The organism is Paraburkholderia sp. BCC1886, from assembly GCF_900996245.1.
Classification (GTDB): Bacteria; Pseudomonadota; Gammaproteobacteria; order Burkholderiales; family Burkholderiaceae; genus Paraburkholderia.
Genome location: NZ_CAAJGK010000038.1, coordinates 1 through 56056, shown reverse-complemented (window position 1 = coordinate 56056; position 56056 = coordinate 1). Strand labels below are relative to the sequence as shown.

The 56056-nt window shown below is 62.0% G+C and carries 58 protein-coding genes and 1 tRNA gene (1 of these 59 cut by a window edge); 41 read left to right on the top strand and 18 right to left on the bottom strand.

Annotated features, from left to right (window positions below):
• The 6 genes from FQ746_RS07585 to FQ746_RS07560 form a co-directional block, all read right to left on the bottom strand.
• Positions 1-55, bottom strand: the 5' portion of a protein-coding gene (locus FQ746_RS07585; protein WP_144108326.1) for a glycosyltransferase family 4 protein. The gene continues 977 nt to the left of window position 1, outside the view; 55 of the gene's 1032 nt are visible here — the first part of the coding sequence; the start codon lies at positions 53-55; its stop codon lies off the left edge, out of view.
• Positions 56-84: 29 nt separating this feature from the next.
• Entirely contained in the window at positions 85-1026 is a 942-nt protein-coding gene (locus FQ746_RS07580; protein ID WP_144108325.1) for a UDP-2,3-diacylglucosamine diphosphatase, read from the bottom strand.
• A gap of 95 nt (positions 1027-1121) precedes the next feature.
• Positions 1122-1583, bottom strand: coding sequence for an RDD family protein (locus tag FQ746_RS07575; protein WP_260853939.1), 462 nt, complete (start codon positions 1581-1583; stop codon positions 1122-1124).
• A 141-nt stretch (positions 1584-1724) separates the two neighbouring features.
• The gene (locus tag FQ746_RS07570; protein ID WP_144108323.1) at positions 1725-2495 is read right to left on the bottom strand and encodes a DUF3106 domain-containing protein; all 771 of its coding nucleotides are present in this window, start codon (positions 2493-2495) and stop codon (positions 1725-1727) included.
• Between the two features lie 16 nt (positions 2496-2511).
• Complete coding sequence (locus tag FQ746_RS07565; protein ID WP_144108322.1) at positions 2512-2952, bottom strand: DUF3619 family protein; 441 nt, start codon at positions 2950-2952, stop codon at positions 2512-2514.
• A complete protein-coding gene (locus FQ746_RS07560; RefSeq protein ID WP_073429561.1) occupies positions 2949-3512 on the bottom strand; it encodes an RNA polymerase sigma factor in 564 nt (187 codons plus the stop codon). Before FQ746_RS07560 ends, FQ746_RS07565 begins: the two co-directional genes overlap by 4 nt.
• Before the next feature lie 351 nt (positions 3513-3863).
• Here FQ746_RS07560 and FQ746_RS07555 point away from each other — a divergent pair, with 351 nt between their 5' ends.
• The 6 genes from FQ746_RS07555 to FQ746_RS07530 all read left to right on the top strand — a co-directional run bounded on the left by FQ746_RS07555 (position 3864) and on the right by FQ746_RS07530 (position 10696).
• Positions 3864-5627, top strand: a complete 1764-nt coding sequence (locus tag FQ746_RS07555; RefSeq protein ID WP_144108321.1) for an acetolactate synthase 3 catalytic subunit — start codon at positions 3864-3866, stop codon at positions 5625-5627.
• Between the two features lie 119 nt (positions 5628-5746).
• Positions 5747-6238 carry an acetolactate synthase small subunit gene (ilvN, locus tag FQ746_RS07550; RefSeq protein WP_074301882.1) on the top strand — a complete coding sequence of 164 codons (492 nt, stop codon included), beginning with the start codon at positions 5747-5749 and terminating at the stop codon, positions 6236-6238.
• Positions 6239-6355: 117 nt separating this feature from the next.
• Positions 6356-7372 (top strand): ketol-acid reductoisomerase, encoded by a 1017-nt coding sequence (gene ilvC, locus FQ746_RS07545; RefSeq protein WP_035551801.1) that lies wholly within the window; start codon positions 6356-6358, stop codon positions 7370-7372.
• Between the two features lie 129 nt (positions 7373-7501).
• On the top strand, positions 7502-8140 hold the full coding sequence (locus tag FQ746_RS07540) for a phosphatidylserine decarboxylase (RefSeq protein ID WP_144108320.1): 639 nt from the start codon (positions 7502-7504) through the stop codon (positions 8138-8140).
• 24 nt (positions 8141-8164) lie between these two features.
• Entirely contained in the window at positions 8165-9031 is an 867-nt protein-coding gene (pssA, locus tag FQ746_RS07535) for a CDP-diacylglycerol--serine O-phosphatidyltransferase (protein ID WP_144108319.1), read from the top strand.
• A 117-nt stretch (positions 9032-9148) separates the two neighbouring features.
• Entirely contained in the window at positions 9149-10696 is a 1548-nt protein-coding gene (locus FQ746_RS07530; protein ID WP_144108318.1) for a 2-isopropylmalate synthase, read from the top strand.
• Positions 10697-10751: 55 nt separating this feature from the next.
• On the opposite strand, the gene FQ746_RS07525 is transcribed toward FQ746_RS07530, so the two are convergent.
• On the bottom strand, positions 10752-11294 hold the full coding sequence (locus FQ746_RS07525) for a hypothetical protein (RefSeq protein WP_144108317.1): 543 nt from the start codon (positions 11292-11294) through the stop codon (positions 10752-10754).
• Positions 11295-11459: 165 nt separating this feature from the next.
• On the opposite strand from FQ746_RS07525, the gene FQ746_RS07520 reads away from it, so the two are divergent.
• The 30 genes from FQ746_RS07520 (at position 11460) to FQ746_RS07375 (ending at position 40019) form a co-directional block, all read left to right on the top strand.
• Complete coding sequence (locus tag FQ746_RS07520; RefSeq protein ID WP_144108316.1) at positions 11460-12779, top strand: branched-chain amino acid ABC transporter substrate-binding protein; 1320 nt, start codon at positions 11460-11462, stop codon at positions 12777-12779.
• A gap of 238 nt (positions 12780-13017) precedes the next feature.
• A complete protein-coding gene (gene rpsO / locus FQ746_RS07515) occupies positions 13018-13290 on the top strand; it encodes a 30S ribosomal protein S15 (protein ID WP_144108315.1) in 273 nt (90 codons plus the stop codon).
• A 371-nt stretch (positions 13291-13661) separates the two neighbouring features.
• Positions 13662-15809, top strand: coding sequence for a polyribonucleotide nucleotidyltransferase (pnp, locus tag FQ746_RS07510; RefSeq protein ID WP_186310670.1), 2148 nt, complete (start codon positions 13662-13664; stop codon positions 15807-15809).
• A 179-nt stretch (positions 15810-15988) separates the two neighbouring features.
• Positions 15989-17005: an NAD(P)H-quinone oxidoreductase gene (locus FQ746_RS07505; protein ID WP_144108314.1), complete on the top strand. Its 1017-nt coding sequence runs from the start codon at positions 15989-15991 to the stop codon at positions 17003-17005.
• A gap of 200 nt (positions 17006-17205) precedes the next feature.
• Positions 17206-17997 carry a triose-phosphate isomerase gene (tpiA, locus tag FQ746_RS07500; protein ID WP_144108313.1) on the top strand — a complete coding sequence of 264 codons (792 nt, stop codon included), beginning with the start codon at positions 17206-17208 and terminating at the stop codon, positions 17995-17997.
• An 82-nt stretch (positions 17998-18079) separates the two neighbouring features.
• Entirely contained in the window at positions 18080-18457 is a 378-nt protein-coding gene (gene secG / locus FQ746_RS07495; protein ID WP_144108312.1) for a preprotein translocase subunit SecG, read from the top strand.
• 112 nt (positions 18458-18569) lie between these two features.
• Positions 18570-18654, top strand: a tRNA-Leu gene (locus FQ746_RS07490).
• A gap of 163 nt (positions 18655-18817) precedes the next feature.
• The gene (locus FQ746_RS07485; RefSeq protein WP_144108311.1) at positions 18818-19177 is read left to right on the top strand and encodes an NADH-quinone oxidoreductase subunit A; all 360 of its coding nucleotides are present in this window, start codon (positions 18818-18820) and stop codon (positions 19175-19177) included.
• Positions 19178-19240: 63 nt separating this feature from the next.
• On the top strand, positions 19241-19720 hold the full coding sequence (locus tag FQ746_RS07480) for a NuoB/complex I 20 kDa subunit family protein (protein WP_006052903.1): 480 nt from the start codon (positions 19241-19243) through the stop codon (positions 19718-19720).
• Positions 19721-19740: 20 nt separating this feature from the next.
• On the top strand, positions 19741-20343 hold the full coding sequence (locus FQ746_RS07475; RefSeq protein ID WP_144108310.1) for an NADH-quinone oxidoreductase subunit C: 603 nt from the start codon (positions 19741-19743) through the stop codon (positions 20341-20343).
• A 9-nt stretch (positions 20344-20352) separates the two neighbouring features.
• On the top strand, positions 20353-21606 hold the full coding sequence (locus FQ746_RS07470) for an NADH-quinone oxidoreductase subunit D (RefSeq protein WP_144108309.1): 1254 nt from the start codon (positions 20353-20355) through the stop codon (positions 21604-21606).
• A 140-nt stretch (positions 21607-21746) separates the two neighbouring features.
• Entirely contained in the window at positions 21747-22232 is a 486-nt protein-coding gene (nuoE, locus tag FQ746_RS07465; RefSeq protein ID WP_144108308.1) for an NADH-quinone oxidoreductase subunit NuoE, read from the top strand.
• Entirely contained in the window at positions 22229-23557 is a 1329-nt protein-coding gene (gene nuoF, locus FQ746_RS07460; RefSeq protein WP_144108307.1) for an NADH-quinone oxidoreductase subunit NuoF, read from the top strand. The genes nuoE and nuoF overlap by 4 nt, the downstream gene beginning before the upstream one ends.
• A 109-nt stretch (positions 23558-23666) precedes the next feature.
• Positions 23667-26000, top strand: coding sequence for an NADH-quinone oxidoreductase subunit NuoG (nuoG, locus tag FQ746_RS07455; RefSeq protein WP_144108306.1), 2334 nt, complete (start codon positions 23667-23669; stop codon positions 25998-26000).
• Complete coding sequence (nuoH, locus tag FQ746_RS07450; RefSeq protein ID WP_144108305.1) at positions 26001-27065, top strand: NADH-quinone oxidoreductase subunit NuoH; 1065 nt, start codon at positions 26001-26003, stop codon at positions 27063-27065.
• 15 nt (positions 27066-27080) lie between these two features.
• Complete coding sequence (gene nuoI, locus FQ746_RS07445; RefSeq protein ID WP_012432383.1) at positions 27081-27569, top strand: NADH-quinone oxidoreductase subunit NuoI; 489 nt, start codon at positions 27081-27083, stop codon at positions 27567-27569.
• 235 nt (positions 27570-27804) lie between these two features.
• Positions 27805-28488, top strand: a complete 684-nt coding sequence (locus FQ746_RS07440) for an NADH-quinone oxidoreductase subunit J (RefSeq protein WP_144108304.1) — start codon at positions 27805-27807, stop codon at positions 28486-28488.
• Positions 28489-28508: 20 nt separating this feature from the next.
• Positions 28509-28814 (top strand): NADH-quinone oxidoreductase subunit NuoK, encoded by a 306-nt coding sequence (gene nuoK, locus FQ746_RS07435; protein WP_006052894.1) that lies wholly within the window; start codon positions 28509-28511, stop codon positions 28812-28814.
• 17 nt (positions 28815-28831) lie between these two features.
• Positions 28832-30928 (top strand): NADH-quinone oxidoreductase subunit L, encoded by a 2097-nt coding sequence (nuoL, locus tag FQ746_RS07430; RefSeq protein ID WP_144108303.1) that lies wholly within the window; start codon positions 28832-28834, stop codon positions 30926-30928.
• 14 nt (positions 30929-30942) lie between these two features.
• Complete coding sequence (locus tag FQ746_RS07425) at positions 30943-32433, top strand: NADH-quinone oxidoreductase subunit M (protein WP_144108302.1); 1491 nt, start codon at positions 30943-30945, stop codon at positions 32431-32433.
• A 25-nt stretch (positions 32434-32458) separates the two neighbouring features.
• Entirely contained in the window at positions 32459-33931 is a 1473-nt protein-coding gene (nuoN, locus tag FQ746_RS07420) for an NADH-quinone oxidoreductase subunit NuoN (RefSeq protein WP_144108301.1), read from the top strand.
• A complete protein-coding gene (locus FQ746_RS07415) occupies positions 33931-34227 on the top strand; it encodes a DUF2818 family protein (protein WP_144108300.1) in 297 nt (98 codons plus the stop codon). The genes nuoN and FQ746_RS07415 overlap by 1 nt, the downstream gene beginning before the upstream one ends.
• Positions 34228-34270: 43 nt before the next feature.
• Positions 34271-34873, top strand: a complete 603-nt coding sequence (locus FQ746_RS07410) for an NUDIX domain-containing protein (protein ID WP_144108299.1) — start codon at positions 34271-34273, stop codon at positions 34871-34873.
• Between the two features lie 241 nt (positions 34874-35114).
• Positions 35115-35396: a hypothetical protein gene (locus FQ746_RS07405; RefSeq protein ID WP_144108298.1), complete on the top strand. Its 282-nt coding sequence runs from the start codon at positions 35115-35117 to the stop codon at positions 35394-35396.
• Between the two features lie 14 nt (positions 35397-35410).
• Positions 35411-35935 (top strand): helix-turn-helix transcriptional regulator, encoded by a 525-nt coding sequence (locus FQ746_RS07400; RefSeq protein WP_144108297.1) that lies wholly within the window; start codon positions 35411-35413, stop codon positions 35933-35935.
• A 256-nt stretch (positions 35936-36191) separates the two neighbouring features.
• On the top strand, positions 36192-36629 hold the full coding sequence (locus FQ746_RS07395; RefSeq protein ID WP_144108296.1) for a DUF1178 family protein: 438 nt from the start codon (positions 36192-36194) through the stop codon (positions 36627-36629).
• Between the two features lie 48 nt (positions 36630-36677).
• A complete protein-coding gene (locus tag FQ746_RS07390) occupies positions 36678-37874 on the top strand; it encodes an acyl-CoA dehydrogenase family protein (protein WP_144108295.1) in 1197 nt (398 codons plus the stop codon).
• A 10-nt stretch (positions 37875-37884) separates the two neighbouring features.
• Positions 37885-39045, top strand: coding sequence for an acyl-CoA dehydrogenase family protein (locus tag FQ746_RS07385; protein ID WP_144108294.1), 1161 nt, complete (start codon positions 37885-37887; stop codon positions 39043-39045).
• A gap of 36 nt (positions 39046-39081) precedes the next feature.
• On the top strand, positions 39082-39540 hold the full coding sequence (locus FQ746_RS07380) for a MaoC family dehydratase (RefSeq protein ID WP_144108293.1): 459 nt from the start codon (positions 39082-39084) through the stop codon (positions 39538-39540).
• Complete coding sequence (locus FQ746_RS07375; protein ID WP_144108292.1) at positions 39537-40019, top strand: MaoC family dehydratase; 483 nt, start codon at positions 39537-39539, stop codon at positions 40017-40019. Before FQ746_RS07380 ends, FQ746_RS07375 begins: the two co-directional genes overlap by 4 nt.
• Before the next feature lie 33 nt (positions 40020-40052).
• Here FQ746_RS07375 and FQ746_RS07370 read toward each other — a convergent pair whose 3' ends face one another.
• Positions 40053-41318 carry an acyl-CoA dehydrogenase family protein gene (locus FQ746_RS07370; protein WP_144108291.1) on the bottom strand — a complete coding sequence of 422 codons (1266 nt, stop codon included), beginning with the start codon at positions 41316-41318 and terminating at the stop codon, positions 40053-40055.
• Positions 41319-41320: 2 nt separating this feature from the next.
• On the opposite strand from FQ746_RS07370, the gene FQ746_RS34725 reads away from it, so the two are divergent.
• Complete coding sequence (locus tag FQ746_RS34725; protein WP_186310669.1) at positions 41321-41473, top strand: hypothetical protein; 153 nt, start codon at positions 41321-41323, stop codon at positions 41471-41473.
• On the opposite strand, the gene FQ746_RS07360 is transcribed toward FQ746_RS34725, so the two are convergent.
• The 4 genes from FQ746_RS07360 to FQ746_RS07345 form a co-directional block, all read right to left on the bottom strand.
• Positions 41452-42558: a phosphotransferase gene (locus tag FQ746_RS07360; protein ID WP_144108290.1), complete on the bottom strand. Its 1107-nt coding sequence runs from the start codon at positions 42556-42558 to the stop codon at positions 41452-41454. The genes FQ746_RS34725 and FQ746_RS07360 overlap by 22 nt on opposite strands.
• 20 nt (positions 42559-42578) lie before the next feature.
• Positions 42579-43253 (bottom strand): histidine phosphatase family protein, encoded by a 675-nt coding sequence (locus FQ746_RS07355; RefSeq protein ID WP_144108442.1) that lies wholly within the window; start codon positions 43251-43253, stop codon positions 42579-42581.
• Positions 43254-43324: 71 nt separating this feature from the next.
• Positions 43325-44113 carry an oxepin-CoA hydrolase, alternative type gene (locus FQ746_RS07350; protein ID WP_144108289.1) on the bottom strand — a complete coding sequence of 263 codons (789 nt, stop codon included), beginning with the start codon at positions 44111-44113 and terminating at the stop codon, positions 43325-43327.
• Positions 44110-45702 carry a 3-hydroxyacyl-CoA dehydrogenase gene (locus FQ746_RS07345; RefSeq protein WP_144108288.1) on the bottom strand — a complete coding sequence of 531 codons (1593 nt, stop codon included), beginning with the start codon at positions 45700-45702 and terminating at the stop codon, positions 44110-44112. Before FQ746_RS07345 ends, FQ746_RS07350 begins: the two co-directional genes overlap by 4 nt.
• Before the next feature lie 123 nt (positions 45703-45825).
• Here FQ746_RS07345 and FQ746_RS07340 point away from each other — a divergent pair, with 123 nt between their 5' ends.
• Entirely contained in the window at positions 45826-46473 is a 648-nt protein-coding gene (locus tag FQ746_RS07340; RefSeq protein WP_144108287.1) for a glutathione S-transferase family protein, read from the top strand.
• 115 nt (positions 46474-46588) lie between these two features.
• Here the strand turns inward: FQ746_RS07340 and FQ746_RS07335 are convergent, their stop codons facing one another.
• Positions 46589-47761, bottom strand: coding sequence for a pyridoxal phosphate-dependent aminotransferase (locus tag FQ746_RS07335; RefSeq protein ID WP_144108286.1), 1173 nt, complete (start codon positions 47759-47761; stop codon positions 46589-46591).
• Positions 47762-47912: 151 nt separating this feature from the next.
• Complete coding sequence (locus tag FQ746_RS07330) at positions 47913-48410, bottom strand: putative toxin-antitoxin system toxin component, PIN family (protein WP_144108285.1); 498 nt, start codon at positions 48408-48410, stop codon at positions 47913-47915.
• A 57-nt stretch (positions 48411-48467) separates the two neighbouring features.
• Here FQ746_RS07330 and yaaA point away from each other — a divergent pair, with 57 nt between their 5' ends.
• Together yaaA and FQ746_RS07320 are read left to right on the top strand one after the other, a co-directional pair.
• Positions 48468-49250, top strand: a complete 783-nt coding sequence (gene yaaA / locus FQ746_RS07325; protein ID WP_144108284.1) for a peroxide stress protein YaaA — start codon at positions 48468-48470, stop codon at positions 49248-49250.
• Between the two features lie 34 nt (positions 49251-49284).
• On the top strand, positions 49285-50439 hold the full coding sequence (locus FQ746_RS07320) for a carboxypeptidase family protein (protein ID WP_144108283.1): 1155 nt from the start codon (positions 49285-49287) through the stop codon (positions 50437-50439).
• 67 nt (positions 50440-50506) lie between these two features.
• Here the strand turns inward: FQ746_RS07320 and FQ746_RS07315 are convergent, their stop codons facing one another.
• From FQ746_RS07315 to FQ746_RS07300, 4 genes are all read right to left on the bottom strand, one after another.
• The gene (locus FQ746_RS07315) at positions 50507-51115 is read right to left on the bottom strand and encodes a BspC domain-containing protein (RefSeq protein ID WP_144108282.1); all 609 of its coding nucleotides are present in this window, start codon (positions 51113-51115) and stop codon (positions 50507-50509) included.
• Between the two features lie 120 nt (positions 51116-51235).
• The gene (locus tag FQ746_RS07310) at positions 51236-51910 is read right to left on the bottom strand and encodes an energy-coupling factor ABC transporter permease (RefSeq protein WP_144108441.1); all 675 of its coding nucleotides are present in this window, start codon (positions 51908-51910) and stop codon (positions 51236-51238) included.
• Between the two features lie 111 nt (positions 51911-52021).
• On the bottom strand, positions 52022-52936 hold the full coding sequence (locus tag FQ746_RS07305; RefSeq protein ID WP_144108281.1) for a helix-turn-helix transcriptional regulator: 915 nt from the start codon (positions 52934-52936) through the stop codon (positions 52022-52024).
• Between the two features lie 205 nt (positions 52937-53141).
• Positions 53142-54356: a DUF2863 family protein gene (locus FQ746_RS07300; protein WP_144108280.1), complete on the bottom strand. Its 1215-nt coding sequence runs from the start codon at positions 54354-54356 to the stop codon at positions 53142-53144.
• Positions 54357-54568: 212 nt separating this feature from the next.
• Between FQ746_RS07300 and FQ746_RS07295 the strand changes: the two genes are divergently transcribed.
• Complete coding sequence (locus FQ746_RS07295) at positions 54569-55681, top strand: AI-2E family transporter (protein WP_144108279.1); 1113 nt, start codon at positions 54569-54571, stop codon at positions 55679-55681.
• Positions 55682-56056 lie beyond the last annotated feature (375 nt).

The following is a 56056-nucleotide window of genomic DNA, read 5'->3' as shown; positions in this document are numbered from 1 at the left end:
GCACGACGCCGTTGACCTGCGGTTCCCATGCATCGGTGACGATCATGATCTTCATCGGTTTTGGCCCAATGGAAGTGGAGGGGACTACGCGGTCGCCCGGGCCTTCTGCACGTCCGTTTCCGGGGAGCGCATGACGGTCCAGTAGATCACCTTGAGTTCGCCTTCGTAGGTCTCGACGAGCGCCGAGAGGCTTTCGACCCAGTCGCCGTCGTTGCAATACAGCACGCCGTCGATGTCGCGGATTTCGGCCTTGTGGATGTGTCCGCACACCACGCCGTCGCAGCCGCGGCGGCGCGCTTCGTCGGTCATCACGCGTTCGAACGAGGAGATGAAATTCACCGCGTTCTTCACCTGGTGTTTCAGGTATTGCGACAGCGACCAGTACGGGAAACCGAGCCGGCTACGGATCCGGTTGAACCAGCGGTTCAGCACCAGGATCATCGTGTAGAGCGTGTCGCCGAGGTAGGCGAGCCATCTGGCGTGCTGGATCACGCCGTCGAACAGGTCGCCGTGCACGATCCACAGACGCTTGCCCGCGAGGGTGGTGTGAAACGCTTCGCCGCGCACGTGGATGTCGCCGAAGGCGAGATCGCAGAACTGCCGTGCAGCTTCGTCGTGATTGCCCGGCACGTAGACCACCTGCGTGCCTTTGCGGGCTTTGCGGAGGATTTTTTGCACGACGTCGTTGTGCGCCTGCGGCCAGTACCAGCCTTTCTTCAACTGCCAGCCGTCGATGATGTCGCCGACGAGGTACAGGTAGTCCGATTCGTTATGCCGCAGAAAATCGAGCAGATACGGCGCCTGGCAGCCGCTCGAACCAAGATGGATGTCGGAGAGCCAGATGGTGCGGTAGCGATGCGGCTCGGTTTGCCCGTCGTCGGGCTGGCCGGTCGACGCAGCCACGGGCAACGGCGCCGCGGGTAGCGTCAACGCGTGAGCGGGGTTGGGTTCCGGACGGAACGCGACGGGGTCGACGCTCGGGCCGGTCTGGCGGAACAGGGAAGTCGCGGACGTTATCGGGTCCATGGCTCACGCGTCGAGTTGCGGTGCCCCTATTGCGCCAGTTGCGCGTGACTGTGCCATGACAGTCACGAGAAGTTCTTATTACGCGGGGTGCGAACTCAGTGCGCGAGATGGATTACGCGAGTGCCGGCGAGGCGGTCGTGCAGAAAGCGGCGTTGCGGATCGAGGCGGCCGGTGGCGGCCCACAGCACGAACCAGACGGCGGCGATTGCCAGCGTCTGCGGCAGCTTGAGGCCGAGTAGTGGGTGCAGTGCGAGCGGCGGCAGGAACCATAGCCACGCCAGCACGTAGCGCAGAATCGCGCGGCCGGTGGTGAGCGGCGCGCCGTTCGCGGCGACGACACGCAGGCGCCAGGTTTTCATCGGCAGGGTCTGGCCACCGTGGGTCCAGAACCAGACGAAATACGCGCCGACCACGAGGCCGATCCAGGCCGCCAGCAGGTCGCGATGCGTGAGCCCGTTGCGCTGCTGCGTCAGCGTGCTGAACAGATAACCGGCGATGAACACCACGCCGAACAGGATCAGCGCTTCGTAGAGTAGGGCCGCGAGACGTCGGCGCACGGTCGGCGTGGAGTCAGGGGACGACGCGTCAGGGGACGACCCGTCAGGGGACGACCCGTCATGGGGCGCGGTGGACGATGACTCCGCGGCGAGCGGTCGGGTTCTGGACACGTGGGCGCGGGTCGACCGGATAGATGCGGCTCAGGAGCCGTTGAAGATAGACGGCGCTTCGGCGGGCGACACCGGAATCGGCGTGGCGGGCACGAAGCTGCCGGCGGGGGGGATGGCCGGCGGCGCCGGCGTGACCGGCGGACTCGGCAATGCAGCCGCCGCCGCGCTCGCGGCGGCCGTCGCGCTGGCGCCATGTTCGCGCGCGTTCACTAGGCGGTCGATTCCCTTGATCTCAGCACGGCCAGACGGCGGCGCGCTCACCACGCTCGGCCGGCGTTTGCGCTCGCTGGCGGCAAGCCGCTGCTTCTGCTCTTCAGGCAATTGCTGGTAGGTCTTCCACGCGTTCTGACGGGTCTCGCGCGGCAATTCTTTCGACACCTGGTAGTTTTCGCGTGCCACACGCCGTTGATCGGGCGTCATGCGCGCCCACTCCGTCATGCGGTCATGCAGGCGCTTTTGCGCGTCCGGCGTGAGCTTCGGATACCGCGACGCGATCTTCATCCACTTGCGCTTGCGCTCTTCGCTGAACGAATCCCACTGACGCTCGAACGGTGCGAGCGCGAGATGATCGGCTGCGGACAGACGCGCCCAGGCGAGCGGACTGTTGCTGCCAGGCAGGCTGGGCAGCTCGACAGAAAGATTGGGGGCGGGCGATCTGGCCGTGAAGTTACCGCCGCTGCCGGTCGCCGGCGCGGCGACGGTCGGCGAACCCGGATAGAAGCGCGGATAAGTCGCGGCAAACGACACGAGCGCCGCGATTGCACATCCGAAAACAACGGCCAGGCCGCGCTTGTAACTCACCCGAGAAATCTCCCGCTCAATGGGCGCGTGAAAGGTACGCGTTGAAACCGTGGTCGAGATAGGCATTGAGCGGCAGGTCGTCGCTTAGCATGGCGGCATCGATATCGGCCAGTTCGGCCGTGCGCTGCTGGTCTTCCCAGTACGCGATGCCGATCAGGCTCACCACCAGCGCGGCGAGCGGCCACGCCAGCGCGAAGCGGCGCAGCGGCGAACGGCGGCGCGCCGGGTGGTCGGGTTGCGGCAATCCACCGGGCATAGCAGAGCCGGCAGCAGCACCGGCGAACGCGGGCACGAAAGCCGGTGCGCTCGCCGTTTCGGGCTTCTTGCGGGCCAGCGCGGCGCGGCGCGCGGCCGCGAGTCGATCGACCGCGGCGGGGGCAATCGTGGCGGTCGATTCGTCGAGCGCGCGCCGGATCTGACGGGCGAACTCGAGTTCTTTAGTTTCCAGGGAGCTCATAGCGTGATTCCTTTGGCCTTGAGCGCTTGCGCCAGCGTGTGCGTGGCTCGCGAGCAGTGCGTCTTCACACTGCCTTCGGAGCAGCCCATGGCGGCGGCAGTCTCGGCGACATCCATATCTTCCCAGTAACGCATGAGAAACGCCTCCCGTTGACGTGCAGGTAACTTTTGGATCTCGTCGTCGATCGACTGCAACACCTGTTCGCGTTCGAGTTTTTGTTCGTTGCTCTCGGCGCCGGCCGAGCCCTGCTGGGCTTCGAAGGTTTCGAGCGGGTCGAATTCGTCGTCGTCGGCGTTACCGAGCGAGGAGAACAGGCTGACCCAGGTATTGCGTACTTTCGCACGACGGAAATAGTCGTGCATCGCATTCTGGAGAATACGCTGAAACAGTAGCGGAAGTTCGGCGGCAGGACGGTCGCCGTATTTTTCGGCGAGCTTGATCATCGCGTCCTGCACGATATCGAGCGACGCGTCGTCGTCCCGCACGGCGTAGACCGTCTGCTTGAATGCGCGCCTTTCGACGCCCGCCAGAAAGTCGGCGAGTTCCTTGTCTGATGCCATCCGTTTGGGGGTCGGCGCAGCGAGCGTGCGCGTAATCGGTCGAAAAATGTCGTAAAGCCCGCGGATGCTAACAAACTTTTGCGTCGCCTGGGCGAAACGGGCCGTACCTTGCATCCGCCTGACATGTTTCGGTCAACAAAGTCTTTCGCTTGCAGCTTGCCCGGGCAATTTTTGCTTGACCGCGTGGCGGTCTGCAGATATCTTCGCTGGTTCGCAACATAAGTGACCTGTCTCTTTTGAGGTTGGCCCAAGAAGCCACCCTGTCAACTGGACGCGCCGCTTGAACCCGAGCCACAAGCCCGGCAGAGAGCACCCGATCAATTTTTTGCCGAAAATTCGAAAGGTGAAACAATGAATATGCCCAGCGCGGAATTCTCCACGTCGGATACGACTCCTCATCCCGAAGCTGACTCTATCGGCGCCACCGTGCTCATGAAGGCACTGGCCGACGAAGACGTCGAGTTCGTTTGGGGCTATCCCGGCGGCTCGGTACTCTACATCTACGACGAGTTGTACAAGCAGGACAAGTTCCAGCACGTTCTCGTGCGCCACGAACAGGCCGCCGTCCATGCCGCCGACGCGTATGCGCGTTCCACCGGCAAAGTCGGCGTGTGCCTCGTGACCTCCGGTCCCGGCGTCACCAATGCGGTGACGGGCATCGCGACCGCCTACATGGATTCGATTCCGCTCGTCGTGATCAGCGGCCAGGTGCCGACTGCCGCGATCGGCCAGGATGCGTTCCAGGAGTGCGATACGGTCGGCATCACGCGTCCCTGCGTGAAGCACAACTTCCTCGTGAAGGACGTGCGCGACCTCGCCGCCACCGTCAAGAAAGCGTTTTATATCGCCCGTACCGGTCGTCCCGGCCCGGTGCTGATCGACATTCCGAAAGACGTGTCGAAGACGCCGTGCCAGTACGAACCGCTCAAATCGGTGTCGCTGCGCTCGTACAACCCGGTGACCAAAGGCCACTCCGGCCAGATTCGCAAGGCCGTAGCCCTGCTGCTGTCGGCGAAGCGTCCGTATATCTACACCGGCGGCGGCATCATTCTCGCCGACGCTTCGCGCGAGTTGAACCAGTTCGCCGACCTGCTCGGCTATCCCATCACCAATACGCTGATGGGTCTGGGCGGCTACCGCGCGAGCGACAGGAAATTCCTCGGCATGCTCGGCATGCACGGCACGTACGAAGCCAACATGGCCATGCAGCACTGCGACGTGCTGATCGCCATCGGTGCGCGTTTCGACGACCGCGTGATCGGCGACCCGGCGCACTTCGCGTCGGTGCCGCGCAAGATCATCCATATCGACATCGATCCTTCGTCCATTTCCAAGCGCGTGAAGGTCGACATTCCGATCGTCGGCGACGTGAAGGAAGTGCTGAAGGAACTGATCGAGCAGTTGCAAACGGCCGAGCATGGTCCGGACACCGCGGCGCTGGCCGACTGGTGGAAGGACATCGAAGCCTGGCGCGCGAAAGACTGCCTCAAGTTCGACCGCAAGAGCGACATCATCAAGCCGCAGTACGTGGTGGAAAAGGCGTGGGAACTCACCGACGGTAATGCCTTCGTCTGTTCGGACGTCGGCCAGCATCAGATGTGGGCGGCGCAGTTCTATCGCTTCAACAAGCCGCGCCGCTGGATCAATTCCGGCGGCCTCGGCACCATGGGCTTCGGTCTGCCGGCGGCGATGGGCGTGAAGATGGCGCATCCCGACGACGACGTGCTCTGCATCACGGGCGAAGGCTCGATCCAGATGTGTATTCAGGAGCTCTCGACCTGCAAGCAGTACGAGACGCCCATCAAGATCATCTCGCTGAACAACCGCTATCTGGGCATGGTGCGCCAGTGGCAGCAGATCGAATACAGCAAGCGCTATTCGCATTCGTACATGGATGCGCTGCCCGACTTCGTGAAGCTCGCCGAAGCGTACGGCCACGTCGGCATGCGTATCGAACGCACCGCCGACGTCGAACCGGCGCTGAAGGAAGCGCTGCGTCTGAAAGACCGCACGGTGTTTCTCGACTTCCAGACCGATCCGACCGAAAACGTCTGGCCGATGGTTCAGGCCGGCAAGGGCATCACCGAGATGCTCATGGGTTCGGAAGATCTATAACGGGCGTTTTTGCCGCCGGCTTCGTCACGCGCGCCTTCACGAAGGGCGCTTGCAAACTCAGTGACGAAGCGGCGCGAACGGCTCGCGGATATCGACAAAACATCTGGAAGAAGCGAAACATGAGACACATCATTTCAGTCCTGCTGGAAAACGAACCCGGCGCGTTATCGCGCGTCGTGGGGCTCTTCTCGGCACGCGGCTACAACATCGAAACCTTGACGGTGGCGCCGACCGAAGACCATTCGCTGTCGCGCATGACCATCGTCTCCATTGGCTCGGACGACGTGATCGAACAGATCACGAAGCATCTGAACCGCCTGATCGAGGTGGTGAAAGTGGTCGACCTTACCGAGGGCGCCCATATCGAGCGAGAGCTGATGCTGATCAAGGTGAGGGCGGTCGGCAAGGAGCGTGAGGAAATGAAGCGGATGTCGGATATTTTCCGCGGCCGCATTATCGACGTCACCGAAAAGACCTACACGATCGAACTGACGGGCGCGAGCGACAAGCTCGATGCCTTCATCGAAGGGCTCGACGCCACCGCGATTCTCGAAACCGTCCGCACGGGCAGCTCGGGGATCGGACGCGGCGAGCGCATTCTGAAGGTGTGACGCCAGGATCATCCCGTCCGGTCGAGGCCGGCCCGACCCGCACGAAACCGGCCACGCAGTACCCCATTTGCAGTATCCGAATTTCACCGAATCATCGAATTTAGCTAAGGAACCGACATGAAAGTTTTCTACGACAAGGACGCCGACCTCTCCCTCATCAAGGGCAAGCAAGTCACCATCATCGGCTATGGCTCGCAAGGCCATGCTCACGCGCTGAACCTGAAGGAAAGCGGCGTGAACATCACGGTCGGTCTGCGTAAGGGCGGCGCATCGTGGAGCAAGGCCGAGAACGCCGGCCTGCAAGTGAAGGAAGTGGCTGAGGCCGTCAAGGGCGCGGACGTCGTCATGATGCTGCTGCCGGACGAGCAGATCGCCGAAGTCTATGCGAAGGAAGTGCACGGCAACGCCAAGCAAGGCGCCGCGCTCGCGTTCGCACACGGCTTCAACGTGCACTACGGTCAGGTCATTCCGCGTGCCGATCTCGACGTGATCATGATCGCGCCGAAGGCGCCGGGCCACACGGTGCGCGGCACCTACTCGCAAGGCGGCGGCGTGCCCCACCTGATCGCAGTTGCACAGGACAAGTCGGGCGCAGCGCGTGACATCGCCCTGTCGTACGCGGCAGCGAACGGCGGCGGCCGCGCCGGCATCATCGAAACGAACTTCCGCGAAGAAACGGAAACCGACCTGTTCGGCGAACAGGCCGTGCTGTGCGGCGGTACGGTCGACCTGATCAAGGCCGGTTTCGAAACGCTGGTGGAAGCCGGCTATGCGCCGGAAATGGCGTATTTCGAATGCCTACACGAACTGAAGCTGATCGTCGACCTGATCTACGAAGGCGGCATCGCGAACATGAACTACTCGATCTCGAACAACGCCGAGTACGGCGAGTACGTGACGGGTCCGCGCATCGTGACGGCTGAAACGAAGAAGGCGATGAAGGCCGTGCTGACCGACATTCAGACGGGCGAGTACGCGAAGAGCTTCATCATCGAAAACAAGGCGGGCGCACCGACGCTGCAATCGCGTCGCCGTCTGACGGCCGAGCATCAGATCGAAACGGTCGGTGCAAAGCTGCGTTCGATGATGCCGTGGATCGCAGCGAACAAGCTGGTCGACCAGTCGAAGAACTAAGCGGGTCATCGCTTTGGTCCGGCGCGGCGCAGGGTCGCACGAGCCGGACCTGTCGAAAAGCCGCCCAAGGGTGCTGAACCCTGGGCGGCTTTTGCTATCCTACGGTTTTACAAAATACAGAACCCATCCATGAATTATCCTCATCCGATCATCGCGCGAGAAGGCTGGCCGTTCATCGCCATCGCGGCCGTCGTTGCCTTACTGGTGCATGCCTTCGCGGGATTCGGCTTTGCATGGCTGTTCTGGCTCATTCTTATCTTCGTGGTGCAGTTCTTCCGCGACCCTGCGCGTCCTATCCCGACACAGGCCAACGCGGTGCTGTGCCCCGCCGACGGCCGCATCGTCGCCGTCGAAACCGCACACGACCCGTATGCCAACCGTGAAGCGCTGAAGATCAGCGTGTTCATGAACGTGTTCAACGTGCACTCGCAACGCTCGCCGGTCGACGGCGCCATTTCCAAGGTCGAATATTTCCCGGGCGCATACCTGAACGCCGCCGTGGACAAGGCCTCGACCGAAAACGAACGCAATGCCGTGGTGATCGAGATGGCCGGCGGCCAGACTGTCACATCGGTGCAGATTGCCGGGTTGATCGCGCGGCGCATTCTTTGCTACGTACGGGCAGGTGAGCCGCTCAGCCGTGGCCAGCGCTATGGATTCATCCGCTTCGGCTCGCGCGTCGACGTGTATCTGCCGGTGGGCAGCCGTCCGCGTGTGTCGATTGGCGAGAAGGTGTCCGCGTCGTCCACGATCCTCGCTGAACTGTAAAGCGGCACCAAGGAGATTTCCCGAATGGCCGCATTCAAGCCGCGTCGCCCCCGTAATAGCGGACCGCTTCCGCGTCCGTTCCGCCGCAACAAGCCGATGGTGAGCGAGTCCGCGGTGGATAGCCGGCGCGCCCAGCGTCAGCAGTTTCTGAGAAAGCGCGGCATTTATCTGCTGCCGAATGCCTTCACCACCGCGGCGTTGTTCTGCGGCTTCTTCGCCGTGGTGCAGGCCATGAACGTGCGCTTCGAGATCGCGGCTATCGCGATTTTCGTGGCCATGGTGCTCGACGGCATGGACGGCCGCGTCGCTCGCATGACGCATACGCAGAGCGCGTTCGGCGAGCAGTTCGACAGTCTGTCGGACATGGTGTCGTTCGGCGTCGCGCCGGCGCTCGTCATGTACGAGTGGATTCTGAAAGACCTCGGACGCTGGGGTTGGCTCGCGGCCTTCGTGTACTGTTCGGGCGCGGCTTTGCGGCTCGCGCGCTTCAATACGAACATCGGCGTGGTCGACAAGCGCTTCTTCCAGGGTATGCCGAGCCCGGCGGCGGCGGCGCTGATTGCCGGCTTCGTGTGGCTCGCGACCGACAACCGCGTGCCGCTCAAGCTGGTGTGGCTGCCGTGGGTCGCATTCGTGCTGACCATCTATGCGGGCGTGACGATGGTGTCGAACGCGCCGTTCTATAGCGGCAAGGCGCTCGACGTGCGGCATCGCGTGCCGTTCGGCGTGATTCTGCTGGTGGTCGTGGCATTCGTGCTGGTGTCGTCCGATCCGCCGCTGATGCTGTTCGGCCTGTTCGTGCTGTACGGTCTGTCGGGCTATGTGTTCTGGGGATACCAGGCACTGCGCGGCAGGGCGAATCCGGCCCGTTCGGTCGTTCGCGACCGCTAGTTTTTTTCGCGCTCGACTGGGCGCAGTTTGAACGGCTGAACCGCTTAACGCCGCCTGCGGGCGGCGCAACTATTCCAATATCCGATCCCCATCGAACGACTCCTCAGGAGACACGACATGTCCGACAAGCTCATCATATTCGACACTACCTTGCGCGACGGCGAGCAATCGCCCGGCGCATCGATGACGAAAGAAGAGAAAATCCGCATCGCCAAGCAGCTCGAGCGGATGAAAGTCGACGTGATCGAGGCCGGTTTCGCGGCCAGTTCGAATGGCGACTTCGACGCGATCCAGACCATCGCCGGCATGATCAAGGACAGCACCATCTGCTCGCTGGCCCGCGCGAACGACAAGGATATTCAACGTGCCGCCGACGCGCTGAAGCCGGCCGATCATTTCCGTATCCACACATTCATCGCGACGTCGCCGTTGCATATGGAAAAGAAGCTGCGCATGACGGCGGACCAGGTGTTCGAGCAGGCGCGCCTCGCGGTGCGCTTTGCCCGCAAATTCACCGACGACGTCGAGTTCTCGCCGGAAGACGGCAGCCGCTCCGACATGGACTTCCTGTGCCGCGTGCTGGAAGCGGTGATTGCGGAAGGCGCGACGACCATCAACATCGCGGACACGGTCGGCTACGGCGTGCCGGAGTTGTACGGCCAACTCGTGAAGACACTGCGCGAGCGTATTCCGAACTCGCACAAGGCGGTGTTCTCCGTGCATTGCCATAACGACCTGGGCATGGCGGTGGCCAACTCGCTCGCCGGCGTGCAGATAGGCGGCGCGCGGCAGGTCGAGTGCACGATCAACGGTCTGGGCGAGCGGGCGGGGAATACGTCGCTCGAAGAAATCGTGATGGCGGTGAAGACGCGCAAAGACTACTTCGGCCTCGACATCGGACTCGACACCACGCAGATCGTGCCGGCTTCGAAACTCGTGTCGCAGATCACCGGCTTCGTCGTGCAGCCGAACAAGGCGGTGGTCGGCGCGAATGCGTTCGCACACGCGTCCGGCATTCACCAGGACGGCGTGCTCAAAGCGCGCGACACCTACGAGATCATGCGGGCCGAAGACGTGGGCTGGAGCGCGAACAAGATCGTGCTCGGCAAGCTGTCGGGGCGTAACGCATTCAAGCAGCGTCTGCAGGAACTGGGCGTCGCGCTCGAAAGTGAAGGCGAACTGAACGCGGCATTCGCGCGCTTCAAGGAACTGGCCGATCGCAAGTCGGAAATCTTCGACGAGGACATCATCTCGATCGTCAGCGAAGAATCCGCCGAGGCGCAGCAGAAGGAGCACTACCAGTTCCTGTCGCTGTCACAGCGTTCCGAAACCGGCGAGCAGCCGCAAGCGAAGATCGTGTTCTCGGTGGAAGGGCGCGAGGTCACCGGCGAAGCGCGCGGCAACGGTCCGGTGGACGCCACGCTCAATGCGATCGAAACGGAAGTGGGCAGCGGCTCGGAACTGCTGCTCTACTCGGTGAACGCGATTACCACCGGCACGCAGGCGCAGGGCGAAGTGACCGTGCGGTTGTCGAAGAGCGGGCGCATCGTCAACGGCGTGGGCACCGATCCGGATATCGTCGCCGCTTCCGCGAAGGCCTATATCTCGGCGCTCAACAAGCTGCATTCGAACGTGAGCAAATTGAATCCGCAGCGTTCGGAGTAAGGTTTTTCCAGATGAAGGCTGGCGGCCTGGAGCCGCCGCCAGCTGACTTTAAACTTCAGAACATCCCGCGCCGCTCGGGATCATGCAGCGGATCCGGCGTTTTCTGCGTGAGCCGCACGATGCCCTGGTCGTCGAAGTAAAAGCTGTACATCATGTACCAGACGTCGCTTTCCATATAACGGTAGGTCCAGACTTCGCGCTTCATCAGCGGATAGTAGGCGGTCTCGACTGGCCGGCCAAAATTCACCAGCACGTCGCTCTTCGTCCATTTGCCGATTTCGGCCCGATAGAACTCGTTCGCCTGAAGCACCTGACGTACGCCGACGATCTTGCCCGCCGAGTCGATGTCGGCGGCCGTGGTGAATTCGCCCATCGGCTGGGTGGGCCACATCAGGCGCTTGCCGCCGTTGGGCAGGTCGTAGGCTTCGCGTGGCGGTCCTAGACGCGCGACGATGGTCGATTCGTCCGCGCCCTGGGTGTATTGCTGCCACGGCTGCACACAGCCGGCGAGGGTGACGGCAGCCAGTGCGCCCAGACAGGCAAGCGTCGCGCGGCGCAGGCGCCCGGCGGCCGTCGTAGCGTGATGGCGGTTGAACATACATTCCTCCGATGGCATTGGAATAGCGGTTGTTATCATCGAGACGCGTATTCTGACACGCGCTGCCGACAAAAAGCTCGGCATTGTGGCACCGCGCCCAGCTTGCTTATTCCGTCCTGAACGACCTATGATCCGCGCTTCGACGAATCGAGTGGGGCAGGCACGATGGTGAGGTGGCGAGGTAGAACGCGCGTGGCGCGCGCAGCAGCCGTAGCGGCAGCGGTGGTGCTGGCTGCGTGGTCGATGACGTCGGCGCATGCAGCGAGCAACGCAGCGGGCAACGCCGCCAGCGCCACGGGCGCACCCATTCAACTGGCGCTGATCGAAGGTATGTCCGGTCCGTTTGCCAATGCCGGCGCGGCGGTCGAGCGCAACCTGCGCTTCGGCGTCGAACAGGTGAATGCGCAAGGCGGCGTCAAGCTCGCCGACGGCGCGCATCCGCTCGAACTGGTCGTGCTCGACAGCAAGGGCAGCACCGAAGCGGCGCTCACGCAGTTGCGCGCGGCCACCGACCGTCACATCGGCTATGTCATGCAAGGCAACAGCTCGGCGGTCGCGGCGGCGCTGATCGGCGCGATCGACAAGCAGAACAGCCGTGAGCCCGGCAATCGCGTGCTGTTCCTCAACTATTCCGCCGACGACCCCGCACTGACCAATGCCGCCTGCAGTTTCTGGCATTTCCGTTTCGACGCGCATGCCGGCATGCGCATGGATGCACTGGCCGATGTGATCGAGCGCGACCGGTCGGTGAAGAAGGTTTATCTGCTGAATCAGGACTACAGCTTCGGTCACGACGTCAGCAGTCTCGCGCGGTCGGCGCTCGCGGCCAAACGGCCGGACATCACGGTGGTCGGCGACGAATTTCATCCGATTGGCCGCGTGAAGGATTTCGCGCCGTATATCGCCAAGATTCGCACGAGCGGCGCCGATGCGGTGATCACCGGCAACTGGGGCAACGATCTCACGCTGCTGGTGAAGGCGGCGCGCGAGCAGGGGCTGGACACGAAGTTCTACACGTTCTATGGCAACAGTCTCGGCGCGCCGGCTGCCTTGGGCGACGCCGGCGTGGGGCACGTGATCGCGGTGGCGGAGTGGCATCCGAACGCGGGCGGCGCGGCCTCCGACGCCTGGTATGGCGCGTTTCGCGCGCGCTTTCCCGCTGCGCAGGACGATTACCCGGTGCTGCGCATGCCGCTGATGATCGAAACCCTCGCCGCCGCCATGACGCGCGCCGGCAGCGCCGATCCCACGGCGGTCGCGCACGCGCTCGAAGGCATCCGGTTTGACAACGGTTTTCATGGATCGTCGATGCGCGCCGACGACCATCAGCTGATCCAGCCGCTCTACGTCATGGAGATGGCTAAAGTCGGCACGCCCGGCGTCAAGTTCGACAACGAAGGCTCGGGTTATGGATTCCGCACGGTGGTGGCGTTGCCGGCCGCGCGCACGGTTCTGCCGACGACTTGCCGGATGGTGCGGCCCTGAAGCGCCGCTGCGCCGCTGCGCCGCCGGACCGCCGAATGGCTCCATCGCCCCGGTACAGCAGGGTTCGCGGGCCGGTTGCGCTGTGCTACAATACGCGTCCCGTTGTCAGGCGGGCTGGTTCAGGCGCTGCTTGTAGAAGAAGTTGCAGCAGGTAGCCATCTGGACAGCACGCTAAACGGGTAACCCACGGCACGGCCTTTCTTCCGTGACCGCCTGTCTAGTTCTCAAGGAAATCGACATGTCCGCAGTTGAAACAAGCAAGAAGTCCGAGGTCGTTGCGCAATATGCACGCGCAGCCAACGACACCGGCTCCCCCGAAGTTCAGGTCGCGCTGCTCACGACCCGCATCAACGAACTGACCGTTCACTTCAAAGCCCACACCAAAGACCACCACAGCCGCCGCGGTCTGCTGCGCATGGTGAGCCGCCGTCGCAAGCTGCTCGACTACCTGAAGGGTAAGGACGCGGATCGTTACCGCGCACTGATCGAAAAGCTGGGTCTGCGTAAGTAATCGGCCAGTCGTTCAGCAAGATGCCTGTGTCAGTTTCGCTGATACAGGCATTTTGTTTTTGCACGGTGTGCTTCATGTGACGCACATCGTCCGGGTTCCGCGGCAGTGTGTCGGTTCGTGCGGCGGGAATCGGAAAAAGCGCAGGAAAGCAGTAGGAAAAGCGCAGGAAAAGTGCAGTAGAACAGGCAGCAAAGCAGAGAAACACGGCCGGGCTTCAGGGCGGAGCCTTGTGTCATTCCAGCGGTTCGCGCGCGTACTTCACGTAGAGCGTGGTTCTCTGGAATGGCATAACACGACTCTTCCCATGCGGCGCCGGTCCTGGCGTTGCCGCGCCGCTTCTGGTCCGCGCGGCATTACGAAGAGGAAAAGCAATGACTATGTTCAATAAGATCGTCAAAGAATTCAAATGGGGCCAACATAACGTTCGCCTCGAAACGGGCGAAATCGCCCGTCAGGCAAGCGGTGCGGTGATCGTCGACGTCGAAGACACCGTCATTCTGGCGACCGTGGTCGGCGCCAAGACCGCCAAGCCGGGTCAGGACTTCTTCCCGCTGACCGTCGATTACCTCGAAAAAACCTACGCCGCCGGCAAGATTCCGGGCGGCTTCTTCCGCCGTGAAGGCCGTCCGTCGGAAGGCGAAACGCTGATTTCGCGCCTGATCGACCGTCCGCTGCGCCCGCTGTTCCCGGAAGGCTTCTACAACGAAGTCCAGGTCGTGATCCACGTCCTGTCGCTGAACCCCGAAATTCCCGCCGACATTCCCGCGCTGATCGGCGCGTCGGCAGCGCTGGCCGTGTCCGGTCTGCCGTTCAACGGCCCGGTCGGCGCAGCCCGCGTCGCCTACATCAACAACGAATTCGTGTTGAACCCGACGCGTCCGCAAATGAAGGAATCGGCGCTCGACCTGATCGTCGCCGGTACGGAGCGCGCGGTGCTGATGGTGGAATCGGAAGCGCAGCAACTGACCGAAGAAGTGATGCTCGGCGCCGTGGTGTTCGGCCATGAGCAGATGCAGATCGCGATCGACGCAATCCACGAACTGGTTCGCGAAGGCGGCAAGCCGGAATGGGACTGGAAGCCGGCCGCGAAGAACGAACCGCTGATCGCACGCGTGGCGGAACTGGCGCAAGCCGACCTGCTCGCCGCTTATCAGATTCGCGACAAGCAGGCTCGCTCGACCAAGCTGAAGGAAGTCTACGCAGCGACGTCGGCGAAGCTGGAAGAAGACGCGGCAGCCAGCGGCTCGGTGGCGGCCGACAAGGCAACCGTCGGCAATGTGCTGTTCGACATCGAAGCGAAAATCGTCCGTACCCAGATTCTGGACGGCGAACCGCGTATCGACGGCCGCGACACGCGCACCGTCCGCCCGATCGAAATCCGTACCGGCGTGCTGCCGCGTACGCACGGTTCGGCGCTGTTCACGCGCGGCGAAACGCAGGCACTCGTGGTGGCCACGCTCGGCACCAAGGGCGACGAGCAGAACATCGACGCGCTCGAAGGCGAGTACCGCGAACGCTTCATGCTTCACTACAACATGCCGCCGTTCGCGACCGGCGAAACGGGTCGCGTCGGTTCGCCGAAGCGCCGTGAAATCGGTCACGGCCGTCTGGCCAAGCGCGCATTGGCGGCTTGCCTCCCGGGCGCCGACGAATTCGGCTACTCGATTCGCGTCGTGTCGGAAATCACGGAATCGAACGGTTCTTCGTCGATGGCTTCGGTGTGCGGCGGCTGCCTCGCGCTGATGGACGCTGGCGTGCCGATGAAGGCGCACGTCGCCGGCATCGCCATGGGTCTGATTCTGGAAGGCAACAAGTTTGCCGTGCTGACCGACATCCTCGGCGACGAAGATCACCTCGGCGACATGGACTTCAAGGTGGCAGGTACGGAACAAGGCGTGACCGCGCTGCAGATGGACATCAAGATCCAGGGCATCACCAAGGAAATCATGCAGGTCGCGCTCGCGCAAGCGAAGGAAGGCCGTCTGCATATCCTCGGCAAGATGAGCTCGGCGGTGTCGGGTGCGAACACGGTGCTGTCGGACTACGCGCCGCGCATGATCACCATCAAGATCAATCCGGAAAAGATCCGCGACGTGATCGGCAAGGGCGGTTCGGTGATCCGCGCGCTGACCGAAGAAACCGGCACGACGATCGATATTTCGGACGACGGCGTGGTGACCATCGCGAGCACGAGCAGCGAAGGCATGGCCGAAGCGAAGAAGCGCATCGAGAACATCACGCTGGAAGTCGAAGTGGGCCAGGTCTACGAAGGCACCGTGCTCAAGCTGCTCGATTTCGGCGCGATCGTGAACATCCTGCCGGGCAAGGACGGTCTACTGCATATCTCCGAAATCGCCAACGAGCGTATCAAGGACATCAACGACTACCTGAAGGACGGCCAGCAAGTGAAGGTCAAGGTCATCCAGACGGACGAAAAGGGCCGCGTGCGTTTGTCGGCCAAGGCGTTGTTGAACGACGCCGGCAACGGCGCGCCGCAAGGCGAACCGACGCCGCAGTAATGCGGTAGCAGGGCGACGGCCGGCAGCGCGAATGCGCGCCGGCCGTTTTTTCATGAAGTGCAGGGTGGATTGCATTGCGAACGGCCGGGGCAGAAGCGGTTACTCTGTCCGGCGGGATGCCCGCGTTGGCTTGGCGGTTCGAGCCGTTTCAATGCAATCCAATCTTGGAGTGAACACAGATGAAAGCGATCGAAATCACCGAATTCGGTGCGCCCGAGGTGTTGAAGCTGGCCGAGCGCCCGACGCCGCAGCCGCAAGCGGGCGAGGTGCTGATCAAGGTGGCCGCCGCCGGTATCAACCGTCCCGATGTGTTTCAGCGCAAGGGCGCGTATGCGCCGCCGCCGGGCGCGTCGGATCTGCCGGGGCTGGAAGTGGCGGGCGAGATCGTCGGCGGGACGATCGACGAAAAGCACAATCCGTTCGGTCTGAAAATTGGCGATCGTGTGTGTGCGCTGCTCGCCGGCGGTGGTTACGCGGAGTACGCGAGCGCGCCGCTTTTGCAGTGCCTGCCCGTGCCGGCCGGTTTGACGAATGTCGAGGCGGCGTCGCTGCCCGAGACGTTCTTCACGGTCTGGAGCAATGTGTTCGACCGCGCGCAGTTGGGTCACGGTGAGGGCGCTCCGAACGAAACGCTGCTCGTGCAGGGCGGCTCCAGCGGAATCGGCGTGACGGCGATCCAGATTGCGCACGCAATGGGATATCGGGTGTTCGCGACGGCGGGCTCGGAGGAGAAGTGCCGCGCATGCGAAGCGCTCGGCGCCGAACGCGCCATCAACTACAACACCGAAGATTTCGTCGAGGTGGTGAAGTCGCTCACGAACGATCGAGGCGTCGACGTGATTCTCGACATGGTCGCGGGCAGCTATGTCTCGCGCGAGCTGACGGCGCTGGCCGATGGCGGACGCGTCGTCGTGATCGCTTTGCTGGGCGGTGCGAAAGCGGAGCTCAACCTGAGCGAAGTGCTGCGGCGCCGGCTGACCTTGACGGGCTCGACGCTGCGTCCGCGGCCGGTCGAATTCAAGGCGAAGATCGCCGCGCAGCTCAAGGAGCGCGTGTGGCCGCTGATCGAAGAGGGACGTATCAAGCCCGTGGTGCATCGCGTGTTCGACGCGGCGCAGGCGGCCGAGGCGCATGCGTTGATGGAAAGCAGCACACACGTCGGCAAAATTGTTTTGAGCTGGGAGCCGGTGGCTTGACGTGGTCGGCGTGACCCGGTCAGCGTGACCCGGTCAGCGTGACCCGGTCGCCTTGACAACGCGTGTTTGACCCGATCCACCCCACGAAGTAAAATTGCGCGTTTTGCGCCTGCCGCATGAATCCGAAAGGCGGACTGTAAGCGTTTGGAAGGCTCATCGCAAGCGCATGCCCAGTTCGCCCGCCAAGACTAGACAAGACGATGCCGACACAAAGCGCCAATGCGCGAGCCAAGCTGGTGGTGGGTAACTGGAAGATGCACGGGCGTCTCGCCGAAAACGCCGCGCTGTTGCAAGCCGTGGCGCAAGGCGTGGGCGAATTGAATGCCGATGTGCGCGTCGGTGTTTGCGTACCGAGCCCTTATCTCGCACAGACTCAATCGTTGCTTGAAGGCGGCCCGGTTGCATGGGGCGCCCAAGACGTGTCGGCGTTCTCGCACGGAGCTTATACCGGCGAAGTCGCTGCAGGTATGGTGGCGGAGTTCGGCGCCACTCTGGTTATCGTCGGACATTCGGAGCGTCGCGCTTATCACCGCGAAAGCGCCGAACTGGTCGGCATCAAGACTCAGCGCGTGCTGGAAGCGGGTTTGACGCCTATCGTCTGCGTCGGCGAAACGCTCGAAGAACGCGAGGCGGGTTTGACCGAGCAGGTCGTAGCCGATCAGCTGGATGAAGTGCTGGTCAAGTTGTCGGTCGAGGACGCGGCGCGCATCGTCGTCGCTTACGAGCCTGTGTGGGCAATTGGCACCGGCAAGAGCGCGAGTTCGGATCAGGCGCAGGCGGTTCACGCGTTTTTGCGTTCGCGTCTGGCGGCCAAAGGTGCGGCCGTTGCTAGCGTGCCGTTGTTGTACGGCGGCAGTGTGAAGCCGGACAACGCGGAAGAGTTGTTCAGTCAATCGGATATCGACGGCGGCCTGATCGGCGGCGCGTCGTTGAAAGCCCAGGATTTCCTGGCGATCTGCAAAGCGGCAGCGGCGACTGGCGTCGCCGGCTAAGCAGAACGCCGCGTCGAGGATGACCCAATCCCGTGCAGCACGTTACGTGTGGTGCGGTTAATAAAAGACTCAGGTGAGTGCAATGCTGTATTTGAAAACTTTGATTATCGTCGTTCAGTTGTTGTCGGCGCTGGGGGTCATCGGCCTCGTTCTGCTGCAACACGGCAAAGGCGCCGATATGGGTGCCGCTTTTGGTAGCGGCGCGTCGGGTAGCCTGTTCGGCGCAACCGGTTCTGCGAACTTTTTGTCGCGTACCACGGCAGTCCTCGCTGCTGTGTTTTTTGTAACGACTTTGGCACTGACCTACCTCGGCTCGTATCGCACGAAACCGTCGGCGGGCTTGCTGGGTACGGCGGTGACTGCACCGGTGGCCGCGTCGGCATCGACCGCTCCGGCGGCGGGTTCGGCTGCATTGCCGGCCTCGGCTGCGTCGAGCTCGAACACCGATGTACCGAAATAATTTTGGTTCGAACGCATTTTGTGCGTTGAACAAACTGTTTAAACCAGTTACAATTCAAAGCTTGAAGCGATTCGCGGGTTTTACACAGTAGATGTCCCGGATTGCAGTTAGTGCCGACGTGGTGAAATTGGTAGACACGCTATCTTGAGGGGGTAGTGGCGAAAGCTGTGCGAGTTCGAGTCTCGCCGTCGGCACCAAATGTTATCTAAATGCCAGCCGCTTGCTTCGCTTCGGCTGGCATTTTTGCTTCTGGCGCCCAGTGCTTGTGTTCGGTTTTCGGCATGTGCGTTTCGGAAGTGATTTCGCGTCAGGAGTGCTATGCTCCTGTCGGCACTCAGAACCAACCAATTGAGGATAGTCTTGAACCTCGCAGCCTATTTCCCCGTCTTGTTGTTCCTCATCGTAGGCACCGGTTTAGGCGTAGCGCTGGTCAGCATCGGCAAGATCCTCGGTCCCAATAAGCCAGACACCGAGAAGAACGCACCGTACGAGTGCGGCTTCGAAGCGTTCGAAGATGCGCGCATGAAGTTCGACGTGCGCTACTACCTGGTTGCCATTCTTTTCATCATTTTCGATCTTGAAACTGCGTTCCTGTTTCCGTGGGGCGTGGCTCTGCGCGACATCGGCTGGCCCGGTTTCATGGCGATGATGATTTTCCTGCTCGAATTCCTGCTGGGCTTCGCCTACATCTGGAGAAAGGGCGGCCTCGACTGGGAATGATGGATCAATCGCCGGTTTGCGTGGGTGGCCAAGGCTTGCCGCCCCGTCTGGAGTGGAAAGCAAATGAGTATTGAAGGGGTCTTGAAGGAAGGGTTTGTCACCACGACGGCAGACAAACTGATCAACTGGACGCGCACCGGTTCCTTGTGGCCGATGACGTTCGGTCTCGCGTGTTGCGCAGTCGAGATGATGCATGCGGGCGCTGCCCGTTATGACCTCGACCGATTCGGTGTGGTGTTCCGTCCGAGTCCGCGTCAGTCGGACGTGATGATTGTCGCCGGCACGCTGTGCAACAAAATGGCGCCGGCTCTGCGCAAGGTCTATGACCAGATGGCCGAGCCGCGCTGGGTGATCTCGATGGGGTCGTGCGCAAACGGCGGTGGCTACTACCACTATTCGTATTCCGTCGTGCGTGGTTGCGATCGCATCGTACCGGTCGACGTTTACGTGCCCGGTTGTCCGCCGACCGCGGAAGCGCTGGTGTACGGCGTGATCCAGCTACAGGCCAAGATCCGACGCACCAACACAATCGCCCGTCAATAAGGCCAACGCCACCCCACAATATGGCAAGCAAACTCGAGACACTGAAAGCGAACCTCGAGGCGGCCTTCGGCGGCCTCCTGTTGAACCTCTCCGAAGCAATCGGCGAGTTGACCATCGTCGTTAAAGCCAGCGACTACCTGAGCGTGGCAACGCGCTTGCGCGACGATCGCTCGCTCGGCTTCGAACAGTGTGTGGACCTGTGCGGCGTCGATTATCAGACTTATGCGGACGGCGCCTATGACGGTCCGCGTTTCGCCGCCGTCCTGCATCTGCTGTCCATTCAGAATAACTGGCGCGTTCGGTTGCGGGTGTTTGCTCCGGACGACGAAGTGCCTATCATCCCCTCGGTCGTCGAAATCTGGAATTCGGTCAACTGGTACGAGCGCGAAGCATTCGACCTGTTCGGCATCGTCTTCGAAGGCCACCCCGACCTGCGCCGCATCCTGACCGATTACGGTTTCATCGGTCACCCGTTCCGTAAAGATTTCCCTGTTTCCGGTTATGTCGAAATGCGTTACGACCCGGAAGAGAAGCGCGTCGTCTATCAGCCTGTGACGATCGAGCCTCGGGAAATTACGCCGCGCGTGATCCGCGAGGATCGCTATGGCGGTCTGAAACACTAAGAGAACGCCATGGCAGAGATCAAGAACTACACGCTCAACTTCGGCCCTCAGCATCCGGCCGCGCACGGTGTGCTGCGCCTCGTGCTCGAACTCGACGGCGAAGTGATCCAGCGCGCCGACCCGCATATCGGTCTGCTGCATCGCGCGACCGAAAAGCTTGCGGAAACCAAAACGTTCATCCAGTCCGTCCCGTACATGGACCGTCTCGACTACGTGTCGATGATGGTGAACGAGCACGGCTACGTGATGGCCATCGAAAAGCTGCTCGGTATCGAAGTGCCGCTGCGGGCTCAATACATCCGCGTGCTGTTCGACGAAGTGACGCGCGTGCTGAACCACCTGATGTGGATCGGCGCCCACGCGCTGGACGTCGGCGCGATGGCAGTGTTTCTGTACGCGTTCCGCGAACGCGAAGATCTGATGGACGTGTACGAAGCGGTGTCCGGCGCCCGCATGCATGCGGCGTACTACCGTCCGGGTGGCGTGTATCGCGACCTGCCCGACGCGATGCCGCAGTACAAGGCCTCGAAAATTCGCAATGCGAAGGCTCTGTCGAAGATGAACGAGAACCGTCAAGGTTCGCTGCTCGACTTCATCGACGACTTCTTCACGCGTTTCCCGCACTGTGTCGACGAATACGAGACGCTGCTCACCGACAACCGTATCTGGAAGCAGCGTCTGGTCGGTATCGGTGTGGTCAGTCCCGAGCGCGCGTTGCAACTCGGTATGACCGGCGCGATGTTACGCGGCTCCGGTATTGAGTGGGACCTGCGCAAGAAGCAGCCGTACGAAGTCTACGACAAGATGGATTTCGACATTCCGGTCGGTGTGAACGGCGACTGTTACGACCGTTATCTGGTCCGCGTCGAAGAAATGCGTCAATCCACGCGGATCGTGAAACAGTGCATTGAGTGGCTGCGTAAGAATCCCGGCCCCGTGATGATCGATAATCACAAGGTTGCGCCGCCGTCGCGTGTCGGCATGAAATCGAACATGGAAGAGCTGATTCACCACTTCAAGCTCTTCACCGAAGGCATGCACGTTCCGGAAGGCGAAGCGTACGCCGCAGTCGAACACCCGAAGGGCGAGTTCGGCATCTATCTGATCTCCGACGGCGCCAACAAGCCGTATCGTCTCAAGATCCGCGCACCGGGCTATGCCCATCTGTCCACGCTCGACGAAATGGCGCGCGGGCACATGATCGCCGACGCAGTGACGATCATCGGCACGCAGGACATCGTGTTCGGCGAAGTGGATCGCTAGAACGTAATCATCGGCGCGAGCTTCCGCCTGGCATCAAGGTGTCACGAAGCGCGCGTCGAGCAAGGAACGCCGGGTCTGTCGCAGTACCACGTGAGCGACGGGTTTTCGTTCGGTAGGAATTGAAAGAGTCGTGTCTGAAAATGATCTCAGCTGAAGGCCTGAAAGAAATCGATCGCGCGATCGCCAAGTATCCCGCCGATCAGAAACAGTCCGCCGTAATGTCGGCGCTGGCCACTGCTCAGGAAGAGCATGGCTGGCTGTCGCCCGAACTCATGCAGTTCGTCGCGGACTACCTCGGCATGCCGGCTGTCGCCGTGCAGGAGGTCGCGACCTTCTACACGATGTACGAGACCTCGCCGGTCGGCAAATACAAGATCACGCTCTGCACCAACCTGCCGTGCCAGCTCGGCCCGGACGGCGGCGCGGAGGGCGCGGCTGAATATCTGAAGCAGAAGCTCGGCATCGACTTCGGCGAAACCACGCCCGACGGCAAATTCACTCTGAAAGAAGGCGAGTGCATGGGCTCGTGCGGCGACGCGCCGGTGATGCTGGTGAACAACCATCGCATGTGCAGCTTCATGAGTCGCGCGAAGATCGACCAGCTGCTCGAGGAGCTCGCGAAATGACGTCCCTACACGATCGTCACATCAAACCCCTGATTCTCGCCGGACTGAACGGCGACAACTGGCATATCGAAGACTACGTGGCGCGCGGCGGTTACGCCCAGCTGCGCCGCATTCTCGAAGAAAAGATCGCACCCGAGCAGGTGATCGCCGACGTCAAGGCGTCGGGACTGCGCGGCCGTGGCGGCGCCGGTTTTCCGACGGGCCTGAAGTGGAGCTTCATGCCGCGTCAGTTCCCGGGGCAAAAGTATCTGGTGTGCAATTCGGACGAAGGCGAACCGGGCACATTCAAAGACCGCGACATCCTGCGCTTCAATCCGCATGCGTTGATCGAAGGCATGATCATCGGCGCGTACGCGATGGGCATCACCGTCGGCTACAACTATATTCACGGCGAAATCTGGGAAGTCTATAAGCGCTTCGAAGCCGCACTGGAAGAAGCGCGTCGCGCGGGCTTCCTCGGCGCGAACATCATGGGCTCGGGTTTTTCGTTCGAACTGCACGCGCATCACGGTTACGGCGCCTATATCTGCGGCGAAGAAACCGCGCTGCTCGAATCGCTCGAAGGCAAGAAAGGCCAGCCGCGCTTCAAGCCGCCGTTCCCGGCGAGCTTCGGCGTGTACGGCAAGCCGACCACGATCAACAATACGGAAACCTTCGCGGCCGTTCCTTTCCTGCTCGCAGTCGGTCCGCAGAATTATCTGGAACTCGGCAAGCCAAACAACGGCGGCACGAAAATCTTCTCGGTGTCGGGCGACGTCGAACGTCCGGGCAACTACGAAATTCCGCTCGGCACGCCGTTCTCCACGTTGATGGAACTCGCGGGCGGCATGCGCGGCGGCAAGAAAATCAAGGCTGTCATTCCTGGTGGTTCGTCGGCGCCGGTCATTCCGGGCGAGATGATGATGAACACCGACATGGACTACGACTCCATCGCCAAGGCGGGGTCGATGCTCGGCTCCGGCGCGGTCATCGTGATGGACGAAACGCGTTGCATGGTGCGCTCGCTGTTGCGCCTGTCGTACTTCTATTACGAAGAGTCCTGCGGTCAATGTACGCCGTGCCGTGAAGGCACGGGCTGGCTGTATCGCGTCGTGCATCGTATCGAACACGGGCTCGGTCGTCCGGAAGATCTGGACCTACTGAATTCGGTGGCCGAGAACATCATGGGCCGCACGATTTGCGCGCTCGGCGATGCAGCGGCCATGCCGGTGCGCGGCATGCTCAAGCACTACTGGAACGAGTTCGAGTACCACGTCGCTCACAAGCACTGCCTCACCGACGGACACGCCCACGCGGCGGCGGCCTCGGAAACAGTGGCGGCCTGAATTCGCCAGACAGCGCATCAGAACACGTCATCCGCACGATGCCTCGCCTGAAACGGGCGACGAGCAAGCGAACGATTGAGCGGTAACAGGTTAAGGAAGATTGACCATCATGGTTGAACTTGAAATAGACGGCAAGAAAGTCGAGGTGCCTGAAGGCAGCATGGTGATCCAGGCTGCGCATAAGGTCGACACGTACATCCCTCACTTCTGCTATCACAAGAAGCTGTCGATTGCGGCCAACTGCCGGATGTGTCTGGTCGATGTCGAAAAGATGCCGAAGGCGGTGCCCGCGTGTGCCACGCCGGTATCGGCCGGCATGATCGTGCGCACCAAGTCCGAGAAGGCGGTGAAGGGCCAGCAGGCCGTGATGGAATTCCTGCTGATCAACCACCCGCTCGATTGCCCGATCTGCGACCAGGGCGGCGAATGTCAGCTGCAGGATCTGGCGGTCGGCTACGGTAAATCCGGCTCGCGTTACAGCGAAGAAAAGCGCGTGGTGTTCCACAAGAACGTCGGCCCGCTGATCTCGATGGAAGAAATGTCGCGTTGCATTCACTGCACGCGTTGCGTCCGTTTCGGTCAGGAAGTGGCCGGTGTGATGGAACTGGGCATGTTGGGCCGCGGCGAACATTCGGAAATCACGTCGTTCGTCGGCAAGACGGTCGACTCCGAAATGTCCGGCAACATGATCGACCTGTGTCCGGTCGGCGCGCTCACCAGCAAGCCGTTCCGCTACAGCGCCCGCACGTGGGAGCTGTCGCGCCGCAAGTCGGTCAGCCCGCACGATTCCGTCGGCGCGAACCTGGTAGTGCAAGTCAAGAACAACCGTGTGATGCGGGTGCTGCCGTTCGAAAACGAATCCATCAATGAATGCTGGATTTCGGACAAGGACCGCTTCTCATACGAAGGCCTGAACAGCCCGGAACGTCTCACGCAGCCCATGCTCAAGCAGGGCGGCGAATGGGTCGAGACCGACTGGCAGACCGCGCTCGAATACGTGGTGAAGGGGTTGAAAGGCATCAAGGCCGATCACGGCGCAACGGCGCTGGCGGCTTTGGGCAGCGTCCACAGCTCCGTCGAAGAACTGTTCCTGCTGAAGCAACTCGCGAGCGCCGTCGGCACGCCGAACGTCGACTTCCGTCTGCGTCAGTCGGACTTCTCGGCCCCGGTCGAAGGCACGCCGTGGCTCGGTACGGCCATTGCCGATCTGTCCACGCTGGACTCGGCGCTCGTCATCGGCTCCGATCTGCGTCGCGATCATCCGCTGCTGGCCGCGCGTCTGCGTCAGGCTGCGCGCAACGGCACGAAGCTCACCTTGGTGCAAGCGACCAACGACGACGCGCTGATTCCGCAGGCGCAACGCGTCGTGGCCGCACCGTCGGCATGGCTCGACGCGCTCGCCGGTATCGCCGGCGCCGTGTCGGAAGCGAACGGCACCGCGTTGCCGGAAGCGTTCGCCGGCACGCAGCCGACCGACGCGAACAAGCAGGTCGCCAAGTCGCTCGCGACCGGTGTGAGCCGTCTGGTGCTGCTCGGCAACGGCGCGGTTCGTCATCCGCAATTCGCAGCGATTCACGCCGCGGCGCAATGGATTGCCGACGCGACCGGCGCGACGCTGGGCTTCCTGACCGAAGGCGCGAACACCGTCGGCGCACACCTGGTGAACGCACTGCCGGGCGAGGGCGGTCTGAACGCCCGCGAAGTGTTCGAACAACCGCGTAAGGGCTATGTGCTGCTCAACGTCGAACCCGAGTTCGACACGGCGAATCCCGCTCAGGCTCTGGCCGCGCTGAACCAGGCCGAGATGGTCGTGGTGCTGTCGCCGTTCCAGACCGGTGCCGAGTATGCCGACGTGCTGCTCCCCATCGCACCGTTCACCGAAACGGCCGGTACGTTCGTCAATGCCGAAGGTACCGTGCAGACGTTCAACGGCGTCGTGCGTCCGCTGGGCGATACGCGTCCGGGCTGGAAAGTGTTGCGCGTGCTGGGCAGCCTGCTCGGCCTGCCGGGTTTTGAATTCGACACCTCCGAAGAAGTGCGCACGGCAGCCCTCGGCGCCGGCGAACTGACTTCGCGTCTGTCGAACAAGACGAGCGTTGCCGTGGTACGCAGCCAGGCCGCCAGTCTGACTGACGGCGCGTTCGAGCGTATTGCCGACGTCCCCATCTATCACGCCGATGCGCTGGTGCGTCGGGCGCCTTCGCTGCATCTCACCGCAGCGGCGCGCGCGGCGAACTCGGTTGGTTTGCCGGCCGGGTTGTTCGACAAGCTGGGTTTGAAGGAAGGCGACGCAGTGCGCGTGCGTCAGGGCGAGCACGCGGTGCAGTTGCCGGCCGTGCGCGATGCGAATCTTGCGGAGACGGTCGTCCGCGTATCGGCGGCGACGCCTGCCGGTGCAGCGCTGGGCAGCCTGTTCGGTGAACTGCTGGTGGAGAAGGCGTAAATGAGCTTGTTCGATACGATCAACTCGGGCGGCACCCAGCTCCTCGGTGTGGCATGGCCCACGGTGTGGGCACTGGTGCGCATTCTGGTGGTGGCCGTCGTCATCCTGCTGTGCGTCGCGTACCTGATTCTCTGGGAGCGCAAGCTGATCGGCTGGATGCACGTGCGTCTCGGCCCGAACCGCGTCGGCCCTGCCGGTTTGCTGCAGCCGATCGCCGACGTGCTGAAGCTGTTGCTCAAAGAAGTGATTCAACCGGCGCAGGCGAGCCGCTGGATCTACATGATTGCGCCGATCATGGTGGTGGTACCGGCCTTCGCCGTCTGGGCGGTGATTCCGTTCCAGGCGGGCGCGGTGCTGGGCGACATCAATGCAGGCCTGCTGTACGCCATGGCGATTTCGTCGATCGGCGTGTACGGCGTGATTCTGGCCGGCTGGGCGTCGAACTCGAAGTACGCGTTCCTCGGTGCGATGCGCGCCGCGGCGCAAATGGTGTCGTACGAAATCTCGATGGGCTTCGCGCTCGTCGTCGTGCTTATGACCTCCGGCAGTCTGAATTTGTCGGACATCGTCGGTTCGCAGGAACGCGGCATTTTCGCCGGCTACGGGCTGAACTTTCTGTCGTGGAACTGGCTGCCGCTGCTGCCGATGTTCGTCGTGTACTTCATCTCGGGCATCGCCGAAACGAACCGTCACCCGTTCGACGTGGTGGAAGGGGAGTCGGAAATCGTCGCGGGTCACATGATCGATTACTCGGGGATGGCGTTCGCGCTGTTCTTCCTCGCCGAGTACATCAACATGATCGTCATCTCGGCGTTGGCTGCAACCCTGTTCCTCGGCGGCTGGAGTGCGCCGTTCGGTTTCCTGTCGTTCATCCCGGGCATTTTCTGGCTCGTGCTGAAAGTCTTCTTCCTGTTGTCGGTGTTCATCTGGGCGCGCGCCACGTTTCCGCGCTATCGCTATGACCAGATCATGCGTCTGGGCTGGAAGATTTTTATTCCGGTCTGCGTGGTCTGGCTGGTGGTGGTCGGCTTCTGGATCATGTCGCCGTTGAACATCTGGAAATAAAGGGCGGATGAACCTATGACCGCAATCCAAAATTTTTTCAAGACCTTCTTTCTGACAGAACTGCTGAAGGGTCTGGCGTTGACGGGACGTTATACGTTCCAGCGCAAGGTGACCGTGCAGTTCCCGGAAGAGAAGACCCCGATCTCGCCGCGTTTTCGCGGTCTGCATGCGCTGCGCCGGTATGAGAACGGCGAAGAACGCTGCATCGCCTGCAAGCTGTGCGAAGCGGTGTGCCCGGCGCTGGCCATCACGATCGAATCGGAAACCCGTGCGGACAATACGCGCCGTACGACCCGCTACGACATCGACCTGACCAAGTGCATCTTCTGCGGTTTCTGCGAGGAAAGCTGCCCGGTCGACTCGATCGTCGAAACGCACATTCTCGAGTATCACGGCGAGAAGCGCGGCGATCTGTATTTCACGAAGGACATGCTGCTGGCCGTCGGCGATCGCTATGAAGCGGAAATCGCTGCGAACAAGGCAGCGGATGCGCCATACCGTTGAAGCACGGCAGTAGCAGGCAGCATCTAAAGCGATACGAGAAGCAGCACCAGAAGCAGTACCAAACGCAATACCAGACGCAGTACCCAAGCAAGTAGCACCACGGCCTGTTGTCGGGCCGAACGCCGTGGCCCGTCGCCACGGCACGGCGCACCCGTGTGGATGTTTCCGGCAGTCCTGCCGGGCACGGGTGCCAAAGAACCAAGCCTGACAATGGCCTAACGATGAACCGGTAATCATGGAATTCACGACCGTACTGTTCTACATCTTCGCGCTGCTCCTGGTTGTGTCAGGGCTGAAGGTGATCACCGCGCGCAACCCGGTGTCGTCCGCACTGTTTCTGGTGCTGGCGTTCTTCAACGCAGCCGCGATCTGGATGCTGTTGCAGGCCGAGTTCCTGGCAATTCTGCTGGTGCTGGTGTACGTCGGCGCGGTGATGGTGCTCTTCCTGTTCGTCGTGATGATGCTGGACATCAATATCGACGTGCTGCGCAAGGACTTCCGCCGCTTCGTGCCGATGGCGACTCTCGTGGGCGCGATCATCGTGGTCGAAACCGCGCTGATTCTGTGGCACGGCTACGGCGCGACCGCCACCGCGTTGCGAGATACGACGGCGGCCGCCAACGGAATGGGCGACTGGTCGAATACGCGCCTGATCGGCAAGGTCATCTACACCGACTACATCTTCGCGTTCGAAGTAGCCGGTCTCGTGTTGCTGGTGGCGATCATCGCGGCGATCTCGCTGACCACCAGCCATAAGAAAGACAGCAAGCGCCAGAAGGTCAGTGACCAGGTCAAGGTGCGTGCTCAGGACCGCGTGCGCGTCGTGAAGATGCCATCGGAAAAAACCGCGGCGACCGTCGCGGCGGAAGAAGCCGCGGCAGCGGCAACAGCCGACTCGGCACCAGCCAAAAACAGCTGAGCGGACAGGAGATAGAAACCATGTTGACCCTTGCTCATTACCTCGTCCTAGGCGCGATCCTGTTTGCGATCAGCATCGTGGGCATTTTCCTGAACCGTCGCAATGTCATCATCATCCTGATGGCAATCGAACTGATGCTGCTGGCGGTCAATACCAACTTCGTCGCTTTCTCGCATTATCTGGGCGACGTGCATGGTCAGATTTTCGTCTTCTTCGTGCTGACGGTAGCGGCGGCGGAAGCGGCGATCGGCCTTGCGATTCTGGTGACCCTGTTCCGTAGCCTCGACACGATCAATGTCGAGGATCTCGATCAGCTCAAAGGTTAATTTCAGGGAAAGCGGTTATGTCCACGATACTCAATGAAAACCTGCTGCTGGCGATCCCGCTGGCACCGCTGGCCGGGTCCCTGATTGCGGGGCTGTTCGGAAAAACGGTCGGGCGCGCCGGCGCGCATTCGGTCACGATCCTCGGCGTCGCGATCTCGTTCATCCTCTCGGGTGTGGTCTTCTTCCAGGTAATGGACGGCGCGAGTTTCAACGCCACCGTCTACGAATGGATGCAGATCGGCCAGTCGAAGTTCGAAGTCGGCTTTCTCGTCGACTCGCTCACCGCGATGATGATGTGCGTCGTGACCTTCGTGTCGCTCATGGTGCACGTCTACACGATCGGCTACATGGCCGAAGACGACGGCTACCAGCGCTTCTTCTCGTACATCTCGCTGTTCACGTTCTCGATGTTGATGCTCGTGATGAGCAACAACTTCCTGCAACTGTTCTTCGGCTGGGAAGCGGTGGGGCTCGTGTCCTACCTGCTGATCGGCTTCTACTTCACGCGTCCGACCGCGATCTACGCCAACATGAAGGCGTTCCTCGTGAACCGCATCGGCGACTTCGGGTTCCTGCTGGGTATCGGTCTGCTATTCGCCTTCGCCGGTTCGATGAACTACGGCGACGTGTTCGCGAAGCGCACCGAACTCGCGGCGCTGTCCTTCCCGGGTACGGATTGGGGTCTGCTGACGGTGGCCTGTATCTGCCTGTTCATTGGCGCAATGGGTAAGTCGGCGCAGTTCCCGCTGCACGTCTGGCTGCCCGATTCGATGGAAGGCCCCACGCCGATCTCCGCGCTGATTCACGCGGCGACCATGGTGACCGCCGGTATCTTCATGGTGACGCGTATGTCGCCGCTGTTCGAACTGTCGGATAGCGCGCTGTCGTTCGTCACGGTCATCGGTGCGATTACCGCGCTGTTCATGGGGTTCCTTGGTATCGTCCAGAACGACATCAAGCGTGTGGTCGCTTATTCCACGCTGTCGCAACTGGGGTACATGACGGTGGCGCTCGGCGTGTCGGCTTACCCGGTCGCCGTATTCCACCTGATGACGCACGCGTTCTTCAAGGCGCTGCTGTTCCTCGGCGCCGGTTCGGTCATCATGGGCATGCACCACGACCAGGACATGCGCAACATGGGCGGCCTGCGCAAGTACATGCCGATCACGTGGATCACGTCGCTGGTCGGCTCGCTGGCCCTGATCGGTACGCCGTTCTTCTCGGGCTTCTATTCGAAAGACTCGATCATCGACGCGGTGAAGTTGTCCCACCTGCCGGGTTCGGGTTTCGCGTACTTCGCCGTGGTCGCGAGCGTGTTCGTTACTGCGCTCTATTCGTTCCGTATGTACTTCATGGTATTCCACGGCAAGGAGCGTTTCCGCGGTCCGAAGCATCCGGAATCGCCGATGGGCATCGAAGCCGCCGCGCACGCACACGATGCGCACGGTCACGACGCACATGGCCACGACGCGCACGGCCACGACGCGCACGGCCATGGTCACGACGACCACGCACATGAACCGCACGAAACCCCGTGGGTCGTCTGGGTCCCGCTTGTCCTGCTGGCCATTCCTTCGCTCGTGATCGGTGCGATCGGTATCGGTCCGATGCTGTACGGCGACTTCTTCCAGCACGGCGTCGCGTTCGACAAGGTGATCTTCATCGGCGCGAATCACCCGGCGCTGCATGAGATGGCCGACGAGTTCCAGGGCTGGGCGTCGATGGGCTTCCACTCGATTGCGGGTCTGCCGGTCTGGCTGGCGCTCGCAGGCGTGGTGGTGGCGTGGTTCCTGTATCTCGTGCGTCCTGATCTGCCCGCGGTCGTCAAGCGCGCGTTCGGTCCCGTCTACACGCTGCTCGACAACAAGTACTACCTCGACAAGATCAACGAGGTGGTGTTCGCCCGCGGTGCCGTGGCCATCGGCCGTGGTCTGTGGAAGGAAGGCGACGTGGTGGTGATCGACGGCATCGTCAACGGCAGCGCGCGCTTCATCGGCTGGTTCGCCGGTGTGATCCGCTTCCTGCAGTCGGGCTACATCTACCACTACGCGTTTGCCATGATTATCGGCATGCTGGGGCTCCTGACCCTGTTTGTAACGCTCGGCGGCAAATAAGGCGAGGGACACTAATGCACGCTTATCCGATTCTCAGCATTGCGATATGGTTACCGATCCTCGTCGGTCTGCTGGTTCTGGCGGTCGGTAACGACCGCAACCCGGCACCGGCCCGCTGGATCGCGCTGATCGGCTCTGTCGCCAGCTTCATCGTGACATTGCCGCTGATTACTGGTTTCGATTCGAGCACCGCCGATCTTCAGTTCGTCGAGAACGCGAACTGGATCGAGCGATTCCACATTGCATACCATCTCGGCGTCGACGGCATCTCGATGTGGTTCGTGGTGTTGACTGCATTGATCACGGTAATCGTCGTCATTGCCGCGTGGGAAGTCATTACGAAGAACGTGGCGCAATACCTGGCCGCTTTCCTGATCCTCTCCGGGATCATGGTCGGCGTGTTCAGCGCGGCCGACGGCATGCTGTTCTACGTGTTCTTCGAAGCGACGCTGATTCCGATGTACATCATCATCGGTGTGTGGGGCGGGGCGAACCGCGTGTATGCGGCGTTCAAGTTCTTCCTGTACACGCTGATGGGCTCGCTGCTGATGCTGGTCGCGCTGCTGTATCTGTACGTCGAGACCGGCACCTTCGATCTGGCCACGTGGCAGCACGCGCCGATCGCGATGACGCCTCAGATATTGATCTTCATCGCGTTCTTCATGGCCTTCGCGGTGAAAGTGCCGATGTGGCCCGTGCACACGTGGTTGCCCGACGCCCACGTCGAAGCGCCGACCGGCGGCTCGGTCGTGCTGGCGGCCATCATGCTGAAGCTCGGCGCGTATGGTTTTCTGCGCTTTTCGCTGCCTATCGCGCCGGACGCCAGCCACTTTCTCGCGCCGGTGGTCATCACGCTGTCGCTGATTGCGGTCATTTATATCGGTCTGGTCGCGATGGTGCAGGCCGACATGAAGAAGCTGGTCGCGTATTCGTCGATTGCCCACATGGGTTTCGTCACGCTCGGCTTCTTCATCTTCAATCAGCTCGGCATGGAAGGCGCCGTCGTCCAGATGATCTCGCACGGTTTCGTCTCGGGCGCGATGTTCCTGAGCATCGGCGTGCTGTACGACCGTATGCATTCCCGCCAGATCGCCGATTACGGCGGTGTCGTCAACGTGATGCCGAAGTTCGCGGCGTTCGCGATGCTGTTCTCCATGGCCAATTGCGGCTTGCCGGGCACCTCCGGGTTCGTCGGCGAATTCATGGTGATTCTCGCGGCCGTGCAATACAACTTCTGGATCGCGGGCGGCGCAGCCGTCACGTTGATTCTCGGCGCGGCCTACACGCTGTGGATGTACAAGCGCGTGTACTTTGGCGCGATCGCCAACGATCACGTGAAGACGCTTCTCGACATCAACCGTCGTGAGTTTTTCATGCTGGCAGTGCTCGCTGCACTGACGCTGTTCATGGGCCTGTATCCGAAGCCCTTTACCGATGTGATGCACGTATCCGTGGAAAACCTCCTCTCCCACGTTGCGCAGTCGAAACTGCCGTTGCCTCAGTAACGCAGAGCGGAGGAATCAAAACACCATGCAAAACGCCCCTATGACTGCCCTGTTGCCCGACGCGCTGGTGATGCTCGCCGTAGTGCTCGCGTGGCTCAACGACACGTTCGTCGGCCAGGCCGGTCGCCGTACCACGTTCTTCATTGCGTTCTTCGGGACGCTGATTTCCGGCATCTGGTTCGCGGTCAACGCGTTCGACCCGCAAGTGCATTACTTCTTCGGCCACATGTACGTGGTCGATTCGTTCGCGAGCCTGATGAAGGCCGTCGTGACGCTCGGTTATGCCGTGTCGATCGTGTATTCGCGCACCTACCTCGACGATCGCGGCCTGTTCCGCGGCGAGTTCTTCCTGCTGGGCATGTTCTCGTTGCTCGGCCAACTGGTGATGATCTCGGGCAACAACTTCCTGACGCTTTATCTCGGTCTGGAGTTGATGTCGCTGTCGCTGTACGGCGCGATTGCGTTGCGTCGTGACGCAGCGCCGTCGAACGAAGCCGCGATGAAGTATTACGTACTCGGCGCGTTGGCATCCGGCTTCCTGCTGTACGGTATCTCGATGCTCTACGGCGCGACCGGTTCGCTCGATCTGAACGAAGTGTTCAAGGCAATTGGTACCAGCCACTACGATCCGAGCGTGCTGCTGTTCGGCGTGATCTTCGTCGTGGCCGGCGTGGCGTTCAAGATGGGTGCCGTGCCGTTCCACATGTGGGTGCCGGACGTGTACCAGGGTGCACCGACGGCCATGACGCTGATGGTCGGCGGCGGTCCGAAAGTGGCGGCGTTCGCCTGGGGCTTCCGCTTCCTCGTGATGGGTTTGCTGCCGCTCGCCGTCGAGTGGCAGGAAATGCTGGTGATTCTGGCGGCGCTGTCGCTGATCGTCGGCAACATTACGGGTATCGTGCAGCGTAACGTCAAGCGTATGCTCGCTTATTCCGCGATCTCGAACATGGGCTTCGTGCTGCTCGGCCTGCTTGCCGGCGTGGTCGACCACAAAACGGCGGGCGCCGCGAGCGCCTATGGTTCGGCCATGTTCTACAGCATCGTGTATCTGGTCACGACGCTCGGTACGTTCGGCGTGATCATGTTGCTGGCGCGGCGCGACTTCGAAGCGGACACGCTCGAAGACTTCAAGGGTTTGAATCAACGCAGCCCGGTGTTCGCGTTCGTCATGATGGTGATGATGTTCTCGCTCGCCGGCATTCCGCCCGCGGTCGGTTTCTATGCGAAGCTTGCGGTGCTGCAGGCAACCATGAACGCCGGTTTGACTTGGCTGACGGTGCTGGCCGTGATCACGTCGCTGTTCGGGGCGTTCTACTACCTGCGTATCGTGAAGCTGATGTACTTCGACGATCCGCAAGACAAGTCGCCGATCCTCGCCGATTCGAGCACGCGCGCTTTGCTCACGCTGAACGGCGTGGCGGTGCTGGTGCTCGGCCTCGTGCCGGATCCGCTGCTGAAGGCCTGTCTGCAGGCCATCCAGCACACGCTGCTGCTCTAATGTCGGCTGCGGGCTGGTTTATCGTATTGTTGGCGCTGGTCGGCGCCAACCTGCCGTTCCTGAATCAACGTCTGGTCGCCGCGGTGCCCTTGAAGGCGATCAGAAAGAGCGCGTGGATCCGGATCGGCGAACTGATCGTGCTGTACTTCGCTGTCGGTGCGGTCGGTTTTCTGCTGGAAGCGCGCGCGGGGAACCGGTTCGTACAGGGATGGCAGTTCTACGCCATTACCTTCGCGTTGTTCGTCGTGTTCGCCTTCCCCGGCTTCACCTTCCAGTATCTCGTCAAACGCCGCTGACGGCTTTCTGCCGTCGCGCATCAGGCCGTCCAGAGGTCCATCCATGTCCGAGTCTGAACTTCCTGCTGAACTACCCGATCACGACGCTGCGCTGACCGAGACCTGTCTCGACAGCAAGACGATTCATCAGGGTCCGTTCCTGACACTCAAGTGCGACACGGTCCGCTTGCCGGACGGCAAGCAGGCGACCCGCGAGTATGTTCAGCACCCGGGCGCCGTCATGATCATTCCGTTGTTCGACGATGGCCGGGTATTGCTTGAAAGCCAGTATCGGTACCCGATGGGTAAGGTGATGGTCGAGTATCCGGCCGGCAAGCTCGACCCGAACGAAGGTGCACTGGCCTGCGCGAAGCGAGAGTTGCTGGAGGAAACCGGCTATTCGGCTCGCGAGTATGTTTATCTCACGCGCATCCACCCGATCATTTCGTACTCGACCGAATTCATCGATATTTACCTCGCGCGCGGACTGACCGCGGGCGAACGCAAGCTCGACGAGGGCGAGTTCCTCGAACTGTTCACGGCGACGGTGCCCGAGGTGTCCGAATGGATTCGTACGGGCAAGATCACGGATGTGAAGACGGTGATCGGCACGTTCTGGCTTGAGAAAATTCTGTCGGACACCTGGCCGATGCCGCAAAACCAATGACGCACTAACGCGACTTAAGATTCCTCTGAAAGCCTCTGCCGATCGACGATCGGCAGAGGCTTTTTTCTTGGGTTTGTCCTATGCCATCAGGCCGTCTCGTCTCGCAGCGGTCGCCGCTCTACCATCGATCTTTCGAAAGAGGTGAGGTAACGCGGCTGAAAAACGATGCCTCGCCGGAAACAGGTCAGCACATGGTTGTCGATTGACAACCATGTGCTGACGCGTTAAATTGGAGGCATGGATGGTTCGACAAACTCATTCAAAAAAAGAAATTGAGGCGGCTTTGGTGTACGCCGAAAGCAAGGGCTGGCGTATTCGAAGCGGCGGCAAAGGGCATGCGTGGGGAAAACTGTACTGTCCGGTCAATAGTGCAGAGTGCCGGTGCGGCGAGTTCTGTATATCGAGCGTGTGGAGTACGCCCAAGAATGCAGGTAACCACGCCAAACATCTGCGGCGTATTGTCGATAACTGCACGGCCCTCGTCGTGCAGTGCGCCGAGGGCGTCGGCACGCAACTGAATTGAAGCAGGAGGAAATAATGGAATATGTGTTCACGCTGAAGTATCGACTCGCTCCGGAAGACGCCGACCTCGACGCGATCGTCGAACGTCTTGGCGAAGCCGGGTGCGACGACGCCACAATCGGCATCGGGCAACCGGGGCGCATCGCGCTGGTCTTCACGCGCGAAGGTCCGTCGGCGTTCGGCGCGCTCATCAGCGGACTCGAGGACGTGAAGCGGGCGGTCCCCACGGCGAGTCTCGTCGAGGCCGGTCCCGACTTCGTCGGCCTGACCGACGTTGCCGATGTCGCCGGTGTATCGCGTCAAAACATGCGCAAGCTGATGTTGAGTCACCCGACCGACTTTCCTGCACCGGTTCACGAGGGCAGTGCGTCGGTCTGGCATCTGTCCGACCTGCTCGACTGGCTCGTCACGCGCGGCGGATACGACATTGCACCCGACGTCTTCGACGTGGCGAAATCAGCCAAACAGATCAATCTGGTTAAGGCAGCGCGGCAGATCGAGCCGCGCGTGAATCGGCAGATCGAACGCCTCGTCGCCTAAGCCGTAGGCGTGCGCAGCGGCGTGTGCAACGGCGTGCGCAACGGCGTGCGCAGCAGCCCATGTAACGGCTTGTGAATAAGGCGCAAAACCAGCGCGGGCGGCTTCGGCAGCGCTTTCTATAGCGGGTTAGAATCGCGCACCGTTGACGCGTTGCCGGTCCTATCCGGTGCCGCTCAATCACCCGCAAAATTTTGCGAACGACCGTTCATAAAATTTCCTGTTTTGCGCTAAACTGGCACCCAAGCCCTGATTCCACATGAAGGTCCTCGATTTACAGTGTCCACATGGCCATCGGTTCGAAGGCTGGTTTGCTTCGGCGGATGACTTCGAATCGCAGCAGTCGCGCAAGCTCGTCGCGTGTCCTGTCTGCGGTGCAAACGAGGTGAGCCGGTTGCCTTCGGCGCCGCGCCTGAATCTGTCGGGTTCGACACAGGCAAAGGCGCCGGTTGCGGTAACCGACAGGCAGGCGGACATGCAAGCGCGTGCGATGCGTGCGTTGCGCGAGGTACTGGAAAAGACCGAGAACGTGGGCGACCGCTTCGCCGAGGAAGCAAGGCGCATCCATTACAACGAAGCGCCCGCACGCGACATTCGTGGTGTCACCACGCCCGAAGACGCGAGAGCCTTGGTCGAAGAAGGCATCGAAGTGATGCCGCTGCCTGTTCCGGCCGCCCTGAAAGAACCGCTGCAATAACGCAGTGGCTCTCTGGCCGCAGGAGGTAGCGGCCAGGAGACACTACGCATGAATCTGGATTATTCCTCCGCCGAGAGCGCATTCCGCGCCGACATCCGCGCGTGGCTCGAAGCCAATCTGCCAGCCGAACTCAGTCACAAGGTACTCAACCACAAGCGTCTCGCTCGCGAAGATTTCGCGAACTGGCACAAGCTGCTCGGTACGCGCGGCTGGTCGGTCATCGCATGGCCAAAAGAATATGGCGGCCCCGGCTGGGACGCTACCCAACGGCATATCTGGGAGGAGGAGTGCGCAAGAATCGGCGCCCCTTCGGTACTGCCGTTCGGCGTATCGATGGTGGCCCCGGTGCTGATGAAGTATGGCAACGAGGCGCAGAAGCGCCACTATCTGCCGCGAATCCTCGACGGCACGGACTGGTGGTGCCAGGGCTACTCGGAGCCGGGTTCCGGTTCCGACCTGGCCTCGCTCCGAACCCGAGCCGAACGCGTTGGCGACCACTACGTCGTGAATGGCCAGAAGACCTGGACCACGCTCGGCCAATATGCCGACATGATGTTTTGCCTCGTGCGCACCGACAGCGGCGCTAAAAAGCAGGAAGGCATCTCATTCCTGCTGATCGACATGAAAACGCCGGGTATCACCGTGCGCCCGATCATCACGCTCGACGAAGATCACGAAGTCAACGAAGTCTTTTTCGAAGACGTCGAAGTGCCGCTCGACAATCTGGTCGGCGAAGAAAACCGTGGCTGGACCTACGCGAAGTATCTGCTGGGACACGAGCGCACGGGTATCGCGCGAGTCGGTCAGTCCAAGCGCGAACTCGTGTTTCTGAAACGCCTCGCGCTCGATCAGAAAAAGAACGGCAAGCCGCTCCTGCAGGATCCGGTGTTCGCCGCTAAAGTCGCGAGTCTCGAGATCGAACTGATGGCGCTCGAGGTCACCGTGCAACGCGTGGTCGCCAATGAAGCAGGCGGGCGCGGTCCGGGTCCGGAAGCGTCCATGCTCAAGATCAAGGGCACGGAAGTGCAGCAGGCGCTGACCGAATTGATGTTCGAAGCAGTCGGCCCACTGGCAGCGCCGTTCGACGTGGTGTTCCTCGAAGGCGAACGCAAGCACAGTCTGGCCGGCGACGATGACGCTGCGCCGCTTGCCGCGTACTACTTCAACTTCCGCAAGACGTCGATTTACGGCGGCTCGAACGAAATTCAAAAGAACATCATCGCGCAGATGATTCTCGGCCTTTGAGGAGCGGCGCATGGACTTTACTTTCAACGACGAACAGCAGCAACTGTCCGACGCGCTGCGTCGCTATCTCGACAAGAACTACGGTTTCGAAGCGCGCCAGGCGATCGTGCAATCCGCCGCCGGCGTGTCGGCCACGCATTGGACCGCGCTGACCGAACTGGGTTTGACCGCGTTGCCGGTGCCGCAAGCGCAAGGGGGCTTCGACGGTAGTCCCATCGACATGCTGGTGGTCATGCAGGAACTCGGCCGTGCTCTGGTCGTCGAGCCTTACTGGTCGACCGCGGTGGGTATCGAGGCGCTGCGGCTCGCCGGCGAGCCGGGCGAAGGCGCGGACGCCGCGTTGCTCGAACGCGCGGCGCTGGGCGAGATCAAACTGGCCGTCGCATTTCACGAACCGCATGCGCGCTACGATCTGTTCGATGTCGAAACCACCGCGAGCGAAAGCGCCAATGCAAGCCCAGGCGCAAGTGAAACAAACGGGCAGCACACGCTGAACGGCACGAAGTCGGTCGTTCTGCACGGCGCGCAAGCCGACTACCTGATCGTGCCCGCGCGACAGAACGGCGAGATAGCGCTCTTCGTCGTGGCGCGCGACGCGGCCGGCCTCACGGTTACCGACTATCGCACCATCGACGGCCAGCGGGCGGCCACGCTCGCGTTGGCAGGCACGCCCGCGCGGCGCCTGGCCGGCCAGCACTCGGGTGCCGCGGCGCTCGAACATATCGCCGATTACGGCACGCTCCTGCTCTGCGCGGAGGCCATCGGCGCGCTCGACGCGTTGAATCTCGCCACCGTCGATTACACGAAAACACGCCAGCAGTTCGGCCAGCCTATCGCGCGCTTCCAGGCCTTGCAGCATCGCATGGTCGAGATGCTGATTCATGCCGAGCAGGCCCGCTCCGTCACCTACCTCGCCGCCATGCGCTACGGCAGCGAGAACGCCGACGAGCGTCGCCGCGCCGTGTCCGCCGCGAAGGTCCGTGTCGGTCAGGCCGCGCGTTTCGTCGGTCAGCAAGCGGTGCAACTGCACGGCGGCATGGGCGTGACGAACGAGGTGGCCGCAGCGCATCTGTTCAAACGGCTCGCTATTATCGAAACGACGTTGGGCGACGTAGACCATCATCTGGCGCGGTTCTCCACGCTGCCCGGATTCGCCACGGCCGACGTCTGACTGCGCGCGCCAAACCCTAACTCCGGAGGCACCACGATGGGCTTGAGTTTCGAGGATATGGTCGTCGGCTCGGTCACCGAGATCGGCAAGCATACGTTCACACGCGACGAGATCGTCGCGTTCGCCGAGCAGTACGATCCGCAACCCTTCCATGTCGACGAGGCTGCTGCCGTCGAGTCGCCGTTCGGCGGCCTGGTGGCAAGCGGCTGGCAAACGTGCTCCATCATGATGGGTCTGCTGGTGCGCAACGTGCTCGCCGGCTCCACGTCGATGGGCTCTCCCGGTATCGACGACATCCGCTGGCTGAAGCCGGTACGTGTCGGCGATACGCTGACCATGACCAACGCCGTGCTGGACAAACGCGTCTCGGCCAGCAAGCCGGATCGCGGCATCGTGTCGACGCAGTGGGAAGGAGTCAACCAGCACGGCGAAACCGTCGTTACGGTGCGGTCCAAAGGTCTGTTCGGGCTGCGCAATCCGGGAGCGGCGGCATGACGGAGCCAGTCTCCGCTAATGTCGCCGGCCCCGTCGCCAGCGCTGCGGCTCTGCGTGACAAGGTCGGCGCCGCGCTGCTCGTGAGCGAGTGGGTGACGGTCGACCAGGCGAGCGTCGACCGGTTTGCCGATACGACCGGCGATCACCAGTGGATTCATACCGACCCGGAACGGGCCCGGCGCGAATCGCCGTTTGGCGGTCCTATTGCGCATGGGTTTCTGACGCTGTCGCTGATTCCAGGACTACTGGAAAAAACGGTCGCGCTCGAGCAGCGCATGGGCGTGAACTATGGATTGAATCGCGTGCGCTTCACGTCGCCGGTGCCGGTCGGCTCGAACTTGCGGGCGAGTTTTGCGGTGGAATCGGTAACGGACATCGACGACGCGGGCGTGCAGGTCGTCTGGCACGTCACGCTCGAATTGCAGGGCAGCGAGCGGCCTGCCTGCGTTGCGGAATTCATCACGCGCCATTACTTCTAGCGCGCAACGAAAACCGCGAGAACGCCGCAGGCGTCAGATTTGCGCTGGCTTCGGTTGCCCTGCATCCGAAGCCAGCGTCACCGTCTCCCGATACTGCGAAAGTTCGAGCTTGGCAATCGCGTTGCGATGAACTTCGTCGGGACCGTCGGCGAAACGCAGCGTACGTGCCGACGCGTACGCATAAGCGAGCGGGAAATCGTCGCTGATGCCGCCGCCGCCGTGCGCCTGGATCGCCCAGTCGATCACCTGACACGCCATGTTGGGCGCGACCACCTTGATCATCGCAATCTCGCCGCGCGCGCCTTTGTTGCCCACCGTGTCCATCATGTAAGCCGTCTTCAATGTGAGCAGGCGTGCCTGTTCGATCAGGCAACGCGCTTCGGCGATACGCTCCTGCGTCACGCCTTGTGCCGCGATCGGCTTGCCGAACGCAACGCGCTGCAGCGTGCGCTTGCACATCAGCTCGAGCGCGCGTTCGGCGAGACCGATCAGACGCATGCAGTGATGGATGCGTCCCGGTCCGAGCCGGCCTTGCGCGATCTCGAAACCGCGGCCTTCGCCGAGCAGCATATTGCCGGCCGGCACGCGCACGTTGTCGAGCGTGATCTCCATATGGCCATGCGGCGCGTCGTCGTAACCGAACACCGTGAGCGGCCGGTGCACGGTGATGCCGGTCGCGTCGGCGGGGACCAGAATCATCGATTGCTGTTGATGCCGCGGCGCGTCGGGATCGGTCTTGCCCATGACGATGTAGATCTTGCAGCGCGGATCGCCCGCCCCGGACGACCACCACTTGTGGCCGTTGATCACGTAGTCGTCGCCGTCGCGCACGATGCTCGTCTGGATGTTGGTGGCGTCCGAGGAAGCCACGTCCGGTTCGGTCATCAGGAAGGCCGAGCGGATCTGGCCTTGGAGCAGCGGTTCGAGCCATTCGCGCTGGTTGGCTTCGCTGCCGTAGCGCTCGATGGTTTCCATGTTGCCGGTATCGGGCGCGCCGCAGTTGAACACTTCCGGCGCCCACGGTACGCGGCCCATGATTTCGCACAGCGGCGCGTATTCGAGATTGGTCAGCCCCGCGCCGCGAGTCGATTCGGGCAGGAACAGATTCCACAGTCCTGCGTCTCGCGCTTTCTGCTTGAGTTGTTCGACCAGTTCGGTCGGCAGCCATGCGTTGCCGCTGTGCCGGTTGCGCGCGATCTCCGCGTAAAACGCCGACTCGTTCGGATAGATATGCTCGTCGAAAAAAGCGAGCAGTTTGCTGCGGAGTGCCTGAACCTTCGGGGTGTAATCGAAATTCACGTATGACCTCGCGGGTAATGAATTGCCGTGCTTCGTTCTTGCCGCTGCCGCTGCCGCTGCCGCTGCCGCTGCCGCTGCCGCTGCCGATGCCGCTGCCGATGCCGATGCCGCTGCCGATGTGTTACCAGCCCGCTCAGCGGACCTTTTGCGCGTAGCGCCAGGCCAGTTCGGCCATCGGTCTTGCGCGCCGGCCGGCGTCGAGCGCCTCTGCGCTGGCCGCGGTGCCGTCGACGACGCGCTTCATGATTCCCTGCAGAATCGCGGCAATGCGGAACATGTTGTACGCGAGGTAGAAGTTCCAGTCGCCGTGGATTTCGAAACCGGTCCGCCGGCAATACCGCTCGACGTACTGCGCTTCGTCGGGAATGCCGAGCGCGGCCCAGTCGAGGCCCGCGATGCCGCGAAACTGCGCGGGGTCGACATGCCAGGCCATGCAGTGATAAGCGAAGTCGGCGAGCGGGTCGCCGAGCGTCGACAACTCCCAGTCGAGCACCGCGAGCACGCGCGGCTGTTCGGGATGAAAGATCAGATTGTCGAGCCGGTAGTCGCCATGCACGATCGACGCGCGTTCGCCGGTTTCAGCCGGTAGATGGTGCGGCAGCCATTCGATGAGCCGTTGCATCGCCTCGATCGGTTCGGTTTCGGACGCCAGGTACTGCTTGCTCCAGCGGCCGATCTGCCGCGAAAAATAGTTGCCCGGTTTGCCGTAGCCCTCGAGCCCCACTGCCGTGACGTCGACGCTATGCAAAGCCGCGATGACGCGATTCATCTCGTCGTAAATCGCCGCGCGTTCGGTGGGCGACATGCCGGGCAGGGATTGATCCCATAGCACGCGGCCCTCGACGAACTCCATCACGTAAAAGGCCCGTCCGATGACGCTCTCGTCCTCGCACAACGCCAGCATTTGGGCGACCGGCACGTCGGTGTCGGCGAGCGCGTGCATCACGCGGTACTCGCGCTCGACCGCGTGCGCGGACGGCAACAGCTTCGCGGCGGGGCCCGGTTTCGCGCGCATCACGTAAGTGCGCGACGGTGTGATGAGTTTGAACGTGGGATTGGACTGGCCGCCGGCGAACTGTTCCAGCGTGAGCGGGCCGGCGAATCCCTCCACGTGTCGCGCTAGCCATGCAGCAAGCGCATCGCTGTCGAAGCGCTGTCTATCGTTGACCGGACGTGTGCCTTCGAATGCCGAGTAATCGGTTCGATCGTCCGGTTCGCCGGATCGTGGGGCTTGCACCATGTGTCTCCTCCAGTTCGGGTTCAACTACGCCTGTATTGAGTGAATTGTGCGTAGAGCATTTCCATCGTGGTATTTCGGACGTCGCGATGGAGCGGCGACGGCGGTGAGTAATTGATCGTGCGTAACACCCAGTCGCGCGGTGCGGCGCCCACGTCGAGAGCATTGATGCAGCCGGTGGCCTGCGCGAGATGGCCGAAAAATGTTCGGCCGCCCGCCGTGAGCGCGTGCGAAAGAATGGCCCGGTTGACGCCGCCATGCAGCACCAGCAGCACGGTGTCCCACGACGAGTCGTCACGCAGCGCGGCCACGGCGGGCAGCACGCGATCGAACAGCGCGCCGATGGTTTCGCCGTCGAGAAAACGCGTGGTCTCGGGGACGATGCCGTCGAACACGCCGAGAAACGCGGCTTCGATATCCGCGCGCGGAATGTTGCCTAGCTTGCCGCCGCGAATCTCCTGCCACGCGGGTTCGATCTCGAGTTCGATCGTCTGGCCGGTCTCGGCGAGCACGCGTTGCGCGGTTTCGATCGTACGCGGCAAGCCGCTGACGATCACGCGGTCGAAGCGCGCGTTCTGTTCGGCGAACACGCGGCCTGCCGCGCTCGCCTGCTCGCGTCCGTTGGCGTTCAACGGCACCGTCTCGGGATCGATCGCGCGGCCCGAGTCGTCGAAGTACGTGACGTCGCCGTGACGCATCAGAAAGATGCGGCGGCGCTTGGGCAACTGATAAGCCTGATCGGCGGGCAGGGACGCTTCGGTCACGGGATTCACCTGTAGAGCGGTGCGCGTTTTTCGAGGAACGCCGAGATGCCTTCCAGCCCGTCGCGATGATGCAGCGACGCGACGAAGCTGTCGCGCTCCGCGACCAGATGATCGGCGAGCGGCTGGCTACCCGCTGCGGCGACCAGACCTTTGATGCGTGCCACGGAGTTCGGCGAAATCTTGCCGAGTTCGTCGGCCCACGCCACGGCGGCGTCGAGCACACTGCCTGTTTTGGCGAGCCGGTTGACGACCCCGAGTTCGTGCAGACGGAGAGCGCCGATCGGTTTGCCTTCGATCAGCACTTCGGTGGCGAGCTGGCGCGGCAACGCCTGGCTCAAGAACCACGAGCCGCCGCCATCGGGCGTCAGGCCGACCCGTGCATACGACATCACGAACCTGGCCTCCTCGGCGGCGACGATCAGATCGCAGGCGAGTGCAAGCGAAAAGCCCGCGCCCGCGGCCGCGCCGTCCACGGCGGCAATCACCGGCTTGGACGACAGGCGCAGCGCGGAGATCCACTCACCGAGCAGATCGATACTCTCGGCCTGCACCGACGGATCTTTCGCGCGGTTCTCCAGCAAGCGGTTCAGATTGCCGCCCGCACAGAAGAAGTTGTCGGCGCCGGTAATCACGATGGCGCGGATCGACGGATCGCGTTCGACCGATTCGAGGGCTTCGATACCCGCCGCATACATGTCGGGATGCAAAGCGTTGCGTGCGCCGGGGTTGGACAGCGTCAGGACCAGCGTGGAATCGCTGCCGGTCGGGCGCGAGCTCAGAAGTTCGGCGCTCATCGTTGGTTCTCCGTGGAAGTGTCGTGAGTAGGGCTTGTGGGGTCTGCGTCGCTGGCGTCGAGTGCATCGCTTTGCGTGAGCGACAGACCGAGTTGCGCGCGCCGCAGCAGCCAGGGCGACGGGCGATAGCGCGGATCGCCCAGCACGGCGAAGATGTTGCGCAAAATCGCGAGGATCGTGCCCGAACCGAGTGTATCGCCGAGCGCGAGCGGCCCGCGTGGATAGCCGAGACCTAGCGTGACGGCAAGGTCGATGTCTTCCGGCGAGGCGATCTGTTTCTGCGCGATGTCGCAACCGATGTTCACGATGGTCGCCACCACGCGCTGCGCGACGAAGCCGGTCGAATCGCGAATCACCGTGACCGGCACGCCGTCGGCGGCGAACAGTGCGTGGGCCGATTCGCGGGCGGCGCGCCCGGTGGCGGGCGTGGTCATCAGCGTGCGGCGTTTTGCGGTGGCGAGCGGGAATAAAGCGTCGATGGCGACCACGCGGGTGGCGTCCAATGCTTCGTCGACCGCAGCCGTGGTCGCGTCGTGCCCGAACGGCGTCACGACGATCAGCGAGTGCGGGCCGGGCGTGGCGCCTTCGTCGAGCGCGACGCCGGCGTTGTCCACGAGTTGCGCGACGGCGTCGTGAGCCGCGGGGTAGCGCTTGCTGATCCACACACTGCGCGGCAGTTCGGTCGGCGTCGCGGCTTCCGGCGGCACTTGTTGTTTGCCGTCTTCGTAGCGGTAAAAGCCTTCGCCGGTTTTCCTGCCGATCAGGCCGCCCGCTAGCCGCGTGCCGGTAATCGGCGACGGCGTGAAGCGCGGCTCTTCATAGAACTGGTGATAGATGGACTCCATGACCGGATGCGACACGTCGAGCGCGGTCAGGTCGAGCAACTCGAACGGTCCGAGCCGAAAGCCCGCCTGCTCGCGCATGATGCGGTCGATGTCGACGAAGCTCGCGACGCCTTCGCCGGCCACGCGCAGCCCTTCGGTGTTCATGCCGCGGCCCGCGTGATTCACGATGAAACCCGGCATGTCTTTCGCGCGCACCGGCATGTGACCGAGGCGCCGCGCCAGCGCCATGAGGGCGTCGCCGGTTGCGGGTGCACTGCGCAGACCGTCTATTACCTCGACGACCTTCATGAGCGGCACGGGATTGAAAAAGTGGTAACCGGCGACGCGCGATGGATCGGTACAGGCGGCGGCGATAGCCGTAATCGACAACGACGAGGTATTGGAAGCCAGAATGCAGCGGTCGCTCACCACCGTTTCGAGTTCGCGGAACAGCGCCTGCTTGACGTCGAGTTTCTCGACGATAGCTTCGACGACCAGATCGCAGTCCGCCAGGTCGGCAATCGTATGCGCGCCCGCGACGCTCGACAGCGCGGCCAGTGAGCGCGCCTGATCGAGCTTGCCTTTCGCGGTCAATTTCGCGAAAGTGTCGGCCAGGTAGTCGCGCGCGGCGCCGATCGCAGCAGGATTCGTGTCGTACAAACGCACGGTGAGTCCGGCCAACGCGGCAAGCTGGGCAATGCCGCGGCCCATCGCGCCGGTTCCGACGATGCCGATAGTCTCGATGCTGGGATTGCGAGAGGTCATTGTGATGCTCGACTCCATGGTTTTTTTAGATTAGCACGATCGTGCAATTTACTGGATGATGCTGCGCAGACCGCCAGGATAGTCACGAGCGGTCTCGTACAACTCAAAAGAAGGAGACACCCGATGATCAGGCTGTGCGGTTTTGCGCTCTCTAACTACTACAACAAAGTGAAGTTCGTGCTGCTCGAACACGGCATTCCGTTCGAGGAAGTCTCGGTGCTGCCGAGTCAGGACGAAGCCGTGCTCGAACATTCGCCGCTCGGCAAGGTGCCGTTCCTGCAGACCGAAGAAGGCGATCTGTGCGAGTCGCAATGTATCGTCGAGTATCTCGCCGCGCGCTTTCCCGACAAGGCTATTTTCCCGGCCGACCCGTGGGAAGCAGCCAAGCAGCGCGAATTGATTTTTTTCGTCGACGTTCATCTCGAACTGACGGTGCGCAATCTCTACAAGGAAGCCTTTTTCGGCGGGACCGTGACCGACGCGACCAAAGGGCGAGTAGAGAAGTTGCTCGTGCATCACATCGCCGGCTTCAAGCGGATTGCGAAGTTCGGGCCGTATTTGCGGGGCGAGCATTTCAGTGTCGCCGACGCCGCCGGCTTCGTCAGCTTGCCGCTGGTTGGAATGGCCACGCAGACCGTTTACGGCCGCGATCTGCTGCTCGATGCGGGCATCGACTGGAAGCGCTACGTAAAGGCGATCAACGAACGGCCGGCCGCGCAGCGTGTGACCGACGACCGGAAAGCGTATATCGCCGCATCGCGGCCGGCGTGAGCGGTGAGACGGGTGTGACAGGTGATTCCGCAGGTTCGGGCGGCGCGCCGCACTCGCCGGCGTTGCGCGCGATGATGAAGAACCGGAGTCCGTTCGTAGCATCGCGCGCGGTGTCTTAAAGCCGGGCCAGCCGTTCGAGTGCGGTGGCCAGCGTGCTTTCCTTCTTGGCGAAGCAGAAGCGCACCACGCCCGATTCATGTGCCTCGTGATAGAACGCCGAGACCGGAATGGCCGCGACACCGATCTCGCCGGTCAGCCATTGAGCGAACTCGGCTTCGGGCAAATCGCTGATGGCCGAGTAGTCGACGCACTGGAAGTACGTGCCGGTGCAAGGCAACAATTTGAAGCGCGAATTCGCGAGTCCCGCGCGGAAGAAGTCGCGCTTCTTCTGATAGAACGCCGGGAGGTTCACGTACGGCGCCGGGTCCTGCATGTAGTCGGCGAGACCGACCTGCATCGGCGTATTCACGGTGAACACGTTGAACTGGTGCACCTTGCGGAACTCCGCGGTCAGTGCGGCCGGTGCAGCCACGTAGCCGACCTTCCAGCCCGTGACGTGATAAGTCTTGCCGAAGCTCGACACCACGAAACTGCGTTGCGCCAGTTCGGGATAACGGGCCACGCTTTCGTGCGGGGCGCCGTCGTACACCATGTGCTCGTAGACCTCGTCGGACAGGATCAGCACGTTCGTGCCGCGCACGATCTCTTCGAGCTTGCGCATGTCTTCGGCGCGCCAGACCGTGCCGGTCGGATTGTGCGGCGTGTTGATCAGCAATAGCCGCGTTTTCGGCGTGATGGCGGCGGCGAGTTTGTCGAACGGGACCGCATAGTCGGGCGCGTCGAGCGTGACGAACACCGGTTTTCCGCCGGCCAGTTCGATGGAAGGCAGGTAGCTGTCGTAAGTGGGTTCGACCACGACCACTTCGTCGCCCGGATGCACGCAACAGAGAATCGCGGTGAGCAGCGCTTGCGTGGCGCCCGCTGTTACGGTGATTTCGCTGTTCGCGTCGTAGCGGCGGCCATACAGATTCGCGATCTTGTCCGAGATGGCCTGACGCAGCGGCGCGGCGCCGGCCATTGGCGGGTACTGATTGTGGCCCGCGCGCATCGCGTTCGACACCGCGTCGACAATGCGCGGATCGCATTCGAAGTCGGGAAAGCCCTGGCCCAGATTCACCGCGCCTTTTTCAGCGGCGAGCGCGCTCATCACGGTGAAAATCGTCGTGCCTACATTGGGTAGGCGAGACGGGAACGAGGGAGTGGTCGGGGTAACGTGCGGTGCATTCATGGCGCTGTCCGAAGCGTGGGCTAATGAGGTGGCAGTTGGGTCGATCCCGAAGACCGACTAAAAACCTTCAGGCCTGATTGTAGGGAATCGCGGCGGCGCGTGGGCGGCATTGCCGCGGGATTAGCCATCCGGATAAGCCATCCTGACAAATTCACGCCGTTGCACCCGCAACGGAGTCTGCGGAATCCGCGCCGATGGCTACGACGAACGGCGCCGGCTGTGCAATCTGAAAACCGAAATCGCGGGCGATGCGTTTGGCCAGTTTCAACACGGCGCGATCTTTCGATACCAGCCAGTCGGCGTGCGCCGCGTGCGCGAGCTCGAGAAACTTCTGATCGTCGCGGTCTTTGCATTTGGGCAGCGGCTTCGCGTCCGCCGCCGGCGGTGCGGTTTCGACCTGCTGCGTCAGGCGGGCGACGATGGCGAGCGCGGCCGCTTTATCCACCTTGCGGTGCACGAATTGCGGATAGTCGAGTACGTAGGTGAGTTCGGCGAGACAACGCGCGTCGATCAATGCGGCGAGCGTGCCGCTTTCGAGCGCGGCGCGAATCGGTCGCGTGTGCGGATCGTCGAACACGAGAATATCGATCCAGACATTGGAGTCGAGGACGACGCGCAAAGCGCCGTGTGAGGCATGGGAACCGGGCATTCGTTACAATCTGGCTTTCGTCTTTGACCGCCAGGCACGGCGTGCCTGCAAGCCTCTATGATAATCGTTCTGTCGCCGGCGAAATCGCTCGACTACGACACCCCACCGCACGTCAAAAAGCACACTATCCCCGATTTCGTCGACGACGCTGCCGAACTGATCGGCGGATTGCGCCGTTTGTCGCCGCAGCAGATTGCGTCGCTGATGGATATTTCCGACCAGCTGGCGCACCTCAATTTCCAGCGCTACGCCGACTGGTCGCCGAGCTTCGATACCCGCAATGCGAAGCAGGCGGTACTCGCGTTCAACGGCGACGTGTACGAAGGCTTCGATGCGAAGACGCTCTCGTCGGCCGATCTGGATTACGCGCAAAGTCACGTGCGCGTGCTGTCCGGGCTTTATGGCCTGCTGCGGCCGCTCGATCTGTTGCAACCGTACCGGCTGGAGATGGGTACGCGCTTCGCCAATCCGCGCGGCAAGGATCTGTACGCATTCTGGGGCGAGCGCATTACGCAGGCGCTCAATGCGCAGTTGAAGCGGAACACCGTGGCGTCGCGCGTGCTGGTGAATTGCGCGTCGAACGAATACTTCAAGTCGGTCAAGCCCAAGCTGCTCGAGGCACCGGTTCTCACGCCCGTGTTCGAAGACTGGAAGGGCGGTCGCTACAAGATCATCAGTTTCCACGCGAAGCGCGCACGCGGTTTGATGGCGCGCTATGCGGTTGAAAACCGCCTCGACAAGCCCGAACAGTTGAAGACGTTCGACTCGGAAGGCTATGCGTTCGACGCCGGCGCGTCGAACGATTCCACTTACGTATTCCGCCGCCGCATCGCCGATTGAGCGACTGTTGCGCGCACTAGCGGGGATAAGCATCATGACTTTATCGATTACGAGCCAGTTCGACGCGGGCGCGATCGACGTGCTGTCCTGCGAGCAGGCGGACGCCATTCGCCTGCGCGTGCGGCCGGACAGTCACGCCGAGTTCGCGCAGTGGTTCTACTTTCGTCTGTCCGGCGCGGCCGGCGAGCGTTGTGTGATGACGTTCGAAAATGCCGCGGCCTGTGCATTCGCCGAGGGCTGGCGCGACTATCGGGCAGTGGCGAGCTACGACCGGGTGAACTGGTTTCGCGTGCCGACTTCGTACGACGGCCGCGTGCTGACCATTGAGCACGCGCCGGAATTCGACCGCATTTACTACGCGTACTTCGAGCCGTATAGCGAGGAGCGTCATTCGGAGTTCCTAGGCGCCGTGCAGCAGATGCCGCAGGCAACGCTCACGGAGTTGGGCAAGACCGTCGAGGGCCGGCCGGTGTCGCTGCTGACGCTGGGTACACCGCCAACCGGCGGGACGCCGAAGAAAAAAGTCTGGCTGATCGCGCGGCAGCATCCTGGCGAGACGATGGCCGAGTGGTTCATCGAAGGTCTGGTTAAACGTCTCGCAGGCTGGGGCGATTGGGCGGGCGATCCGGTTGCACGCAAGCTCTACGACCGGGCCGTGTTTTACATCGTGCCGAACATGAATCCCGACGGCAGTGTGCACGGCAATCTGCGCACCAACGCAGCGGGTGCGAATCTGAACCGCGAGTGGATGGAACCGGACGCTGCGCGCAGTCCCGAGGTGCTGGTCGTGCGCGACGCCATTCATGCGACGGGCTGCGATCTGTTCTTCGATATTCACGGCGACGAGGCGCTGCCTTATGTCTTCGTGGCAGGCTCGGAGATGTTGCCGGGGTTCACCGAGCAGCAGGGGCGCGAGCAGAAGGCGTTCATCGAGGCATTCAAGCAGGCGAGCCCGGACTTCCAGGACAAGTACGGTTACGCGGCCAGCAAGTATCGCGAAGACGCGTTGAAACTCGCTTCCAAATACATCGGCAACGAGTTCGGCTGTTTGTCGCTGACGCTGGAAATGCCGTTCAAGGACAACGCCAATTTGCCCGACGAGCGCGTCGGCTGGAACGGAGAGCGCAGCGCGTCGCTCGGCGCCGCGATGCTGCAGGCAATCTTGCAGCACGTGGAGACGTTCGGCTGAGTTCAGACCGACTGGCTACGGCAGTTGAAAAAAAGCGGCCCGCATTGATGCAATGCGGGCCGCTTTTTCATTTCGACGATTTCTTTTTGCTCGCGGATTTGCCGGACGATTTCGCCGTCGATTTTTTCGCGCCCTTGCCGCTAGCGGCATGCTTGCCTCTCGCACCGCCATGCTTGCCGCTCGCACGGGAATGCGACGACGAACCCGAGCTTTGAGCGCGGGCCGGCGGCACCGGGTCGTTCCAGCTGAATGCCAGCATCTGCGCGCCGACGTAGCCACAGCGGAACTTCAGGGCTGCCGGATCGCCGTCGCCGCTCTGCCGGACACCGAGTCCTTCGACGGTGACGATGTTGTCCACCTTGACGCGCTGCTTGGCCTCGTCGAACGAATCGTTCCATGGCGTGACCGACGCATGAGCGCTGTCGAATGAACTGGGCGGGAATTCGACATGGTCGAAGGCAGTGGATGTGCTTGCAACAAAGTCGCCATGAGCGGCGCAGTCCGCGACTAGCGGATCTGCATGCATGTCATTGACAAACCTGTTGACGAGATCGTTGTGCTGTTCGAGTTGATCGGCGAATGCGGGAGCAGTGCATATGAGCGAGAGAGCCGCCGCACATGTTGCCAACCGTCCGATCAACCGCAGCAATCGGCGCGGTACGTTGGTGCGATCCATCAAGTTCGTTAGACGCTAAGAGGACATGAGGCACGTAAGATGCCTGGCAAGCGGGGGGAGTTCAATCCTGACACAAATATTTTGTCCTTTTCTTTGTCCGTCTTCTGTCCTTCAGTCGCTTCAGGTACGCGGGCCACCGAGGCGATACCGACGCACATCATACGTGGTCACCCACGCTGGACGATAAATCGCGATCAGCGCCGTCGACATTCCGGTGAACCACGCTTCGCCGGTCGCCAGCAGAAATACGCTGAACGCGTAACCGACGGGCACGACGGTCATCGACCCGCCGGCGAGTTCCACGTGAATGCCGAGGGCCGCGACAGCCGTAAGCGACACGGCGATGGCAGGCGAAACAAAGCCTTGACCGAGGATGAACATGAAGAGACTGCGTGGGAGCCAGGCGATGCTCGCGCGTTGGACCAGAGTCGAGATGCCGACCGGCAACGCTCCGAAAACGAGGAAGGTGAGCGCGATGCCCTGCCAGGGCGCATCGAAAACAACGGCAGCGACACCGGTGATGACGGCCATCGCAATCAATGCGAGAGCCCAGTCGAACAGGGTCATGACTAACGTTGCGCCGAGCAGATGCATGACGGTGCCGTCGTCGAGCCAGGCATTGCTAGCCCACAGCACCGACACCGCGACGATGATCGCGAGCCAGACATGCTGCAAGGTGCCGTCGTGAAGTCGTTTGAAAGGATTTTTCCACAGCGCGAGCGCGACCACGATCGCGGTGGTGATCCAACCACCGACAGCGACCCAGAATGGAAGCGGTGTGTAGAGGAAACCCATGTATCTCATATTACTCGTTGGACGAGAAAAAATGTTAGCGGATTCCGTGCCAGGCGACGCGGAACTCAACTGGAACCAGGCGCCGCCGTTCGTGAGGGAACGCGACGGGCGTCAGGTCGGATCTTGCGCAGTCGGCGGCGATGGAAGCCCGCTGTTTGCGTTAGGTCCTGCGATTCCCGTGCGTCCGGAGGGGATCGAATCGCGATACGGTGGAGTGGGCTCGGCAGCCATCGGGAGGAGACTGGTCATGTCGTTCGCCGGCAACGCATACTGGAAGCGCCGGCGCGCGCGACGTCGCAATGGGACACGGCCGGGCTGTCCCATGAGCGGCCGGATGGACGCTTCGCTACCGTTGCGCAAAACCTGCAGATGCGCCGACAGCCAGCCGTTGTATAGCGCCACCGCCGCAGCGCGATTCGGTGCGCCGAGTTGCTGGAATATGCTGGTCAAGTGAATCTTGACCGTGCCCTCGCTGATGCCGAGTGTGCGCGCGATCATCTTGTTGGTGCTGCCCATATGAACGCAGCGCATGATCTGCTCCTGGCGCGGCGATAGCCCGCTCGACAGTCGGGCACGCCGGGGCGGCGGGTTCTTCTCGTCGAACGGTCGCAGGGTGATGTCCGGCGGCAACGGAGGATCGAGCGCGAGCGCGCCTGCTGGAACGTAGTGGCCGCCTAGCAGGACCATCTCGAACGCCCGCACGATCAGGCATGGATCGGTCTCGCGAGGTACGACGCCGAGCACGCCTTCATCCATGAGTTCACGCACGACGGTTGGCGATATCCGGTCCATGAGCACGGCGATGCGCAGGTCGGGGTAGTGACTGAGCAGATTGCGTGCGTCGGCAACCGACATCCAGTCCTGCCAGTCGATCACCAGCAGATCGGGCCGCTGACGCTTGAGCGTGCGTTCGACCTGACGCCAGTCCTGCGCTTCGTTGAAACGCGCGAGCCGGTCGATTTGCCGCAGCAGTGCTTTGAGCCCATCGCGTCGTTCCGCGTCTGAGTTGAGTATCGAGAATCGCATGCATGTCTCCAGATGAGTCGGCGAAGTGGCGCGATGCGTTCGTACCTGGCCATCGAGCCAGGCGCGGTGCGATGCGTCGCCCTGCATATGATGACAAATTCGCTTCCATTTGACGGCCTGTCCAAAAGGCATAGGAAAAAGTGACAAAAAAAGCCCCGCATGTAGCGGGGCTTCTGTTTGGACGATCATTTGATCGGGTTCGGGCTCAGTGGAAGTGCGGTTGAGCGGGCTCCGCGTCTTCAGGCATTTCGGCATGAACGATTTCGCCGAGCGGATCCGCATACAAGGGAACGCCGCAGTCGTCGCAGTACTCGGGTTCGAAGCGACCGGCATGGCGACGTATTTCCGTTACGCCCGTTTCCTTGAGCAATGCGACGATCTCCTCGAGCGGGTCATCCGATGCGGCGGTTTCCTGCGGTTCTTCGTCGATACCCGGCTCGCCGTTTTCGCGACCGTAGAGCGGCCAGACGACGCCGTAGATCACATCGTTGCTGCCGCGGCGGGTGAAGCCGACGCGATATTCGTCGATCCGACGTTCGCCGAAACCCGCGACGACCGCGCGCAACTCCTGAGGGGCGGCGCCGATCGTATCGAACAGATAGCGCACGGCGGTGCGTACCGTGTGGGGCCGCACGCGTTCGTCGGCGTCGCGGCAGGCCGAGTAGTACGCATCCGGCAGCAGGCACTCGAATTCACAACCGGGCAAGACCAGCGACAGATTGGCGCCGCCTTGCGTGGTCCACTGTTCGAGACATTGGCCACGCTCGATGCGGCTGCCATGCTCCTCTTCCTGCCAGCGGAAAATCGGCTCGCCTACCGGGGCTGCAACTACGGCCAGTAGAAAACGCGGGTCGGCGAGGATTGGCGAGGTCTCAGGCAATTCGCCAAAATTGAGCTTGACGTTGCTGCCGGTCAATGCGGCTTGAGCAAGTTGCTGGGCGATGCGCCATGTTTCGACGTGATGGCGCGGCAGCTGGTCGATGCTATACATGAACGGCGCCAGCGCAACGCGCGTATTGCCTGCCAGCACATGCGCCTGCAGATGCGCGCGCAGCGCGTCGGCCGCCTCGACCTTGAGCGGGCCCGAGGGAATCATGTAGCGGGTCCAGGCGAGGACGGGCGCGGCGATCAGCAGCACCTCGTAGGGCGTGCCGTCATGGTCGACGACGAACGATTCACTGTGCGTTTCCGCCATGTCGGCGAGCGCGCCATAAGCGTCCGGATGATTTTGCTGCAAGTGATCGAGCGCGGCGTCCAGCGTGGTCTGGTTGGCGTGGCGGACGATCTTGGCGAGCAGTGCGTCGAGTTTCGCTTCCCAGAAGCGGTCCTCGGTGCGGCTGCCCGACGCGAAAAGCGCGAGCGAAAGACCGACGAGTTTGTCGGCATCAGGGGGGAGACGTTTGGCGATTCGCGAGCGCATAAATCCAGAAATTGGGGGGCACAGAACCTTATATTCTATTCTTTTCTATGCCGCCATATTATTTGGCCGGCACTCCGGGGCAGATTAGGACGTTTCAGCGCACGAATTCGGATGCTGGCGGGAGTCCGGAGTCGCCCGGCCGCACGCCGCAATGGTATAAAACTTACCCGCGCGAAAAGTTTGAGGTAGTTGGTGCTAACAGGAGATTCAAAGTGAAGTCCGACCAACTGATCGAGCGTCTTGCTGCCGTCTTCGCGCTAATTATTCTGGTGGGCGGCTCGCTGCTGGTGCTGGCGCCGTTCACCACGGCGCTGCTCTGGGGCGCGATTCTCAGCTATAGCTCGTGGGGGCTGTACCGGCGTCTGACTGCGGCAGTCGGCGGGCGCAGGAAATTGGCTGCTACGCTGATCGTGCTCATCATCCTGATCGTGGTTCTCGGGCCTTTCGTCTACGCGGGATTCGCGTTCGGCGCGCATGCACGCGAAATTGTCGCTCTGGTGCAAAGGCTCTTCGAGGCGGGCCTACCCGACCTGCCGTCGTGGGTCGGGCGAATTCCGCTAGTCGGTTCGAGTATCGAGGCGTTCTGGGAGCGCGTGACCAGTAGCAATTCGGAGTTGATCGCCCAGTCGCGAATGTTCGCGGCGCCTGCGGGCAGGTGGATCCTCGGCGCTGCTATCGCGGTAACCCACGGCTTGGGTTTGCTGGCGTTGAGCATCGTGCTCGCGTTCTTCTTTTATACCGGTGGCGAGGGGGCCGCGGCGTGGCTCAACGCCGGCATGCGTAGGATCGCCGGCGAGCGCGCCGATTACCTGCTCACGTTGGCGGGCAGCACGGTGAAGGGGGTTGTCTACGGCATTCTCGGCACGGCGCTTGTACAAGGGATCCTGGCTGGATTCGGTTGCTGGATTGCAGGCGTGCCGGCGGCGGCTCTGCTGGGTCTTGCCACCTTCTTTTTATCGGTGATACCCGGTGGCCCGGTAGTCGTATGGTTGCCTGCAGCAATCTGGCTCTACCACGGCGGGGCGACGGGATGGGCCATCTTCCTGGTCGTTTGGGGCGTGCTGGTCATCGGTATGTCCGACAACGTTATCAAGCCTATCCTGATTGGAAAAAACAGCGATATGCCGCTTATCCTTGTGATGTTGGGCATCTTGGGCGGGGCTTTCGCATTTGGTTTTCTTGGTGTTTTCATTGGCCCAACTTTGTTGGCCGTGGCTTATACCGTGTTGCATGACTGGACCATTGGCGCACAAGCGGGACGGTCGTCCGTCGGCGCAGTAGTGCCGTCGCTCGACGAACCGGCACGCGTCGAAAAGCAACCTTGAAGAAATTTCAGATACCCCTTGCAAGCCCTGCGTGGCCTCGCTAGAATCTCGCTCTTTCGTGCTTCGGACAGCGGGGCACGGGGAGGCGGGGAGCCAGTAATGGCGGGGGTTTGCGGCACGCTGGACGGGTTGGAAAAGTTAGAAAAACCTGTTGACGGCGTAGCGGAAGTTCTCCATAATCTCGTTTCTCTGCTGCAGATGCAGCGACGCAGAACGGGGCGGTAGCGGTGAAGTTGGCCGGTGCGGTTCGGGTAGTGAGTGCGTAATCGATCTTTAAAAATTAACAGCCGATAAGTGTGGGCGCTTGATGCGCGATGCGCCGGCGGGCTCTTCGGGGTTTGCCGGGTAAAGCGAAAGTATCAAGTCTCACACAGT

What these genes read in the sequence shown, in the direction of transcription:
- FQ746_RS07310 (WP_144108441.1), bottom strand. Translation starts at nt 51,910, where the DNA reads ATGGGTTTCCTCTACACACCGCTTCCATTCTGGGTCGCTGTCGGTGGT.
- yaaA (WP_144108284.1), top strand. Translation starts at nt 48,468, where the DNA reads ATGATAATCGTTCTGTCGCCGGCGAAATCGCTCGACTACGACACCCCA.
- FQ746_RS07505 (WP_144108314.1), top strand. Translation starts at nt 15,989, where the DNA reads ATGAAAGCGATCGAAATCACCGAATTCGGTGCGCCCGAGGTGTTGAAG.
- FQ746_RS07380 (WP_144108293.1), top strand. Translation starts at nt 39,082, where the DNA reads ATGGGCTTGAGTTTCGAGGATATGGTCGTCGGCTCGGTCACCGAGATC.
- FQ746_RS07405 (WP_144108298.1), top strand. Translation starts at nt 35,115, where the DNA reads ATGGTTCGACAAACTCATTCAAAAAAAGAAATTGAGGCGGCTTTGGTG.
- tpiA (WP_144108313.1), top strand. Translation starts at nt 17,206, where the DNA reads ATGCCGACACAAAGCGCCAATGCGCGAGCCAAGCTGGTGGTGGGTAAC.
- secG (WP_144108312.1), top strand. Translation starts at nt 18,080, where the DNA reads ATGCTGTATTTGAAAACTTTGATTATCGTCGTTCAGTTGTTGTCGGCG.
- FQ746_RS07350 (WP_144108289.1), bottom strand. Translation starts at nt 44,113, where the DNA reads ATGAGCGCCGAACTTCTGAGCTCGCGCCCGACCGGCAGCGATTCCACG.
- FQ746_RS07555 (WP_144108321.1), top strand. Translation starts at nt 3,864, where the DNA reads ATGAATATGCCCAGCGCGGAATTCTCCACGTCGGATACGACTCCTCAT.
- FQ746_RS07540 (WP_144108320.1), top strand. Translation starts at nt 7,502, where the DNA reads ATGAATTATCCTCATCCGATCATCGCGCGAGAAGGCTGGCCGTTCATC.
- FQ746_RS07410 (WP_144108299.1), top strand. Translation starts at nt 34,271, where the DNA reads ATGTCCGAGTCTGAACTTCCTGCTGAACTACCCGATCACGACGCTGCG.
- FQ746_RS07375 (WP_144108292.1), top strand. Translation starts at nt 39,537, where the DNA reads ATGACGGAGCCAGTCTCCGCTAATGTCGCCGGCCCCGTCGCCAGCGCT.
- pssA (WP_144108319.1), top strand. Translation starts at nt 8,165, where the DNA reads ATGGCCGCATTCAAGCCGCGTCGCCCCCGTAATAGCGGACCGCTTCCG.
- nuoH (WP_144108305.1), top strand. Translation starts at nt 26,001, where the DNA reads ATGAGCTTGTTCGATACGATCAACTCGGGCGGCACCCAGCTCCTCGGT.
- FQ746_RS07390 (WP_144108295.1), top strand. Translation starts at nt 36,678, where the DNA reads ATGAATCTGGATTATTCCTCCGCCGAGAGCGCATTCCGCGCCGACATC.
- FQ746_RS07385 (WP_144108294.1), top strand. Translation starts at nt 37,885, where the DNA reads ATGGACTTTACTTTCAACGACGAACAGCAGCAACTGTCCGACGCGCTG.
- FQ746_RS07425 (WP_144108302.1), top strand. Translation starts at nt 30,943, where the DNA reads ATGCACGCTTATCCGATTCTCAGCATTGCGATATGGTTACCGATCCTC.
- nuoN (WP_144108301.1), top strand. Translation starts at nt 32,459, where the DNA reads ATGCAAAACGCCCCTATGACTGCCCTGTTGCCCGACGCGCTGGTGATG.
- rpsO (WP_144108315.1), top strand. Translation starts at nt 13,018, where the DNA reads ATGTCCGCAGTTGAAACAAGCAAGAAGTCCGAGGTCGTTGCGCAATAT.
- FQ746_RS07330 (WP_144108285.1), bottom strand. Translation starts at nt 48,410, where the DNA reads ATGCCCGGTTCCCATGCCTCACACGGCGCTTTGCGCGTCGTCCTCGAC.
- FQ746_RS07345 (WP_144108288.1), bottom strand. Translation starts at nt 45,702, where the DNA reads ATGACCTCTCGCAATCCCAGCATCGAGACTATCGGCATCGTCGGAACC.
- nuoG (WP_144108306.1), top strand. Translation starts at nt 23,667, where the DNA reads ATGGTTGAACTTGAAATAGACGGCAAGAAAGTCGAGGTGCCTGAAGGC.
- FQ746_RS07355 (WP_144108442.1), bottom strand. Translation starts at nt 43,253, where the DNA reads ATGCGTCACGGCGACGTCACGTACTTCGACGACTCGGGCCGCGCGATC.
- ilvN (WP_074301882.1), top strand. Translation starts at nt 5,747, where the DNA reads ATGAGACACATCATTTCAGTCCTGCTGGAAAACGAACCCGGCGCGTTA.
- FQ746_RS07360 (WP_144108290.1), bottom strand. Translation starts at nt 42,558, where the DNA reads ATGGTGCAAGCCCCACGATCCGGCGAACCGGACGATCGAACCGATTAC.
- FQ746_RS07475 (WP_144108310.1), top strand. Translation starts at nt 19,741, where the DNA reads ATGGCAAGCAAACTCGAGACACTGAAAGCGAACCTCGAGGCGGCCTTC.
- FQ746_RS07305 (WP_144108281.1), bottom strand. Translation starts at nt 52,936, where the DNA reads ATGCGATTCTCGATACTCAACTCAGACGCGGAACGACGCGATGGGCTC.
- nuoE (WP_144108308.1), top strand. Translation starts at nt 21,747, where the DNA reads ATGATCTCAGCTGAAGGCCTGAAAGAAATCGATCGCGCGATCGCCAAG.
- FQ746_RS07400 (WP_144108297.1), top strand. Translation starts at nt 35,411, where the DNA reads ATGGAATATGTGTTCACGCTGAAGTATCGACTCGCTCCGGAAGACGCC.
- FQ746_RS07300 (WP_144108280.1), bottom strand. Translation starts at nt 54,356, where the DNA reads ATGCGCTCGCGAATCGCCAAACGTCTCCCCCCTGATGCCGACAAACTC.
- FQ746_RS07470 (WP_144108309.1), top strand. Translation starts at nt 20,353, where the DNA reads ATGGCAGAGATCAAGAACTACACGCTCAACTTCGGCCCTCAGCATCCG.
- FQ746_RS07520 (WP_144108316.1), top strand. Translation starts at nt 11,460, where the DNA reads ATGGTGAGGTGGCGAGGTAGAACGCGCGTGGCGCGCGCAGCAGCCGTA.
- FQ746_RS07565 (WP_144108322.1), bottom strand. Translation starts at nt 2,952, where the DNA reads ATGAGCTCCCTGGAAACTAAAGAACTCGAGTTCGCCCGTCAGATCCGG.
- nuoI (WP_012432383.1), top strand. Translation starts at nt 27,081, where the DNA reads ATGACCGCAATCCAAAATTTTTTCAAGACCTTCTTTCTGACAGAACTG.
- FQ746_RS07335 (WP_144108286.1), bottom strand. Translation starts at nt 47,761, where the DNA reads ATGAATGCACCGCACGTTACCCCGACCACTCCCTCGTTCCCGTCTCGC.
- FQ746_RS07315 (WP_144108282.1), bottom strand. Translation starts at nt 51,115, where the DNA reads ATGGATCGCACCAACGTACCGCGCCGATTGCTGCGGTTGATCGGACGG.
- nuoL (WP_144108303.1), top strand. Translation starts at nt 28,832, where the DNA reads ATGTCCACGATACTCAATGAAAACCTGCTGCTGGCGATCCCGCTGGCA.
- FQ746_RS34725 (WP_186310669.1), top strand. Translation starts at nt 41,321, where the DNA reads ATGACCTCGCGGGTAATGAATTGCCGTGCTTCGTTCTTGCCGCTGCCG.
- FQ746_RS07415 (WP_144108300.1), top strand. Translation starts at nt 33,931, where the DNA reads ATGTCGGCTGCGGGCTGGTTTATCGTATTGTTGGCGCTGGTCGGCGCC.
- nuoF (WP_144108307.1), top strand. Translation starts at nt 22,229, where the DNA reads ATGACGTCCCTACACGATCGTCACATCAAACCCCTGATTCTCGCCGGA.
- FQ746_RS07580 (WP_144108325.1), bottom strand. Translation starts at nt 1,026, where the DNA reads ATGGACCCGATAACGTCCGCGACTTCCCTGTTCCGCCAGACCGGCCCG.
- FQ746_RS07560 (WP_073429561.1), bottom strand. Translation starts at nt 3,512, where the DNA reads ATGGCATCAGACAAGGAACTCGCCGACTTTCTGGCGGGCGTCGAAAGG.
- FQ746_RS07320 (WP_144108283.1), top strand. Translation starts at nt 49,285, where the DNA reads ATGACTTTATCGATTACGAGCCAGTTCGACGCGGGCGCGATCGACGTG.
- nuoK (WP_006052894.1), top strand. Translation starts at nt 28,509, where the DNA reads ATGTTGACCCTTGCTCATTACCTCGTCCTAGGCGCGATCCTGTTTGCG.
- FQ746_RS07480 (WP_006052903.1), top strand. Translation starts at nt 19,241, where the DNA reads ATGAGTATTGAAGGGGTCTTGAAGGAAGGGTTTGTCACCACGACGGCA.
- ilvC (WP_035551801.1), top strand. Translation starts at nt 6,356, where the DNA reads ATGAAAGTTTTCTACGACAAGGACGCCGACCTCTCCCTCATCAAGGGC.
- FQ746_RS07340 (WP_144108287.1), top strand. Translation starts at nt 45,826, where the DNA reads ATGATCAGGCTGTGCGGTTTTGCGCTCTCTAACTACTACAACAAAGTG.
- FQ746_RS07530 (WP_144108318.1), top strand. Translation starts at nt 9,149, where the DNA reads ATGTCCGACAAGCTCATCATATTCGACACTACCTTGCGCGACGGCGAG.
- FQ746_RS07395 (WP_144108296.1), top strand. Translation starts at nt 36,192, where the DNA reads ATGAAGGTCCTCGATTTACAGTGTCCACATGGCCATCGGTTCGAAGGC.
- pnp (WP_186310670.1), top strand. Translation starts at nt 13,662, where the DNA reads ATGACTATGTTCAATAAGATCGTCAAAGAATTCAAATGGGGCCAACAT.
- FQ746_RS07525 (WP_144108317.1), bottom strand. Translation starts at nt 11,294, where the DNA reads ATGTTCAACCGCCATCACGCTACGACGGCCGCCGGGCGCCTGCGCCGC.
- FQ746_RS07440 (WP_144108304.1), top strand. Translation starts at nt 27,805, where the DNA reads ATGGAATTCACGACCGTACTGTTCTACATCTTCGCGCTGCTCCTGGTT.